Source organism: Bradyrhizobium nanningense, from assembly GCF_004114535.1.
Taxonomy (GTDB): Bacteria; Pseudomonadota; Alphaproteobacteria; order Rhizobiales; family Xanthobacteraceae; genus Bradyrhizobium; species Bradyrhizobium nanningense.
In genome coordinates this window covers 222,739-277,548 of the sequence record NZ_LBJC01000033.1, presented here as the reverse complement: position 1 = coordinate 277,548, position 54,810 = coordinate 222,739, and the positions used below count along the sequence as shown (strand labels likewise).

Genomic DNA, 54,810 nt, shown 5'->3' with positions numbered 1-54,810 from the left:
ATGCCGACAATCTCATCCGCCGCGCCGGTTATCGTATGCTTCATCGCGATGCCGCTTCATTCGATCTGGCGATCAAGACTGCGGAGGAAGATCGACGCGAATTCGGCGTGAATTTTCGTGTGCTCTCCGGCAGTGAGCTTGCCAAAGCCGAGCCGATCCTGCGCGACGATCTTCCCGGCGCGATCCATTGGCTCGATACCTGGACCGTCTCCGATCCCGGCGCGCTGGTCACGGCCTATGCCGAGCTGTTCGAGCGCCTCGGCGGCACTATCGTGCTCGGCGATGCGCAGTCGCTGCAACAGACCACAACCGGCTGGTCGGTCGACACGGACCAGGGCCGCCTCGATGCCGCCCACGCCGTCGTGACGCTCGGGCCGTGGTCGCCCGACCTTCTCCATAAATTCGGCTATCGGATTCCGCTGGTGCGCAAGCGCGGCTACCACATGCATTACAGTGGCGGCGCATCGCTGGACTTGCCCCTCGTCGACAAGGGCGGCGGCTACGCCATGGGTCCGATGGCGAAGGGAATCCGCATCACCACCGGCGCGGAATTGACCGGCATGGACGCGCTCGCCACGCCGGTCCAGCTCGCCAGCGCAGAAGCCTCCGCGCGCGAGCTGATTGACCTCGGCAAGCGCGCCGAGCCGGATCCGTGGTTCGGCACCCGCCCCTGCACGCCCGACATGCTGCCGGTGCTCGGGCCAGCTCCGCGTCATCCCGGCCTCTGGATGAATTTCGGCCACGGCCACCAGGGATTTACCCTGGGACCCGCGACCGGCCGCCTGCTCGCCGAGATCATGAGCGGCGAGACGCCGGCGATTGATCCGCTGCCATATCGGCCGGAGCGGTTCTAGGCCCAAAGCAAAAGGGCTGATCGAATCTCGATCAGCCCTCTTATCTCGAAGCCTGTCGGATGCAGCCTGCAGCTCAGTCCGTCGTGATCGCCGTCTCCATGTCGGTCGGATCGATCCGCTTGGCGAGGTTGGCGTTCAGCTTGTCGCGGTCGAGCTCACCCTCCCACCAGGCGACGATCACGCAGGCGACGCCGTTGCCGCACAGATTGGTCAGCGCGCGGCACTCGCTCATGAACTTGTCGATGCCGAGCACGATCGCCATGCCCGGCACGAGGCGCGGATCGACGACGGCAAGCGTCGCCGCCAGCGTAATGAAGCCCGCGCCGGTGATGCCGGAGGCGCCCTTCGACGTCAGCATCGCCACGACCAGAATGGTCAATTGCTGGGTGAAGCTGAGATCGTAGCCGAGCGCCTGTGCGATGAAGAGCGTCGCCAGCGTCATGTAGATGTTGGTGCCGTCGAGATTGAACGAGTAACCGGTAGGCACCACGAGGCCGACCACCGACTTGGAGCAGCCGAGCCGCTCCAGCTTCTCCATCAGGGACGGCAGCGCACTTTCCGAGGACGAGGTGCCGAGCACGATCAGCAGCTCGTCCTTGATGTAGGCCAGGAACTTGAAGATCGAGAACCCTGCCAGGCGCGCGATGATGCCGAGCACGACGAAGATGAACAGCGCCGCGGTGACGTAGAACGTGGCGATCAGTCCCATCAGATTAAGAATCGCGCCGGTGCCGAACTTTCCGATCGTATAGGCCATCGCGCCGAACGCGCCGATCGGTGCTGCACGCATCACGATGGAGATGACGCCGAACACGGCGTGGGCGGCGTCGTCGATGAAGCTGCGGATGGTGTGGCCGCGCTCGCCGAGGCTCATGATCGCGAAGCCGAACAGCACCGAGAACAGCAGCACCTGGAGGATTTCGCCTTGCGCGAAGGCCCCGACAACCGTGTCGGGAATGATGTGCAGCACGAAGTCGACGGACTTCTGACCGGCGGCCTGCTTGGCGTAATTGGCAACGGCCGCCTCGTTGGCCGCCCCACTGCCGAAGCCCGCGCCCGGCTTCACCAGATTGCCGATGATCAGTCCGATCACCAGGGCGAAGGTCGAGACGATCTCGAAATACACCAGCGCCTTGACGCCGATGCGGCCGACCTTCTTGGCATCCTGGATGTGAGCGATTCCGGAGACGACGGTGCAGAAGATGATCGGGGCGATCACCATCTTGATCAGCTTGATGAAGCCGTCGCCGAGTGCCTTGATCCATTCGTTGGTGGCGATTGTCGGCCAGAGCCAGCCGACAATGGCGCCGAGCACGATGGCGATCAGCACCTGGACATAGAGAACCTTGTACCACGGCTTTGCTGCGGGCCGCGCGATCGGCGCCCCCGCCATCGTTGTCGTCGTCATCGTTTCACTCCCCCTCAAACGCCAGGCCAGCCAAGATCAACTTGGCCGGCCCTGTCAATTGGAACCGCGAACTCTTTGCGCGTTTTACCGGCGGCGTTCGATCAGTCTTCGGGCTGCCGGCATCAACGTCGCGCCAAGCGCGTTCTTGACCAGCGAAGCCGCAACGAACGGCACGATGCCGACCTGCCAGGCCTTCGCAACGCCCAGCCCGAGGCCGAACGCCAGCCAGCCGAACCCGGCGGCCAGAATGACGACATGGCCAACAGCCATTGCTGCAAACAGCAGCGCCACACTGCGATCCCAGCCGCGCTCGGCGAGCCAGCCGGTCACGAAAGCGGCCGCGATGAAACCGAACAGATAGCCCGCGGTCGGGCCAATCAGCGGAGCAATTCCACCCACCGGTCCGGCAAATACCGGCGCGCCAAGTGCGCCCTCGGCGAGGTAGGCGATCATGGTTGCGCTGCCAAGACGCCAGCCATAGGCCGCGCCGATCATCAGCACCACCAACGTCTGCAACGTCATGGGCACATAGCGCAGCGGCAGGCTGACCTTGGCTGATAGCGCCATCAACGCGGTGCCCAGCGCAATCAGCACGACGGCACGCACTGCGCCGACGGCTTCGCCCGGCCGGGTCGGCCACATCAATGCGGCGAGAGAAAAATGTGGCACAGCAGCGGTCGGGGCAGATCGGTGGTCAGACAAGATGAACTCCGGAGGTGGTCGAAAACTGGCGGCTATTTAAGCCAGTGAGCGATCCGGTCAACTGCCTCGCGCATCTCCCCGGGCGAACGTGCATAGGAAAGACGAATGAACGACCGGCCGTGAACGGGATCGAAATCGAGGCCGGGCGTAGCCGCAACGTGTGCCTGTTCCAGCATCTGCTTGGCGAACTCGAAACTGTCGGAGGTGAAGTCCGAGACGTCGGCATAGAGATAAAATGCACCATCGGCCGGCAGGAACTTGGCTAGGCCGGCTTTCGGCAATCCCTCGATCAAAATCCGCCGGTTTTCCTGATAGCCGTGCTTGATCGCCTCCATCTCGGCAGCGCCGTTGAAGGCGGCCTCAGCCGCGATCTGCGACAGCGACGGCACCGAGATCGACAGGTTCTGCTGCAGCCGCTCGATGGGGCGCACCAGGATTTCGGGTACGACCATCCAGCCGACGCGCCAGCCCGTCATGCAAAAATATTTGGAGAACGAGTTGATCACGAGTGCGTGCCCGGAGAGCGCGGCCGCGGTGACGGCCGGAAACGCATAATCGAGCCCATGATAGATTTCGTCCGAGATGAAGCGGATGCCCGCGTCTTCGGCGGCCGCAATCAGGCCGGCGAGCGCTTCGCGTGACATCATCGTCCCCGTCGGATTGGCGGGGCTGCCGACCAGTACGCCCTTCAGCGGCGCCTTGCGATGGGCCGCGAGCAACGCCTCGCCAGTGAGTGCATGGCGCGTCTCGTTCGTGGTCTCGATCAGCACCGGCTCGCAACCGAGCGCGGTGAGGATATGACGGTAGGGCGGATAACCCGGCACCGTCACGGCGACGCGGTCGCCAGGCTCGAACATCGACAGGAAGGCCAGGATGAACCCGCCGGAAGAGCCGGTCGTCACCACGATGCGCTCGGGGCTGACGTCGCAGCCATAGGCATCGCGATAATGGCGCGCGATGCGCGCGCGCAGGGAGGGGATGCCCAGCGCGGAGGTATAATCGATCCGCCCGACCTCGAGCGCGGTGTGGGCGGCGGCAATCGCGGTCCTGGGCGCCGCGGCCGCGGGCTGGCCGACCTCCATATGGATGACATGCCCCCCGGCGGCCTCGATTCGAGCCGCCGCGGCCATGACGTCCATCACCATGAAGGGGGGAACATCGCTGCGGCGGGAGGGCGCGAGCCACTGCCCCAACCGGTTCCTTAAAGTCGCATCGTGCATCGATTTCTGCTATTTCGCTGGCGGGCCGGTGCATCCGGTCCGGGAAACGGGGCACTTGCGCCCCAGACTGGCCGCATTGTGCGGCTCATAAGGGGAACGGCTCATTAGGGCATATCGCGTATCCGGTCCGCCGCCAATCGCCAAAACCAATCACGAAACTGCTGTCCAGACCGTTTGACCAAGACCGTTTGATGTCGTTCCAGATCGCATTGCGCAAGAAGGCTTCCGCCCTCACCGCCCTCGTCACGGCTGCGGCGATCGCGCTGACGCCGTTCTCCGCCGCGCACGCGCAAGCCAAAGGGCCGCCGGTCCTGCGCGACACCGAAACCGAGCAGCTGCTGCGCGAATATACGCGCCCGATCCTGCGCGCCGCGGGTCTGGAGAAGCAGAACATCCAGATGGTGATCCTCAACGACAGCTCGTTCAACGCGTTCGTCGCCGATGGCCGCCGCATCTTCGTCAATTACGGCGCGATCCTTCAATCGGAGACGCCGAACCAGATCATCGGCGTGCTCGCGCACGAGACCGGACACCTGGCCGGCGGCCATCTGTCCAAGCTGCGCGAGCAACTCGCCGCCGCCCAGACACAGATGATCATCGCGATGCTGCTCGGAGCCGGCGCGATCGCCGCGGGCAGCACCCAGCGCAGCAGTGCAGGCAACAACGGGCTCGCCAATGCCGGCGCCGCCGCGATCTCGGCTCCGCAGGAGGTGATCCGCCGGTCGCTGCTGTCCTATCAGCGCCAGCAGGAGGAGAACGCCGACCGCGCCGGTGTGAAATTCCTGACCGCGACCCAGCAATCGCCGAAGGGCATGTACGAGACTTTCAAGCGCTTCACCAGCGAAAGCCTGTTCGCCGCGCGCGGCGCCGATCCCTATCTCCAGTCGCATCCGATGCCGGCCGAGCGCGTTGCCGCGCTCCAGGACTTCGCAAGCTCGAGCCCCTACTGGAACAAGAAGGACGATCCCGCGCTCCAGCTTCGCCACGACATGGTTCGCGCCAAAATATCCGCCTTCATGGAGCGGCCCGAGACGGTGTATCGCCGCTATCCGCTGTCGAACGACAGCATGCCGGCGCGCTATGCCCGCGCCATCAGCACCTATCTGCACGGCGACTTGCGCAGCGCCCTCACCCAGATCGACGCGCTGATCCAGGTTCAGCCGAACAACCCGTACTTTTACGAGGTGCGTGGCCAGGCCCTGCTGGAAAGCGGCAAGCCGGCCGAGGCGATCCCTGCCCTGCGTAAGGCTGTCGCACTCTCGAACAATTCACCCCTCATCGAGATGTTACTTGGGCAGGCTCTGGTTGGAACCGATAATAAGGCCTACACGGACGACGCCGTTCGGATTCTCCGCGCCGCGGTGGCGCGGGAGCCCGAGGCCGTTCTTGGTTATAGCCAGCTCGCGATGGCCTATGGCCGGAAGGGAGATTATGCCGAGGCGGATCTCGCATCGGCACAGGCCGCTTACTTGCGCGGCGACAACAAGACCGCCCGCGAGCTCGCCACGCGCGCGAAAACCCGTTTTGCCGTCGGCACGCCCGGATGGGTCAAGGCCGACGACATCGTGGCGGCCAAGCCGCCGCGCAACTAGAGCATGATCCGGAAAAGTGCGAAGCGGTTCTCCGATAAGATCATGCTTTAAACGAAGACCTCGAGTGCGCCGATGATTCAATGGAATCTCATCGCACTTTAGCGAAAAAACAAGAACGACGCCTGACACCACGACGTCACGACACCGAGCTTTGAGTCCGCCGGGACGTATTCGAAACCTGCTTTGGATAAGAGGATTTGCCTATGCCTTCGCTGCGCCTGCTTGCTCCTGCGTTGTTTGCGCTCGCCATGTTCGGCGCAGCCGTGCCTGCGTCGGCCGACAGCTTCTCCGATACCCAGCGCACCGACATCGAGACGATCATCAAGAACTACCTCGTCAGCCATCCCGAGGTGCTCGAGGAAGCCATGGCCGAGCTCAGCAAGCGCCAGGCCGCGGCTGAAGCGCAGAAGCATGAGGCCAGCGTTGCGCAAAACACCGATGCGATCTTCAACTCGCCGCATCAGGTCGTGCTCGGCAACAAGGAGGGCGACGTCACCTTCGTCGAGTTCTTCGACTACAATTGCGGCTACTGCAAGCGCGCGATGGACGACATGCTCAGCCTCATGAAGAGCGATCCGAAGCTGAAGGTCGTGCTGAAGGAGTTTCCGGTGCTAAGCCAGGGCTCGGTCGAAGCGGCGCAGGTCGCGGTCGCCGTGCGCATGCAGGATCCTACCGGCAAGAAATATCTCGACTTCCATCAGAAGCTGCTGGGTGGCCGCGGCGCCGCCGACAAGGCGCGCGCGCTTCAAGCGGCCAAGGAAGCCGGCCTCGACACCGCGAAGATCGAGAAGGACATCGCCAGCGCCGAGGTGCGCGCCACCATCGAGGAGAACTTCAAGCTCGCCGAAGCGATGGGCATGAACGGCACGCCGAGCTATGTGATCGGCAAGCAGATCGTGGTCGGCGCCGTCGGCGTCGAAGGCCTCCGGGAGAAGATCGGCATTGCCCGCTGCGGCAAGGCGACTTGTTGAAAAAGGCGACTGGTTCAAAAAGGCGACCTGCTGATCAGGGATTTTACAACTCACGCATGCGTTGAGGCCGGCTGAAAAGCCGGCCTTTTTCGTGGAACGAAAACCTTGCACGAAACCCGGCACAAATCCGACGCGCGCATTCATCTTGCGTTTAACAAACAAAAGCCGCGGAACCGCGCATGTTCAGGAACAACTCAAATCTCCTTTCGTTGTCGGCGCGGGCAATGACGCAAAGAAACACGTGAGGAGAATTCGATGTTGAACCGCTTTATGATCTCGGTCGCCGCAATCGCCCTCGTCGCGGGCGCCGGTCTGGCGAACGCACAAGACAAGGGCCGCGACAGCGGCGCCGGCTCGCAGCAGATGCAGCATTCGCAGCAGTCGGGCGGCGCCTCCGAGCGCGGCTCGATGGGCCGCGATTCCATGAGCCATGAGAAGGGCACCGTTGGCCAGGCCGGCGGCTCCAGCAGCATGAAGTCCGATCGGGCGTCCGAAGACAAGTCAGGCGCGATGAAGGACGAGCACTCGGGCGGCGCAATGAACAAGAACGCGGCCGAGGACAAGGCTGGTGCGACCAAGGGCCAGCGCACCGACGAACGCGCGCAGGGTCAGATGGACAAGTCCCAGCAGGACAAGTCCAAGAGCATGAGCCAGGACACCAGCAAGTCCGGCGCGAAGGACCAGAAGGACATGAAGGCTGAGGGCAGCAAGAGCGGCACCTCGACCAACAACGCCGAGAACCAGAAGAGCACCGGCACGAGCACCAACAAGAACGCTCAGGGCCAGACCGGGACGAGCACCAACCAGAACGCCCAGGGCCAGACCGGCACGAGCAGCACCCAGAACGCGCAGGGTAGCACCTCGTCCTCGACCACGGTCGGCCAGGCCGGCGCGGCCGCAAAGCTCTCGACCGAGCAGCGGACCCAGATCACGTCCGTGATCCGAGAGGAGCACGTGCGGCCTGTGACCAACGTGAACTTCTCGATTTCGGTCGGCACCCGCATTCCGCGTGAGGGCATCGAGCTGCATGCCCTGCCGTCGCGGGTCGTGACGATCTATCCGGAGTGGCGCACGTACAAGTACGTCCTGGTCAAGGAAGAGATCGTGATCATCAATCCGGACACCTACGAAATCGTGGCTGTCCTGAACGTTTAAGGCCGCGAGATCGGCAAACTCAGGGGCGGGCAGCAATGCCCGCCCCTTTGCGGTTGGCCGGCAGCCATGTTTCGGACTGGTTAACAAGCAATTTCCGTGGTTTCCACACAGGTTTTTGCGCACTGGATGAGGTCCTTGAACCCGCCCCTGAGGCCTTCAAGGCTTCCCCTCACGCGCTTTGTTACCTATAACCCCGCCCACCCGAAGCACCTCTTTGCGGGATTGGAATGGCCGAACCAGCAACCGACACGATCCTCGTCCTGAACGGGCCGAACCTCAACATGTTGGGGACGCGCGAGCCGGAGAAGTATGGCCATGCGACCTTGGCCGACGTCGAGGCGCTGTGCCGGGAGACCGCGGCGACCTTCGGTCTCAGGGCCGATTGCCGGCAGTCCAACCGCGAGGGCGAGCTGATCGACTTCATCCACGAGGCGCATCGCCGCAAGATGAAGGGCATCATCATCAATGCCGGCGGCTATTCGCACACTTCGATCGCGCTGCACGACGCGCTGCTTGCGGTTCAGATCCCGACGGTCGAGGTGCATGTGACCAACATCCACGCCCGCGAGAGCTTTCGTCACCACTCCTACACCGCACGCGCGGCCTTCGCCTCGCTCTGCGGTTTCGGCATCGAGGGCTACCGCCTCGCCATCCAGGGCCTTGCCGCCAAGCTTGCCATCAAGCCCAAAGCCTGAATCTCCTCATCAAACAGAACATTCGGATCAAACAACATGGCGCGCCAGCCAGACGACAAAGCAGCCGCAAAGTTTTCCAGCGAGGATTCCGCGCTCGTCCGCGAGCTCGCTTTGCTGCTCGATGAGACCAGTCTCAGCGAGATCGAGATCGAACGTGCGGGCCTGCGCCTGCGCGTCGCCCGCAATATCAGCGTTGCTGCGACCATGCCGATGCCGATGGCCGCTACTCCCGCCGCCCTGCCGGTCGCCCCCGCCGCAGCGGCCGGGCCCGACCTGTCGAAGCATCCTGGCGCGGTCAGCTCGCCGATGGTCGGCACCGCCTATTGGGCGCCGGAGCCCGGCGCCAAGCCGTTCATCGAAGTCGGAGCCAAGGTCTCGGTCGGACAGACGCTGCTGATCATCGAAGCCATGAAGACCATGAACCAGATCCCCTCGCCGCGCGCCGGCACGGTGACGCAGATCTTGGTCGAGGACGGCCAGCCGGTCGAGTACGGTGAGCCGCTCGTCATCATTGAGTGAGGGATTGGCGAATAGCGGGTAGCGAATAGTTACTCTTCTCCATTCGCCATTCGTTATTCCCCACTCGCCCCCCGAGGCACCATGTTCGACAAGATCCTCATAGCCAATCGCGGCGAGATCGCCCTTCGCATCCTCAGAGCGTGCAAGGAGCTCGGGATCGCCACCGTCGCCGTGCACTCCACGGCTGACGCCGACGCCATGCATGTGCGCCTGTCGGACGAGAGCGTTTGCATCGGACCGCCGGCGTCCAAGGACAGCTATCTCAACGTGCCCGCGCTGCTCGCGGCCTGTGAGATCACCGGCGCCGACGCCGTGCACCCCGGCTACGGCTTCCTGTCGGAGAATGCGCGCTTCGCGGAAATCCTGTCCGAGCACAATCTGCATTTCATCGGCCCCAAGGCCGAGCACATCCGCCTGATGGGCGACAAGATCGAAGCCAAGAAGACCGCCAAGAAGCTCGGCATCCCCGTGGTGCCCGGCTCCGACGGCGCGGTCGGCCCCGACGACGATGCCCTGGCAATCGCAAGGAAGATCGGCTTTCCCGTGCTGGTGAAGGCGGCGGCCGGCGGCGGCGGCCGCGGCATGAAGGTCGCCCACAGCGAGGCGGATCTCCAGTTGGCGCTGTCGACGGCGGCCAACGAGGCCAAATCCGCCTTTGGCGATGCCTCCGTCTATCTGGAAAAATACCTCCAGAAGCCGCGCCACATCGAAATCCAGATTCTCGGCGACGGCCGCGGCGGCGCGATCCATCTCGGCGAGCGCGACTGCTCGCTGCAACGCCGCCACCAGAAGGTCTGGGAGGAAGGTCCCTCGCCCGTGCTCGCCGCAGCCGCGCGGGCCAAGATCGGCGAGACCTGCGCGAAGGCGATGCGCGAGATGAAATATCTCGGCGTCGGCACCATCGAATTCCTGTTCGAGGACGGCGAATTCTACTTCATCGAGATGAACACCCGCATCCAGGTCGAACACCCCGTCACCGAGAGCATTACCGACATCGACCTCGTGCTGGAGCAGATCCGCATCGCCGCCGGCGGTGACCTGCCGGCCAAGCAGGAGGAGATCCAGGTCATCGGCCACGCGATCGAGTGCCGCATCAACGCCGAGAATCCCCAGACCTTCCGCCCCTCGCCCGGCCGCATACTGCAATACCATCCGCCCGGTGGACTCGGGGTGCGCATCGATTCCGCCGTCTATCAGGGCTACACGATCCCGCCCTATTACGATTCCCTGGTCGGCAAGCTGATTGTGCACGGCAAGACCCGCGCCGAATGCCTGATGCGGCTCCGCCGGGCGCTGGACGAGATGGTGGTGGAAGGCATCGAGACCACGCTTCCGCTGTTCCGCGCCTTGGTGCGCGAGGACGATATCATCAACGGCGACTACCATATCCACTGGCTGGAACAGTACTTAGCCGGCAAGATGGAGCCTGCCCCGCGATAAATCCACTTGGCCGTGGAACCCTTTGGGCCCCATTGCGTTCTGGACGCGGGGATAGTTCCAAGGGGGCCTTTTGACTTCCGTTAGATGTGACAAAGCGAGGCCGTCGTGACGGCCAAGGCCCAACGACGGCGGGCATTTTGGCAGATCCTGCTGATTGCGGCGGGACTTCTGGTGCTGACCGTGATCAGCGCCGGCTCGGTCTATCTCGTCAACAAGGCGCGGGAAGACGGCAAATGGGTGATCCATACCATCGAGGCGGAGAGCCAGATCAACGCCTTGCTGCTCGAGATCCGTCGTGCCGAGAGCAGCGCTCGCGGCTTTCTCCTGACGCGGGGACCGGATTTCCAATCGGATCATGAGAAAGCCGTCGCGGCGATCATTCCGGCGCTCGACAAGCTCACGCGCCAGATTGGTGACAATCCGGCGCAACGCGACAGCATCGAGAAGCTGAGCGCGGCAATCGAGACCCGGCTCGACCAGTTCTCGCGCGAGATGACGTTCGTGAAGGAGGGCCAACCCGACAACGCCACGGCGCTGATCCGCGAGGCCGCGGCTGGTAATACCACGACCACGATCAGCAACCTGGCCAATGCGATGATCCGCGAGGAGGAGCGGCTGTTCCGGGTCCGAACGGCAAATTCCGACCAGAGTCAGACCCTCGCTGCATCGATGACCGGCATCGGCTCCGGACTCGTCGTGCTGCTGGCCATGATCTCGACTTGGCTGGTGCGGCGCTCGGCCCGCGCCCGTGACGAGGCCGAAGCGCGCCTGCGCGATGCCAACGTCAATCTGGAATCCGTCGTCGATGAACGCACGGCGGACCTGCGCGAGGCCAACGACGAGATCCAGCGCTTTGCCTATATCGTCAGCCACGATCTGCGCTCGCCGCTCGTCAACATCATGGGCTTCACCAGCGAGCTCGATGAGCTCGGCGGCGACATCTTCCGCCGCATCGGCAGCCTCGCCCGTGTCCCTGCGGACGGTGCATCGCTGGCCCCCGCCGGGCCCGGCGAGATCGAGCTCGAAGGTCCGGACAAGCAGCTCCAGGAGGACTTCTCCGAAGCGCTCGGCTTCATCAAGACGTCGATCGCCAAGATGGACCGGCTGATCTCGGCGATCCTCAACCTCACCCGCGAGGGCCGGCGTGAATTCCAGCCGGTCAAGGTCGACACAACCGAGCTGATCGAGGCCATCGTGTCGACGCTGGCGCACCAGGCGGCCGAGGCACAGGCCGAGATCCACCTCGAGCCCCTGCCAAATGTCGTGAGCGACCGGCTCGCGCTCGAGCAGATCTTCTCCAACCTGATCGACAATGCGATCAAATATCTGAAGCGCGGCGTGCCCGGAGAGATCAGAATCCGCGGGCGGACCAAGCTCGGTTACGCTATCTTCGAGATCAGCGACAACGGCCGGGGGATCGATCCGAAAGATCATCAGCGGATATTCGAGCTGTTCCGCCGCGCCGGAACCCAGGACAAGCCCGGCCAGGGCATTGGTCTTGCGCATGTGCGTGCACTTGTGCGTCGCCTCGGCGGCACCATGTCGGTATCGTCGGAACTGAACGCGGGCAGCACCTTCACGATCACGCTGCCGATCGCCTGGAACGTGAGCAACCGGAACAGAGATCGATGACCCAGCCTGTCACCATCATCATGATCGAGGACGACGAGGGCCACGCCCGCCTGATCGAGCGCAACATCCGCCGCTCGGGAGTCAACAACGAGATCGTCTCGTTCGCCAACGGCACCGATGCGATGCAGCACCTGTTCGGCGCCGACGGCAGCGGCCTCGTGCAGAAGGGCAATGCGCTTCTGATCCTGCTCGACCTCAACCTGCCCGACATGACCGGGATCGACATCCTGAGGCAGATCAAGGAAAACAAATATCTGAAGGCTTCGCCCGTGGTGGTGCTGACCACCACGGACGATTCCCAGGAAATCAAGCGCTGCTACGAGCTCGGCTGCAACGTCTACATCACCAAGCCCGTCAACTACGAGAATTTCGCCAATGCCATCCGGCAGCTCGGCCTGTTCTTCTCGGTCATCCAGGTTCCGCCCGCCGCACCATGAACCAGCGCACGCCAACCCTGCTCTACATCGACGACGACGGTGCGCTGGCGCGCCTGGTCGAACGCGGCCTGACGCGGCGCGGCTACAGGGTCATCCATGCCGCGAGCGGCGAGGAAGGTCTGGAGTGCATCCGCCGCGCGGGTGCCGAGGGCGGCATCGACGTGGTGGCGCTCGACCAGTACATGCCCGGCCTCGACGGGCTGGAGACGCTCGAGCAGATCATGGCGATCCCCGACGCGCCGCCGGTCGTGTTCGTCACTGCCTCGCAGGATTCCAACATCGCCGTCACCGCACTGAAGGCCGGTGCGGCCGATTATCTCGTCAAGGACGTCACGGGCGATTTCATCCCCCTGCTCCACGTCGCAACCGAGAGCGCGCTGCGCCAGGCCGAATTGCAGAAAGCGCGCGAGGACGCCGAAGCCGAGATTCATGCCTCGCGCGACCGCTACGCGGCTCTTGCCGCCGAACGCGAGCTGCTGCTGCGCGAGGTCAATCACCGCGTCGGCAATTCGCTCCAGATCATCGCCTCTCTGCTGCACCTTCAGGCAAGCTCGGCTGTACAGGACGAGGTCAAGGCGGCGCTGACCAATGCGATGGGCCGGGTCGCCGCGGTCGCGCAAGTGCACCGACGCCTCTACACCTCGCAGGACCTGAAGAGCGTGGTCCTGAACCAGTATCTGGATTCTCTTCTCGAGGATCTCCGCCGCTCGGCCGAAGGCAACCGGATGTCGCGCCTGACGCTGAAGGCCGAGCCGATCGAGATCGATCCGGACCGCGCGGTCGCCGTCGGCATCATCGTCAACGAGCTGGTGATGAACGCAGTGAAATACGCCTATCCCGACGGCGCCGGCCCGATCCATGTCGAGCTGACCTCGCACGGCGACGATCTCCTGCTGTCGATCACCGACAACGGCGTCGGCGACGCCGTCAAGGCCGATCCGCGCTCCACCGGCATGGGCCAGCGCATCGTCGCCGCCATGGCCGCCAAGCTCGACGCCTCGGTCGAGCGCGATCCCACCCATTCCGGAACCCGGATCGTGCTGAAGTTCGGTCGCGTGCCCGCAAGCCCGGGCAAGACCAGCACCGCTGCCGCCGGCTGACCTCGCGCTGCGCACCCATCGCAACCGCATCGCGATCCTGCTATGATCGCGAACCATGACTTCGCGCGACTCCGCTCCATCTGAAATCACCCCGGCCGTGCTGCTGCGCGCCTATGCCTGCGGCATCTTTCCGATGGCGGAAAGCGCCGACGATCCGACCCTGTTCTGGGTCGAGCCGGAATTTCGCGGCGTCATCCCCCTCGACGGATTTCGCGTCGCCTCGCGGCTTGCGCGCACGGTGCGCTCGGACGTGTTTCGCGTCACCGTCAACACCGCGTTCAAGGCGACGATCGCAGGCTGCGCCGCGCCGCAGACCGGGCGCGAGGACACCTGGATCAACAAGCGCATCCGTGACCTCTATGGCGGCCTGTACCAACTCGGCCATTGCCATAGCGTCGAGGCATGGCAGGGCGACGATCTCGTCGGCGGGCTGTACGGCGTCAGCTTAGGGCGCGCCTTTTTCGGCGAGAGCATGTTCCACACTGCGCGCGATGCCTCGAAGGTCGCGCTGGTGCATCTGGTCGCGCGGCTCATTTACGGCGGGTTCGAGCTGCTCGACACGCAATATGTCACCGAGCATTTGAAGAGCTTTGGCGCTGTCGAGATCTCGCGGCGGCGCTACACCGCGCTGCTAGACAAGGCGCTGGCCGGCGAGCCCGGCGATTTCCTGAGACTCTCCCCCGGCGAGGCCATCCCGGGCTCACGCGCGCTCGAGATCATCGCCTCGCGGCGATAGTCGATCGCCGGCTTAGCGGCCGAAGCCGGGGATTTGGCCTAGCGGCCAAACCCAGGGATACCGAACAGACCCGGCCGCTGCTCCGGCGGCGGAGGCGGCGGTGGTGCCGGTTGCTGCTGCTGGATCGGCGGCAGAGGCTGCGGCGGACGCTGCTGCACCTGCTTCGGTGCGGCCTTCTTCTGCGCAGGCGGCGGCGGAGGCGGCGGCTTGGTCGCGGGATCCGGCGCTGCGGTCGCAACGGTCTGCTGCGGCTCTTTGCAGTCGGTCAGCCAGATGTCGTAGATCGGGTGCTCGACGCCGTGCAGGCCCGGGCTTGCCGCGTACATCCAGCCCGAGAAGATGCGCTTCACCTCGCCCTGCAAGGTGATCTCGTCGACCTCGACGAAGGCGTCGGTATTGGTGGCCTCCGTCGCCGGCCGCGTGTAGCAGGCGTCGGTCTTGACCCTGAGCGCGCCGAACTGGACGGTCTCGCCGATCTCCTCGTCGAAATTGATGATGCGTCCGGTGATCTTGTCGAGGCCGGAGAAGGTCGCCTTCTTGTTCACGATCTTCTGGGCCGGCGGCTCGGTGACGACCTCGTCGCCCGGCTGCAGGCTTGCCGGGGTCTGCGGCACGGCGCCCGGAGCGCCCTTCTGCTGCGGCTGACGACCGGGTGCGCCCGGCTGGGCGCCGCCTGGCGGCGCGACCGCGACGGGCGGCTGGTTCGGCGGCGCGACGGTGGAGCCCGGCGGCGGCGCCAGCGGCTGGGTCTCGACCGGTCCCGGCATCACATTGCCCTGCCGGCCCGGGGGCGGAGGCATCGGGCGCGACGGCAGCACGCGGCCTTGCGGCGGCAGCTCCGGCACCTCTTCGTCATCGTCCGGGATCTGCTGCGGCTGCGGTTGGCCGCGCGGAATATTGCCGGGCGGCCGCAGCGGCGGCGGATCGGAAAAGATCGTGCCGATTTGCGCCCGAGCCGGCATCGCAACCGTCAGCGCGGTGGCGGCCAAAAGCGCCGCAAGACCTGTCAGGGTAATGGTTCGAAACATCTCGCGCGGCTTCAACAGCGAATCGGGCTTGTTGGACATTTTACAGGGGTTACCGCCGCTCGCAGGCCATCCGGTTAACACGGCGAATACGGCGGGGGAAGGGCGGCATCCCTGCCCTTCCCGGCCCCATCTGGCCAGACCGGCGCCCGAATGGGATAGTCAAACACCCCCGCCCGGGGACGCCGAGGCGGCATCCCCCCGGAAATGACGTCCAACTCTGACCGGAGGTCGCTCCCCATGCCCGTTGTGCTCGATCCCGATGCCGCCGCCGTCTACAAGGCCTTCCAGGACGCCGGCCGTCCCGCCTATGAGACCCTGACCGCACCAGAGGCCCGCGCCTATTATTCGCAGGCGCGCTTTGCCACCAATCCTGACGCGCCCGAGCTTGCCCGCGTAGCTTCGCTCTCGATCCCGGCCCCGCACGGCACAATCCCCGCCCGCCTCTACGTGCCCAAGGAGCCGCGCCAGCACGACGGCCTGTCGCCCGCCCTGGTGTTCTTCCATGGCGGCGGCTGGGTAATCGGCGATCTCGACTCCCACGACGTCGTCTGCCGTCAGCTCGCGGTCGAAGGCGCGCTGATCGTGATTTCGGTCGATTACCGCCTCGCGCCCGAGCACAAATTTCCCGCCGCCACCGAGGACGCGGTGGCCGCGACCAGATGGGTTGCCGCCAACGCGCGCAAGCTCGGCATCGACGCTTCGCGCCTGTCGATCGGGGGCGATAGCGCCGGTGGCAATCTCAGCGCCGTCGTGGCGCTCGCCGCGCGCGATGCCGGCGGTCCCGCGCTCGCGGGCCAGGTGCTGATCTATCCCGCCACCGATTTCACCATGACGCAAGGCTCCCACAGCGAGCCCGAGACCAGCGTGCTACTGACCCATTCGGTCATCCGGTGGTTCCGCGACCATTATTTGAACGGAGCCGCCGACATTCACGACTGGCGCGCCTCGCCGGCGCGCGCGCAAGATCTGGCCCGCCTGCCGCCAGCCTACGTGCTGACCGCCGGCGCCGATCCGCTGCGTGACGAAGGCAACGAATATGCCGCGCGGCTCAGCCGGGCCGGCGTGCCCGTCACGACCAAGCACTATCCCGGCCAATTCCATGGCTTCTTCACAATGGGCAAACTGTTGCAAGAGGCCAATGTCGCGGTGAGCGAGATCGGCGCATGGTTGAAGGGATTGGGCTGAGCGCCGTTCCGCATGGCTTCTCCGCTCCAATCGATCGCCGCCGTCCCGCTGCGCGTCCTGACATGGCTCGGCAGCCAGGGCACCCGCGCGGTCGCCGCTGTCGTGTTCATCGCGGCCGCGGTGCCACCGCTCGGCGCATTGCTTCGCCCCTATCTCACCGAGGCCATCCTGTGCCTGCTCTGCATCTCCTTCATGCGGGTCGATCTGGCCGCCCTCTACAGCCATTTGCGCCGGCCCGCGCTGGTTGCGACCGCCACGGCCTGGACCACGATCAGCGTGCCGCTGATCATCGGATTGATCGCGCACGCAACCGGCCTCACGGTCCGCGCGCCCGGGCTTTCGCTTGCACTGATGCTCCAAAGCATGGCCTCGCCGATGATGGCCTCCCCGGCCCTGGCGGCGCTGATGGGTCTCGATGCCACGCTCGTGCTGATCACGCTGGTGACCTCGACCGCGCTGGTGCCGTTCACGGCCTCGATGTTCGCAGGCCTCTTCCTCGGCGACATGCTGAGCATCACGCCGCTGACACTGGGCCTGAAGCTGCTCGGCATCCTCGCCGCATCGCTGCTGGCTGCCACGGTCATCCGATGGATCTTCGGCGCCAAGGCGATCCAGCGTCACAAGACGCCGATCGACGGTCTCAACATCATTATCCTCTTCATCTTCGCTACCGCGATCATGGGCGATGTCGTGAGCGACCTCCTCGCACAGCCGCTTTTCACCGTCAGCCTCGCAGCCCTGTCCTTCGCGATTTACTTCACCCTGCTCGCAATCACCACGCTGCTGTTTCGCCGCATCGGCATCGAGCGCGCGCTGGCACTGGGGCTGATGGTGTCACAGCGCAATCTCGGCCTGATGCTGGCGGCAACGGCCGGCGCCTTGCCGCCCACCACCTGGCTCTACTTCGCGATGACGCAGTTTCCGATTCATCTTGCGCCCTACATGCTGATGCCGATCGCGCGGCGGCTGACGGGGCCCGATACGTCCAGCACCGCCCCCGCAGGCCGCGTCAGCTAGCCGGCCTGCACTGCGCGTCCGTCCCAGTGCCATGGTGATTCCCCGAGGGCGCGAGGCGCCGTCCCGATATGCCGGTCAGCTCTTGTGCCGCTTCATCTTCTTGCATTCCGCCAATATCCAGTCCCGGAATGCCTGCATCGCGTTCGTATGCCGCTTCGATTTCAGGGACGTGAGCCAGTACGATCCGAGATAGACCCTGATATCGTAAGGACAGACCAGCTGCTTGCGCGACACATCCTCTGAAAACAACGCGACTGGCAACAGTGCAACCCCGCCCCCTTGAGCCGCGGCATGCGCCATGGAGACCGACGAGTCGAAGGTCGGACCCGTCATCCGAGGCTGCCTGCATTTCGCGGCATCGAACCACTGTGCCCATTCGCCTGACCGATACGAACGCAACAGCACCTCTTCGTGGAGATCCATTGGAGCTCTGAGACGCTTCGCAACGGATGGCGCGCACATCGGTGCGAAAAGAGCGTCGACCAGACGCTCTGCGTTGGTCCCGTGCCACGCGCCGTCGCCAAATCGAATGGCGTAGTCCAGACCCTCGGCGCCGAGGTCGACGCGATTGTTATTCGCAAAGATCCTTATGTCGACCTGCGGGTGACTTGACGTGAAGCTCTTGAGGCGAGGAACGAGCCAGCCCGACGCGAACGTTCCGACGACGCCAATCATCAGGGTCTCGCGCATGCGACCATTCTCGAACCGGTCCAGCACTTGGTTGATGCGACCGAACGCGTCGGAAATGGCAGGCAACAGTGCCTCGCCTTCCTCTGTCAGAGCCAGCCCGCGAGTTAGTCGCCTGAACAGTTCCACGCGCAGGCTGCGTTCGAGCGTCCGCACCTGCTGGCTCACGGCGGCCTGCGACACACGAAGTTCCAAGCCGGCCTTGGTGAAGCTCAGATGACGCGCGGCAGCCTCGAAGGCGCGGAGCGCGTTCAATGGAAGGCTGGAAACGCTGAGAGGACGGCGGGCCACATCTGATCCAAGTTTTGCTTATGGATGGCCTTACGAACCATCGTTTGTCAATCGCAAGAGCGCGCAGCAAGAAACGCCTACGCTCAATGGGAGTTCACGATGCTAACGCGACGTCAGTTCGGCACATCCACACTTGCGCTCGCAGGAAGCCTTTTCCTGTCGAAAGCCTCGGGCGCTTCAATAGTCGAAGCAACACGACTGTTCGATGCCGTTCAACAACTTGAGATCAAGAGCGGCGGTCGGATCGGCGTCGCCGTGCTCGATACCAAGACCGGAGCGTCGGTTCATCACAAGGGAGATGAAAGATTTCCCATGTGCAGCACCTTCAAGGTGCTTGCTTCCGCAGCAATACTGAAGGGCGCAGGCGACAAGCTGGACCGGCTCGATCGACGGATCCGGATCGAACAAGCCGACATCGTCGAGAACTCGCCAGTCACCCGTGAGCATGTCGGGCCAGACGGCATGTCGCTCCGCGAGCTCTGCGAGGCCGCGATGACGAGGAGCGACAACACCGCGGGCAACCTGCTTCTGAAGAACATGGGCGGCACCGCCGGCCTCACCGCCTTTGCGCGCAGTCTTGGTGACAACGTGACGCGATTGGACCGGACCGAGACCGAATTGAACGAAGCCGCGCCAGGAGATCCCCGCGACACCACGACTCCGAACGCAATGGCAGAGAATTTCAGGCGTTTGCTGTTCGGCAACGAGCTCATGCCCGAATCTCGCGACCAGCTCGCAAAATGGCTGATCGCAAACAAGACGGGCGATAAACGATTGCGCGCCGGTCTTCCACAAAACTGGCGCGTGGGCGACAAGACCGGAGCCGGCGAACACGGCACCACCAACGACGTTGCGGTGGTCTGGCCGCCGCTGCGTTCGCCGCTCATCATCGCCGTCTACCTCACGGGAGCCTCGCTCGATATGAACGGGCAAAACGAGGTGATCGCTTCCGCGGGACGCGAGGTCGCGAGAGAGTTCGGCTGACTGGTCGCTCACACCGAGGTCCGGCACAGACGATCCCAGAGCGGAACGCTTGTGCCTGGCGCCCTACCCCGCCCGCGCCGCGCGCCGCAGCGCCTGCGGCGGCTGACCGAAGGCGCGGATGAAGGCGCGCCGCATACGCTCGGGGTCGCCGAAGCCGGTCGCCTCCGCGACGAGCTCGATGCCCTCGCGCGAGGACTGCACGCGCTCGCGCGCGACCTCGAGCCGAAGCCGCTCGATCGCCTTCGACGGCGTCGTACCGGTCTCGGCGGCGAAGGCGCGGGCGAAATGCCGCGCACTCATGCCGGCGCGATCGGCGAGATCTTCCACCGTCAGCGGCGCGTCGAGATTTTCGCGCGCCCAGGACAACAGCGCGCCGAAGCGGCCGTTCGGCGCCTTCAGCTCCAGCAGCGAGGAAAACTGCGACTGGCCGCCGCTGCGGCGATGATAGAGCACGAGCTGCCGCGCGGCCGCCTGCGCGACCTCCTCGCCATAGTCTTCGGTGACCATCGCAAGGGCCAGATCGATGCCTGCGGAGATGCCCGCCGATGTCCACACGTTGCCGTCGCGGGTGAAGATCCGGTCCGGCTCGAACTTGACCTTCGGATAACGCACGACGAATTCGCGCGTCCGGCTCCAATGCGTGGTGGCGCGGCGACCGTCGAGCAGGCCTGCTTCTGCCAGCACGTAGGCGCCCGAGCAGACGCTCGCGACGCGCACGCGGCGCCGCGCCAACCGCTGCACGAAGGCGCGCGTAACCTCGCAGCGCGCGGCCTCCGCAACGCCGACACCACCCGCGATCACCAGCGTGGTGATGGCATTCGCCGACTTGAAATCGCGCGCCATCATCTCGACGCCCGAGGAGCTGCGCACCGGCCCCGCATTCAGCGCCAGCACCCGCAGCGCCAGCGGCTTGCCGGCGCAGCGTGCCGCGACCTCGAATACCGAGATCGGGCCGGCCGCATCGAGCAGCTGGAAATCCGGGAAGACCAAGATGCCGATCATAGCCTATGTCCGAAATAGTGGGAATTATGCCATTTCAGACACATAGGCAGCATGCCAATCTTCGCCCGTCAAGCTCATCTTTGGAAGGAACCCGCCGATGTCGTCACCGCTGCAGATCGGTCTTCTGATATTTCCGCGCGTCACCCAGCTCGACTTCACCGGTCCCTTGCAGGTGTTCGCCATGGTGCCCGGCGCGAAGCTGCATCTGATCTGGAAGCGGATCGAGCCGGTGCCGAGCGATTCCGTGCTGACGCTGACGCCGACCACGACATTCGCCGACTGCCCGCAACTCGACGTGATCTGCGTGCCCGGCGGCGGCGGCACCAATGACCTGCTGGGCGATGACGAGGTGCTCGACTTCCTGCGCAGGCAGGCCGCGGGCGCAAAATACGTCACCTCCGTCTGCACGGGATCGCTGGCGCTCGGCGCCGCAGGCCTGCTGAAGGGCTACCGCGCCGCGACCCATTGGAGCGCGATGGAGATGCTCAGCCAATTCGGCGCGACGCCGACAAAGACGCGCGTCTGCATCGACCGCAATCGTATCACCGGCGGCGGCGTCACCGCTGGAATCGATTTCGCGCTGACGCTGGTGTCGATCCTGGTCGATCGCACTACTGCGGAAGCGATCCAGCTCCAGATGGAATACAATCCGGCACCGCCGTTCAATTCGGGCTCGCCCGAGACAGCGCCGGCCGAAGTGATGGCCCTGCTCCGCCAGCGCGGCGCGCAAAACCAGGCGCGGCGGCTCGAGGCGGTGAAGCGCGCGGCCGCGCGGCTGGTGTAGCGCGCCGATGCTCTCGTGTCCCGGACGCGATGCAGCGCGTGGCGGTGCGGCGCAGAGCCGGGACCCAGGAGCCACACGGGTCGCAGCAGCATGGGCCCCGGCTCCGTAGCGCACCCCTTCGTGCTGCGCAGCGTCCGGGGCACAAGACGTCGCACACGTCCACAACAGAAAAAGGCCGCTTGGTTTCCCAAGCGGCCTTTCCTGTCTTACGGCGGCTGCACATTCACATCGGGCGATTTGGGAGCTTCCAGACCGGGGGCCTATCTCCCGATCGAGTCCTTCCTCGGCGGCCGCTGCATCTCGGGACAGTCGCGAACTGTTGCCCGAACCGAACGCGATGGTCTCCCATCTCCGCAAGATGGGATCATTGAGCCGCATCGCTTGCGTGGCTGCAACGTCCGCGCAGGCGCCATCCCCGCTATTCCCGTAGTCCACAGCGGCTCGGAGGCGGATGCATCCAATCGGGCGATGATGATTCTTGGGCCGAAGTCTGGGGCCGAAGTCTTGAGCCGAAAGCCTAGCCAGGCGTCCAGGGCTGATAGTCGCCGGTCGCCTTCGGACGCTTGCCGCTGGCGAGGGTCGATCCCGAGGGACGATAGGCCTTCGCCGTGCCGGTCAGATTCGGCTGGTGCGGCTTCTCCCACTCGCGCGGCTGATAATTGGCCTCGGTCGGTGGCACATCGACGACGTGATGGATCCAGCCGTGCCAGGACGGCGGGATCCGGCTCGCTTCGGCGTAACCGTTATAGATCACCCAGCGCCGCTCGAAGCCCAGGGTCGGATCGACCGCTCCGCCCCGGGTGCGATAGTAGAGATTGCCCTGCTCGTCCTGGCCGACCAGCTCCCCGTACCGCTTGGTCCAGAGTTGGGTGCCAAAAGTCTGGCCATTCCACCAGGTGAAGAACTTGAGGAAGAATTGTTTCATGCGCCAAGGGCCCTGCTTCGTCGGGCCCTGATGCCATCCAGGCGGCGAAATGTCCAGTTCGGCGGGGGGCGCTGCCCGCCGCGACACAGGCGCTGCCGCAAATCGGACGTGATCCGTTCATGCCGGGTACAGCAGACGCGAGCAAAGCTCCCATTCACGCGCAAACCGGCGTGATCCCGGGAACCCCAGCCCTTTCATAGGGTTTGCTTCCGGGAAAGGAGTTTACCATGAACAGTCTGAGAGTTTTGAGTGCCGCCGCAGCGCTGGCGCTCGTTTTACCCGTGACCTCACCCAGCTTCGCGCAGAACCCCGCCCCCCGGAGTGTCGGCGGCATCTCAGCCCCCGGCGGCGGTGGTGGCGGCGCGCGTATGGGAGGCGGCGGCGCCGCTTTCCACGGAGGGGGCGGCAATTTTGCAGCCGGCGCAATGGCGCGTCCAAGCGGCGGCAATTTCATAGCCAGCCCGGCGCCCCGCACCGCCGTCTCGCCATCGTTCAGCGGCAGCCGCAGCGTCGCAACGGCGGGCAGCTGGCAAGGCGGAAGCAACTGGCAAGGCGGTAGCAATTGGAGCGGTCGCCAATGGCACCATCATCGCGGCGGCTTCTGGCCCGGCTTCGCGGCGGGGGCTGCGATCGGCGGCCTCGGCTCGTACGCCTATTACGGCGGCGGCTATTACGATGATCCCTACTATTATGGCGACAGCTACTATGACGAGCCATCAGTGGCCGTGGTCCCCGATAGCGGCGATGACTCCGCAGCCTATTGCGCACAGCGTTACAGATCGTATGACCCGGCTTCGGGCACCTATCTTGGTTATGATGGCCAACGGCATCCCTGCCCGTAACCACCCCGGTCACGCGTGAAGGAAGGCGTCGCAGCGCTGCGACGCCTTTTTCGCGCATCACGTGCATATCGCTGACGTAACCCACATCGAGCCAGCCGCCCGCGATGACGCGTACAAATCGAGATAAACGGACCCGTATTCACTGCACCGTGCATATCTCCCTTGATCCAATCCAAAATTGACCCGACACACGATTCGCGGATATCACCAATCTCAGTGGGGACTTCGATCTGCTGGGAAGTGTCATGCCGCGTATTCTCGTGGTTGATGACGATCCGATGGTCGGCGCGACCATCGAGGTCCTCCTCCAACGTCAGGGCTTCGACGTCACGCTGGCCGACGGTGGTGAAGCAGGACTGGCTGCGCTCGAGTCGCAAGCCTTCGACGTGATGCTGGTTGACATCTTCATGCCGCACATGCGCGGCTTCGAGTCGATCCGCATCTTTCACGAGCGCGCACCGGCTACTCCGCTGATCGCGATGTCCGGCTACGCCTTCGCATCATCCGCCTCGCCCTCTCCCGATTTCCTCCGCATGGCGCTGGAGCTCGGCGCAGCGCGCTGCTTGCGCAAGCCGTTCACACCGGAAGCGTTGCTGACCACGATCCGGGAATGCCTCGCAAGCGATAGCGCACAGCCGAAGGACAAGAAAGAAGCCCCTTGATCCCAACGCAGCGCGTCATTCTCGGTGCCGGACTTGCCATCCTCCTGATCATCACCGCGGCCTCGATCGCCCTCGACGTCAAATCGCGGTCCGACGCGACGTGGCTCAACCATACGGTTCAGGTGCAGAAGAAGATCTCCGATCTGCGCGTGCTGCTGCGCCGCGCCGAGAGCGCCGCGCGCGGCTACGAGCTCTACCGCAGCCAGACGTTTGCCGACGAATTCCAGGCGGTGCATGCCCAGATCGCGCCGGCGTTGGCCGATCTCAAGCGCGGGGTGCGCGACAATCCCGACCAGGTCGCGCTGCTGGAAGGCACTGAGCCGCTGGCGCTGCGCCGGATCGAGATCGCGGCCGAAGCGATGCGCCTGCGCGCCGCGAACGACCAGGCTGGCATTGCCGCGCTCAATGGCAAGGCCGAGGGCCGCGGCCTCATGGACACGGTGATGGGCAACCTCGACCATCTGAGCGCGGAAGAAGAGCGCGTGCTCAGCGCGCGCTCCCAGGATTCGCGCCGCACCGGCATCGTGTTGGTCGGAATCGACGTCGCCGGCGCGATGGTAATCCTGCTGCTGGTCGTGATGGTGATGCGTGAAAGCCGGCGCGCTACGGTGCAGCTCCAGACCTCGCTCGAGCAGACACAAGCCGCCAAGCAGGCGCTCGAAGCGGCGGTGGCCGATCGCACGCAGCACCTGGTGAACGCGCATGACGAGCTGCGCCTGTCCGTCAACGTGCTCCAGAGCACCTTCCACAGCATGGCGGAGGCGGTGCTGGTGATCGACGCCGAGGGCAACGTGCTGCTGTCCAATCCGGCCGCGGAGCGCATGCTGCTGCATCGCGCTGGCATGAACCTGCGCAATCTGCGCGCGCTGTCGGATGTGTTTCACGGCGACGGCGTCACGCCGATGAAGGCCGACGAACTGCCCTCGGTGCGCGTGCTGCGCGGCGAGAAGTTCGAGGATCTGGAGATGATCGTCCGCCCGCACAGCGGCAATCCTCCGCGTCATCTCATGGTCAGCGGCCGGCCGATGCTTGACGGGCAAGGCGAGATTTCCGGCGCGGTGCTGGTCTATCACGACGCGACCATGTCGCGCGAGACCGAGCGGCAGCTGTACCAGTCGCAGAAGCTGGACGCGATCGGCAAGCTGACCGGCGGCGTCGCGCACGACTTCAACAACATGCTGACCGTGATCTCCGGCAACACCGAGACGCTGGTGGAAAGCCTGAAGCAGCAGCCCGAGCTGCAGCGCGTGGCGCGGCTGATCGACGATGCCGCCGAGCGCTGCGCCGAGCTGATCCAGCATCTGCTCGCCTTTGCGCGCCGGCAGCCGCTGCAGCCCCGCAACGTCGAGATCAACGCCGCGATATCAGACATCGCAAAGCTGCTGCGCCCCACCCTCGGCGAGCAGATCCAGATCGAGACCGTGCTGGAACAGGGGCCGATGACCGCGCATATCGATCCGTCCCGGCTCACCAACGCCGTGCTCAACATGGCGATCAACGCGCGCGACGCCATGCCGAACGGCGGCAAGCTGCTGCTGGAGACCCACCGCGTCGTGCTGGATGAGGCCTATGCGCTGGCCCATGTGGACGTCACGGCCGGCCCCTACATCATGCTCGCGGTCAGCGACACCGGCACCGGCATGTCGGTGGAGACCCAGCAGAAGGCGTTCGAGCCGTTCTTCACCACCAAGGAGGTCGGCAGGGGATCGGGCCTCGGCCTCTCCATGGTCTACGGCTTCGTCAAGCAATCCGGCGGCCACATCAAGATCTACAGCGAGGAAGCCCACGGCACCACGATCAAGCTCTATCTGCCGCCGGGCGAAGGCATGACGGAGATCGCACCCGCCGCCGCGCCGCCAGCCGAAGGCGGCGCCGAGACCATCTTCGTCGTCGAGGACGACAATCTCGTGCGCAATTTCGTCACGGCACAGCTCCAGAGCCTCGGCTACAAGACGATCGCCGCGCCCGACGGCAAGTCCGCGCTGGACTTGATCGTGGCCGGCCAGAAGTTCGATCTCCTCTTCACCGACGTCGTCATCCCCGGCGGCATGAGCGGGCGCGAGCTCGCCGACGAGGTGGCCAAGCTGCGGCCGGGTGTGAAGGTGCTCTACACCTCCGGCTACACCGACAACGCCATCGTCCATCACGGCAAGCTCGACGACGGCGTGCTGCTGCTGACCAAGCCCTATCGGAGAAACCAGCTCGCGGAGATGATCCGGAAGGCGCTGGGGACTAGCGCGTCGCCAGCACCACCGCGGCCAGCGTAAAGATCAGCGCGGCGATCTGCCCCAGCCCCAGCGGCTCGCCCAGCGCGATCGCGGAGGCGACGACGCCGATCACCGGCACCGCCATGGTGCCGATCGCGGCGACTGAGGCCGGCAGCCGAGCCAGCGCTGCGAACCAGCTGACATAGGCGATGCAGAACTGCACCACGGTGGAATAGATCAAGAGCCACCAGCCGAGCGGCGTCACCTTGGAGAGATGCGTAGTCTCGACCAAAAGGCCGATGATCGAGATCGGCAGGCAGCCGATCCCGATCTGCCAGGCTGCGGCCGCGATCGGCGGCAGCTGGATCGGGTACTTCTTGGAGAACACCGTGCCGACGGCAAAGCCGAGCGCGCCCGCGAGCGCCATGATGATACCCGGCAGCTTCTCCACGCTGGCGGCGATGCCGTTGCCGCCCATGATCGAGGCGAGGCCGACGAAGGCCATCACCAGTCCCAGCGTGCGCAGCAGCGTCGGCCGCTCGCCCAGCACCGGCCAGGCGATGATCGAGGCCCAGACCGGCATCGTATAGGCGATCAGCGCCGCCTCGCTCGCCGGCAGCCAGAGCAGCGCCAGCCCCATCAGCACCATCCAGCCGGTGACGTTGAGCACGGCGGCGGTGAGCAGGCGCGGCCAGATCGCAGCGTCGACATGCAGGCTCTGCCGGCGCATCACCGCCAGCGCCGCCAGCAGAAGCGCGCCCAGCACCCCCGTCACCCCGCGCAGGGTCAAGGGCGGCAGCTCGGCGAGCAGGAATTTCGTCACCGGCCAGTTGAAGCCCCAGCCGATCGAGGTGATGGCGAGGAACATCAGGCCAGCCGGAGCGATGCGCGGTCGCGACACCGGCCGAGTCGAATCAAGCATGAGGGGGTATCCGGCAAAATCGAGCGTCAGCTTGACGCGGATTCGCGACGCGAACCACCACCGCGGCGGGCATGCCTGCCCTCACCTTCCGTAGGGCTACGTGAGACCTGCTGACGCAATCCCATCGGCCAAAAAAATACCTGCCCTGTGAACAGCGGGATGAAGCATCCGCAGCATCGCCGAATGCAAATTTTTTCAGTTGAGAATCCCTGAGGACTCACTGATACTTGCCCCCACAACAGGCGCGGCATCGCCCCCTGTTATCCCCCACAATCCACCATATTTAGTATTTGATTCAGGAACTCGCACTAGTTCTTGACGGGCGCAACGGAGAGTCCTAGCTTTCGGTCCGTTCGGCGCGAGTGAGTTTGCGTCCCGCCGGCACTCCCCCAAAGGGTCTCGCAAATCGGCACTCCGCCAAGCCAGCCAAAGGCAGCGGATGAGGGCTTGTCTGCCCGCGAAAGGCGGACTCTTCGGGCGCCAGAACGGGCCGACAACAGGCTCGGATGGCAAGGATAGACGTTGTGACGGTGGGGCGTTGAACGCGTGTCGGGGCTCATCCCCTTGGGGGCGGATGTAGCAAGGCATGCCGGCGGGATGATCGATGCACGCATCGAAAAATCGCGTCGGGAGAACAAGGGCCGGGTCCACCGGCTGAACTGCGGTGCCAAGGGCCGAACGGCCGAAGGCGCCGCGAAACGAAATGTCGACCGGCACGCCTGAACGGAGGCGGGACCGGTCAAACTTAAGGACGGGGCAAGACGATGCGGATTGAGCGGCGCCACACCACTTCGGGACAGTCACCTTACGCTGGAATCGATTTCCGGCTGACCACGTCGGAGATCAGAAATCCCGACGGCTCGGTCGTGTTCAAGCTCGACAATGTCGAGGTTCCTACCGAATGGTCGCAGGTCGCCTCCGACGTGCTGGCTCAGAAGTATTTCCGCAAGGCCGGCGTTGCCGCGCGCCTGAAGAAGGTCGAGGAGGAAGCCGTCCCCTCCTTCCTGTGGCGCTCCGTGCCCGACACCGACGCGCTCGCAGCTCTGCCTGAGAAGGAGCGCTATGTCAGCGAGCTCAGCGCCAAACAGGTGTTCGACCGCCTCGCCGGCTGCTGGACCTATTGGGGCTGGAAGGGCAAGTATTTCTCGACCGACGAGGACGCCCAGGCCTTCTACGACGAGCTCCGCTACATGCTCGCCATGCAGATGGTCGCGCCGAACTCGCCGCAATGGTTCAACACCGGGCTGCATTGGGCCTATGGCATCGACGGCCCCGGCCAGGGCCATTATTACGTCGACCCCTTCACCGGCAAGCTGACCAAGTCCAAGTCTGCCTACGAGCACCCGCAGCCGCACGCCTGCTTCATCCAGGGCGTCGGTGACGACCTCGTCAACGAAGGCGGCATCATGGACCTCTGGGTCCGCGAGGCCCGCTTGTTCAAATACGGCTCCGGCACCGGCTCCAACTTCTCGCGCCTGCGCGGCGAAGGCGAGAAGCTTTCCGGCGGCGGCCGCTCGAGTGGCCTGATGAGCTTCCTCAAGATCGGCGACCGCGCCGCGGGCGCGATCAAGAGCGGCGGCACCACCCGCCGCGCCGCCAAGATGGTCGTGGTCGACGTCGATCACCCCGATATCGAGACCTATATCGACTGGAAGGTGAAGGAGGAGCAGAAGGTCGCCGCCCTCGTCACCGGATCCAAGATCAACCAGAAGCACCTCAAGGCGGTGCTGAAGGCCTGCGTCAATTGCGAAGGCTCGGGCGACGATTGCTTCGACCCCGAGAAGAACCCTGCCCTGCGCCGGGAAATCAAGCTGGCTCGTCGCTCGCTGGTGCCCGACAATTACATCAAGCGCGTCATCCAGTTTGCCAAGCAAGGCTACAAGGACATCCAGTTCGACACCTACGACACCGACTGGGATAGCGAAGCCTACCTCACGGTTTCAGGCCAGAACTCCAACAATTCGGTCTCGCTGAAGGACGATTTCCTGCGCGCCGTCGAGACTGACGGTGACTGGAATCTGAACGCCCGCACCTCCAAGAAGGTGACCAAGACGCTGAAGGCGCGCGACCTCTGGGAAAAGATCGGCTACGCCGCCTGGGCCTCGGCCGATCCCGGCCTGCACTTCAACACCACCATGAACGACTGGCACACCTGCAAGGCGTCCGGCGACATCCGCGCGTCCAATCCGTGCTCGGAATACATGTTCCTGGACGACACGGCGTGCAACCTCGCCTCGGCGAACCTGCTGACGTTCTACAACACCGAGACCAAGCGCTTCGACGTCGAAGGCTATGAGCATCTCTGCCGGCTCTGGACCATCGTGCTCGAAATCTCCGTGATGATGGCGCAGTTCCCGTCGAAGGCGATCGCCGAGCTCTCCTACGAGTTCCGCACGCTCGGCCTCGGCTACGCCAATATCGGCGGCCTGCTGATGACCATGGGCCTACCCTATGACAGCAAGGAAGGCCGTGCGCTCTGCGGCGCGCTGACCGCTGTCATGACCGGCATCACCTACAAGACCTCGGCGGAGATCGCCGCCGAGCTCGGCACCTTCCCCGGCTACAAGAAGAACGCCCAGCACATGCTGCGCGTGATCCGCAACCACCGCCGCGCCGCCCATGGCCAGTCGAACGGCTATGAGGCGCTCAGCGTCAACCCGGTGCCGCTCGACCTCGTCTCCTGCCCGCAAGCGGACCTCGTCAGCCACGCCCAGGCGGCCTGGGATGCGGCGCTCGAGCTCGGCGAGCAGCACGGCTATCGCAACGCCCAGACCACGGTGATCGCGCCGACCGGCACGATCGGCCTCGTGATGGATTGCGACACCACCGGCATCGAGCCCGACTTCGCCCTGGTGAAGTTCAAGAAGCTCGCCGGCGGCGGCTACTTCAAGATCATCAACCGCGCGGTCCCCGCCGCGCTGCGCGCGCTCGGCTATCGCGAGAGCGAGATCGCGGAGATCGAAGCCTATGCCGTCGGCCACGGCTCGCTCTCCAACGCGCCCGGCATCAACGCCTCGACCCTCAAGGCCAAAGGCTTCACCGATGAAGCCATCGCCAAGGTCGAGAAGGCCTTGCCCACCGCCTTCGACATCAAGTTCGCCTTCAACAAGTGGACCTTTGGCGAAGACTTCATCCGCGACCAGCTCGGCATCGGTGCCGAGGCGATCGCGGCCCCCGGCTTCGACCTGCTCCAGGCCGTCGGCTTCACCAAGCGCGAGATCGAGGCGGCCAACGTCCACATCTGCGGCGCCATGACGGTGGAAGGTGCCCCGCACCTCAAGGCCGAGCACTATCCGGTGTTCGACTGCGCCAATCCCTGCGGCAAGATCGGCAAGCGCTATCTGTCGGTCGAAAGCCACATCCGCATGATGGCGGCCGCGCAGCCCTTCATCTCGGGTGCGATCTCCAAGACCATCAACATGCCGAACGACGCCACCGTGGAGGACTGCAAGTCCGCCTACATGCTGTCGTGGAAGCTCGCTTTGAAAGCCAACGCGCTCTATCGCGACGGCTCCAAGCTCTCCCAGCCGCTCAACTCGCAGCTCATCAGCGACGATGACGATGAGGACGATGTGGTCGAGCAGCTCTATGAGAAGCCGCTTGCCGCGCGTACCGCCCAGGTCTCCGAGAAGATCGTCGAGAAGCTGGTCGAGCGCATCATCGTGATGCGCGAGCGCGAGAAGATGCCGGATCGCCGCAAGGGCTACACCCAGAAGGCGGTCGTCGGCGGCCACAAGGTCTATCTCCGCACCGGCGAGTACGACGACGGCCGTCTCGGCGAGATCTTCATCGACATGCACAAGGAAGGCGCGGCGCTCCGCTCCTTCATCAACAACTTCGCCATCGCGGTGTCGCTGGGCCTGCAATACGGCGTGCCGCTCGACGAATATGTCGACGCCTTCACCTTCACCCGCTTCGAGCCGGCGGGCCCCGTGCAGGGCAACGACAGCATCAAGTACGCGACCTCGATCCTCGACTACGTCTTCCGCGAGCTGGCGGTGAGCTACATGTCGCGGTTCGATCTCGCCCATGTCGACCCCAACGAGACCGGCTTCGACGCGCTCGGCAAGGGCGTCGAGGAGGGCAAGGAGCCGGATGACGAGAGCAACCACCATGCGACCCGGCTGGTCTCGCGCGGCCTCACCCGCTCCCGCACCGACAACCTCGTCGTGATGCGCGGCGGCTCCACCGCGGTCACGCAAGGCAACGACGCCGCCCCTTCGGGCGGCAGCAAGGTCACGGCGATGGCGGCGCATGCGACCAGTGCCCGCGTCGGCGATGCCCTCGAAGGCGCCGTCGCCCTGAAGCAGGAAGCCGCCCACGACCTCTCCCCCACGGAGAAGCTCGAGGCGCTGCAGTGGAGCAAGGCCGGCAGCACCGCGCAGACCCTCGTCCCCACCAAAGCCGAGCGCCGCGCGGAAGCCAAGGCCAAGGGCTACGAAGGCGAGATGTGCTCAGAGTGCGGCAACTTCACGCTGGTGCGGAATGGGACGTGTATGAAGTGCGATACTTGCGGCAGCACGACGGGGTGTTCGTGAGACGCTCGTCTATCGATTGATGAACTTGGCGATAGGGAACCAATTCCATTGCTAGCCAAGTAGCTGGATATCCAAAGATCAAAATTTCGCGCGGAGCTTCAGCTCCGTCGCGAAATGGCAAATCGAACGAAACATGAATCAACCTTAAGAGGAAGCGTTGTGAGATTCTCGGCGCTCGTGCCAGTTTTTGGAGTAGCGCTCCTGGACACTCAACATGGACGAGGCCTGACTTGAAGAGTGTCGAAACCGTCTATCTGACATTGGCCTTCATCGTGCCGGAAATGATTGGGCCCGCGCCAAGAGGCCCAGCCGAACGAGCCAAGAATTGCGGCCATCGCGCATTGAACTCTTCGCTAGGAGCTACGGCCTCGGTTCGTTTGGTGAACGAGCGCGACCAAGTGCACTTTCACCGGCATCTACCGACCATAATCGCCTCTGCAAATTAGAAAGGCACCAGTGCCCTATTCCGCAAAAGTAATCCGCGTTCTGATCGCGTCTCCGTCTGATCTCGCGGAAGAACGCAAGGTCGCGATCGAAACGACCTATGAATGGAATGTCCAACACTCCGAAGCGGAGGCCGTCGTTCTCCTGCCTGTAGCGTGGGAAACGCATGCTACTCCGCGCTCAAATATACGACCGCAGCAAGCCATAAACGAGCAATTGGGCGACAAATGCGAAATGCTGATCGGGATGTTTTGGACCAGGCTGGGCACATTTACCGGCGTCGCGGAGTCGGGCAAGCGCGGAGACTCTGTCTTATCTGGCGCGAGCCTACGCGCGATTCGATCAGCACACGCTCGCGGCAAATACGTTTGATGCCGCAATGACAGCGTCAAAGATCTTAGAGCGCAAGGCCAAATTTGCTTCATTGGCCGTTGAAGAGTTCAGCAAAGCAAAAGACGAAAACCACATGAACGCAGCCCTCAATACGCTCCGGGAGCTCGCGACCGAGGAACCAGCCCTAGAACTAAAACTCACCGAGACAATCAAGAATTTGCTTGATGCGAGCGAACTATCTCCTTTCACCATCGCTGTAATGGAACGGCAGATGGAGTTGACACCGGACGATCACGAACTGCGGTTCAAGCTGGCCCACAAGCAAAGCGAATCGGGCTACGAGGATATAGCCTTGCACCACTACGGCAAAATACCCAGGGGCGACCGTGATTCTGGGACGTGGAACAATATGGCGGTGGCGGCCGACGACTTGGGTCTACCAGTGAAGTCGGTCGAATTCTACAAGAGGGCCGCGACCATGGGAAACACGTTGGCGATGAGCAACTTGGCGAACAAGCTGATTAAGAGTGGCTTCTTAGAGCTCGCCCGCGAACAATGCATTAAGGCACTCGCTGAGCCTACACCACACGAGAATGTTGGACATTCGTTTGCCTCTTTGAGTTCTGTTGAAGCGGACGAGCAACTTCGCCAGAAGGAAATTCTAGCGGCAGTTGAAGGTCGATTAACGCACCTACGCAAGGTGGGCCGAGCCGCGACACTAGAAACACCAGCGCATATAGCGGAGGACTGGCTAGGGCCGCAGTGTACATTCAAACTATCTCGTCAAGCGGATCAACTCTCGTTAGTGGGGCAATACGAAACGCCGGTTGGCGGCCTCCTCTCCGCATTGACCTCATCAATAGGGGATTCCGGCGGCATAGCCGGAGCGAGCCAGCAAAAGGCTAAATTTAAGTATTGCGTCAAGATTTCAGGTCAAATTAGAGGATTTGCCGTAGTCGGAGACTGCAAGCGTGAACGTGACGGCGCTTCACTCCTACAGGGCGCAGGTGAGCTGAAGACGTTCATGATTCTGAGTGACGAGGGAGATGAATTTACTGTCATCGAGAACGCCAATTCAAGCTCCCCTACCGTCTATTCTCTGAAGCGCCAATGAATTTACATCGTCTCTCGTCCGACGACTATCGTCGCCGCCTCTAGGAATTGCGCATCGATGGTAGGCTGTAACAATTTAGCTCGTAGGATGGGTAGAGCACTTGCGAAACCCATCATTCGATCGCGGGCATTTCGGTGACAGTGCACTAAATTCGTTCGCTATCGCCGGATCTCGGCTACTTCGGCTAACTTTCGCATGCGTCCCTGATTAAGTGCACACTGCATTCCTCCGAATTGCCTTTGCGGCCGACCTCTTCCCCCCTAAACTCACACCCCCACCGGCATAGGTTCCGGTGCGTCCGGTAGAAGCGGAGTGAAGTCATGCCCAAACCGGAAAGCTTCCCGATCGAGAAGATCTTCGTTCCCACGAAACAGAAGAAAGCCATCAAGCCCGAGATCGTCGGGGAGATCGCGGAAAGTATTCTGGACATCGGACAACAGACCCCCATTTCCGTTCGGCTCGACGGAGACCGCCTCGTTCTCATCGAGGGACTGCATCGGTTAGAGGCCTGCAAGGCGCTCGGCGAGACGACCATTATTGGTGTCCTTGTCCCGGCCGAGCTTGCTCAACCCAAACCCCTGCTGGCCGAGCGACCCGAAGTCGAGGCTGAGCGCGTCAAGATGGCGCGATTGAAACAGTTGCGCCTGGAGAAGGAAGCCGCAGAGGCATCGACGGCGGCCTTGAAGGGCGCCGGCGCAACGGAAGCGTCGCGCACCCGTCTGGCGAAAGACGTCCGCGACAATCCGAAGGCATCATTGAGCCGGACCGCGAAGTCGAAACCGAAATCATTGTCGGACTGGATCACGGAGCAGAAGGGCAGCGGCGGCCGCTATTGATTGTCGGCTCCAGAATTTCGATGCCGGCGCGCCACGGCCATCCCGCGGGTATCTGGATCGGCGGCTTCTTGCCGGATGCGTCGAAGATGCAGCGGCAAAATCTCACCACATCGCCGCCACGCAAGCGACAGCCCACAATCGCGATTTCAGCGCAAACGCGACTGAGGCTCGCGGCTTCATCGATATTCAGGAGCCATTTGCAATGTTGAGTGCGGTGGAAAATAAGCCAACGGGAAAATCCGGCCGGCGCGGCGGCAAGAAGAAGGCCGGACAACGGACCGGGGCCGGCGAGCAACGCGCAACTGCAGCGCATCAGTTACCGGATGCCTCGGCGGAGAACAGGCAAGAAACCGAGCAAAAGACGAGCCGACAGATCAGTGCGGAGGTACCTTCGGCTGCAGCCCTGCCCGGCGAGGCCTCCGGGATGGAGATCGCTGCAAGCCCGCTCGTCGCACCGGTCGAACCCTTCCAGGCCAGCACGCAGGCGATTGCCGACGCCTATAGCGGCTACATCAGGACGTCGCTTGAGCAAGCCTGGAGCTTCCTGGGAAAGCTCGCGACGGCGCGTTCACCCGTCGAGGCCTTTGAGATTCAGATGGAGTACACGAAACAGGCGTGCGATTCGTTTGTCGCCGAATCCCAGAAGATCGCCGAGTTGCATGAACAATTGACCAGACAAAGGGTCATGCATTTTGAGGGATTCGTGGCCAGGCTCACCCAGACGACGCTCGAAATCCGCGCGATACGTCACTAACGACAGCGAAGCGCGGTCCGCCGGCGTAACGCACCACCTTTCCGCGCGCCGAGATGAAGGAGGTGGGTTACGCCGAGCGATTGCGCTTTGTGCCGTCGCGGAGCTAACCCACCCTACCGCGCTTAACGACCGCCTGGAGTTCAGTACCCTGACTTCGAGCCGGTGGTCGGCCTCGTGCTCGCGCCGGTGGTTTGACCTGGAGCGTAGCTCGACGCCCCGGGGGTGGTGCTCTTCGAGGCCTTCGCGTGGCGCATCGCGTGATGCTTCTTATGTCCAGGAGCGTAGCTGGAAGCGCCCTTGGAACCCGTCTGCTGCATCTCCTGACCTGGCGTCTTGCTCGATACACCCTGAGCAAACACGGCCGGCGCTGCAGCCATGACAACGGCAGCAGAGAGCGCGATGATCAGTGCTTTCATATCGTCCTCCTCCCAACAAGCCCCTCAATGGAACGAAATGAACCACCGCCCGTTCCTCTGAACGTTCATAATGGGTTTGGACTTTCCAGGCTGGGTGCGCGCCTTCGATGACCTGGCCACCGCCTCGGCTAGCCGGTTTTCTTGCTCCGCAGCGCTTCGTGCGGGTGGCGGCGATCGCCACGTCGATTCGACTTGCGAACGTAGGTGACGAGCGCCTCGGGGTTCTCGAGCTTGATCTTGAGCGCCGCGACCAACGCGTCCTCGGCATCGATCGTGAGCGCCTTGGCGCGCGACCCGAGCTTCAACCCGACCGATACGACGTCATGGCCGACTCCACAGATCCAAGCTTCCACACTAGCGCAACCGGCGTCCCTCCGAAACGTGTAACCTCCCTGCATGAGGTCGAAAGGCAAGACCGATCACGACTGTTCGATCAGGATCGGTGAACCGAGCTCTTCGAACCGAAAGAGCTGAAACACCCGCTGGCCATTGAAGTCGAGCACTCTCAAATCATCGGTCTCGTGCAGGTTGCTTTCAACCGCCTGAAAGTGCCCGCCGTAGCGCTCCCTGGCGAGCGACAAGGGAACCTCGAACGCAACGAACTTGCCGATACCTTTTTGCCTGAGCACCCCAAGAAGTTTCAGGTCGTTCAGGGACTCATGCGAGGTGAGAACAAGCAGCGGACCGCTCGCCGTAAGCAGCAAAAGCGATTTCATCGGATCCTCCTTTGTGCACCCTACCTAACTTTCGCCAGGCACTCCTTCAGGCGCTCCAGCTCCGTACGAACCTGGGCCTCCATGGCGTCTTGCAATGCGAGGATGCCCCTGCTGGACAATTCTGCAGAGGCCTTTCTGTCCAGATTCTGCTTCCAATCCCGGATGCCTTGCTTGGTGGCCCGTTGGGCCTCCGACGTAGTCTTCGCGTATTCCTTCATGCAGGCGTCGGCCATTGCGCATGTCTGGCACTCCTGGGCGGCGGCCGGACTTGAAAGAAGCAGGGCGAGTATCGCGGTAGGGATCCTCATTGCGATTCCTCCCCCGATAGCATAGCACGTCGCAGGGATGCCTGGGGATGCAGCCCCCGGCTGTTTCAGCGCCAGAAGATTCAAAGCGATCGCGCGACAACGCCATGTCGCGCATCGTGTGTCGCGCCCGCCATAATTCTTCCTTGGCACACGCGTTGTGTCTGATAGCGGCGAGACCTATCCTTCCAGCGATCGGACTGCCTCCCATTGACGCCCGACCGGATGGAGAGCGCATCGGTGCCTGAAACGAACGACCCAAAACCTGAGACCGCCAAGCCTGATACCGCCAAACCTGAAACCGCAAAGCCGGACAAGGCGCGCGCCGACGGCGGGCTGGCGCGGGCCTATGGCCAGATCAAGAGCGCAGAGGAAGACCTTGCGCGGCTGGACCGGCTGGTTTCCGGAATGGAACGCGACAGCGAAGGCCCGCGGGCCTCGCACGCAAGCCTTGGTACGACGGCAGCTCCCGGAAACAAGGCGCCGACGCCGGATGCCAGGGTTCCGAACGCCAAGCTTCCCAACGCCAAGCTTCGCGATCAAGGCTTGAAGGGAGATCGGACCATGGTGCGCGCTTTGGTCGGCCTCGTGCTGGCGATCGGCCTTCTCGGTGCCGCCTTCGCGTCGCAATATCGCGATGAGGCCAAATCGATCGGCAAGTCGATCATGGCACGATGGGCTCCGCCGGCCGCGAACACGTCCCCGCAAGCGTCCACGGCGGAGAGTCCGGCGCAGCCGCCGGCCGTGCTGCTGGCTGCTGCGGATGAGCCGAGCCCGGTGCCCGCGCCGCCGCTGCCTAAGGAAACCGACAGCGCCCCAAAGCCTGGCGCCACGGCGCCAGAGGCGTCATCGTCCGAGCTCGCACAATCGCTCAAGGCCATCACGAGCGAGCTTGCGAGCATCAACGGCAAGCTCGAGCAACTGAAAAGCCGCAACGAGCAGACCCTGCGCGAGCAGGCCGACACCATTCAACAGCTCAAGACAGCGCAAGAGAAGGATGCGGCGGACAATGCGCGCCTCGGCGCCCAGGTCCAGGCGCTGCAAACGCAACTGACCGCGTCATCAGCGTCATCCGCCTCTGCAGCCGCCAAGCCCGTCGTGCGCAGCGTGGTGAGCAACGATGCTGCTGCGCGTGCCCGGGCGCACGTACCAGACGCCGCGCCACGGCGGCCCCGGCCGCCCCCGCGAGGCCCCTGGATGCCGCCGCCCTACGACCCTTATTACGGCGATCCGGATTGGTGAGCGCGCCAGGCGCGGACTCGTTCCTCGCACGCGAGGGCGGATGACGACGATTATCAAACGAGCGTAGCCGGACGAGCGACTTGTCCGGCCGTAGCTCGAAGCGCGAAGGCGGAAGCGACACCCGGGGGGAATGCTTCGGCAGCAAAGCCCCGCCTATATCGCTCCGCTCAGCTACGTTCTACGCTCGCCTCACCGTATCTCGCTCATCGTCACCTTGGCCGCGATCCCCGTCAGCTCGGGCTCTTGCGGCGCAAGCTCCTCATCGGAAGACGGGCCAAACGAGACTTCAGTCATTCTGCGTTTGACCTGTTCGCAGGTCTTGCGCACGTCTTCGGTGAACAGCGCGCATTCTTCGATGCGCTTGAAGATCTTCCGTCCCTCTTCACGATACCCCGCCGCCGTTTCTCGCATGAAGGCGATCGCATCATGAACCTGGGCCGTCAGCGCCTCGCATTTTTGCGCCGCGTCGATCAACTCGGTGCCCATGGCCTCGATCTCTTTTGCAGCGGACTCATAGTCGCGAACGACCGCCTCTGCACTGAGCGCACCGACGCGCGACACGCCCGCGGTGTGCTCGACGTAATCGGGCAGATTAATTGAAGTAATGGAGCTCCCCGACCGGATCGAAGTGATGTCGGCTTCGAGCTGGACCAAGTTCACTCCCTCTCGTCTGTGCAATTGTTCAACATTTGCCACGACAAATCCTCCCGATACGCCCAGAACCCCAAACAGCATTGGGTTTATTACGGGGATAAATGTCGTTCTACCTCGATGTGTCCTTGACAGTCTCTACTTTGCCGTTTTTTCCTAATCGCCAACTCTGCACGCAGAGATGACGAGCCATCAAACTGCAACTTGTCCGCGCGCCAGATGGAGGAGATGTCGTTTGCTCAAGCGCCCGACTGTCCAAAAGACAAATGAACCGGCGCGAATTGCTGAACGAGCCGGGCCCGGGCCCGGATCGAGCGTGGCGGAATCGAGGGCTGCCGCACGCGCAGAACCTGTCATCGGCTGCGTCTCACGCCAACAGCGAGTATTCACCTCTGCGTCCGCGCCGGCCGATCACATGCTCAGAATTTGATCGCGCTTCACCACCAATACGGCCACCGCCATCCCTCATAGCGGACATAGGACGGCACCAGCGGCGGGCCGTAGGGATCGACCCGGTCGTCTTCGGGACGATAGCGATAGCGCGGAACGATGTTGTAATCCCACGGCGTCGGCCTCAGCACGGGCGCCGTGACGATGAGCCGCTCTTGGGGTGCGCGAACGACGACGGCCTTGCGCGTCCGCGCCTCGGCGCCTGATGTTGCAAGGCTGCACAACACCAGGGCGGTTCCGAGCGCGCAGGCGGCGGTCATTTTTGTCATGCGTTGGTCTCCTTCGCAGCGAAGAGTGCAAAAGGATGCCAGGCAAGGCAAGCAAATTTCGCGTGTGATTTTCTTCCGCGGCCATCCTTCGAGACGCTCGCTTTGAGCGGGCGCCTCAGGATGAGGGCGGAGTGCGTGGCACCAGCTTCAGCAGGCTACGATCCCGCTTAGCCTCATCCTGAGGAGACCGCGTAGCGGTCGTCTCGAAGGACGATGCGCGCGCTCAGGCGTTTCAACGAGCGTAGCCCTACACCCCATCGACCTCCTCGGGCACCGGCCCCGCCACGAGCCCGTCGAGACCGACCATCAACAAATCAGCGATGTGCATCAGCTGGTACAGCGGAATGTCCGCCTCGCCCTGCTCGGCCGCTGCCACGAATCCGGGCGTGGCGCCGATGCGCTCGGCGAGCTGGGCTTCGGTGTAACCGCGCATCTCGCGCGCGGCCTTGACGCGCGCACCGATGCCGAGCCTGTGCCGGGACTGCTCGTCCGCGGTCATCATGGCCGCCTGCTCGGTCACGCTCGCATAGCCGTCCGTGAACGCGCCGCCGATCAGCCGCTCCTTGCGCCAGGCGAGCCGGCAGTCCTTGCGCAGGCCGCTTCCAAAGGTCAGCGAAAATTGCTCCGCGACCCAGGCCGAGCTGTTGAGTTGCAGCCGCGCGCCGGTGGCGGAGACATCGCGGATCGTGCAGGGCACGCTGACGATGCTGCCGCTGCCATTGTCGAATTCGACAAGGCCGGTCCGCAAGGTGTGATGTCTGACGGCGGCGCGATGATCGCTCATGACAGCTCCGTAAAAGCTCGCGGGCGGCGCCGGCATATCCGATGCAGCCGAGATCGGGACGACGATAGCGCAGAATTTTCCTGCAACTCCTAACCGCTCGGCGGTTCGGCCGGGACTGGACGGCATGGTAAAGGAATTGCTCACGGGCAATCCCGTGGGCGGAGCGATCGTGGCCTTGGATGAAATCCGGGAAAATGAGCCGCCCACACCAGTCCCGGATGTCGCTTCGCTCATCCGGGCTAATCCAGGCCCTACTCCCGCGCGCGGCGCAGGGCCTGCTCCAGCGTCTTCCGCTGCTTGTCCCAACGGGTCTCTTCCGCCACAGTGCGGTCGTCGAGCGCGGCGCGCGCGGCTTCGATCTCCTCCGTCCGCGCCTCGTGCTCCCGCCTCGCTTTGTCCAGTGCCGCCTCGGCTGCGGCGACCGCCTTGTCGCGCCGCGCGCGATCCTTGGCGCGGGCCGCCTCCTCCTTGCGACGCTCGGCCTCACGCCGCCGCTCCTCCTTCTCGAAGGCCGCGGCGGCCTTGCGGGCGGCGTGATCGTCGAGCTTGCGGGACGGTTTCTTTGCGGTCTTGACGGTCTTCTTTGCGGTCTTGGCCGGACGCTTGGCGAGTTTGCGTTTGGGCCTGGAATCGTCCTCGGCAAGATCGGTGGGCAGCTCGGCGCTTTCGGTGAAGGGCCCGTCCGATCCGACCGGGCGCCTGAGCACGATCCCCGGCTTCGCCAGCGTCGCCGCGACGATGTCGGGGTCGTCAGTCTCCTTCGCGGCGCCCTGATGGAACAGATTGGAGCTGGCGCCCCAGGCTTCGAGCGCCGCCTTCATCGAGGGCGCGGCGATGGCCTGGTCGTAGAAGCCGAGCGAGGTCTGGTAGGTTTTCAGTTTCCGTGTCGGTTTGCTTTTCGCTCGTTTTGGCATGTCGCCCCGATCTTGGCTTCGCTGTCCGCTCGCAGCCCGGATTACGAACTCCCGAGCAACGCATCGTATCCCTTCTCGCTGAACGCCAGCAGACAAAAGCCGTGCCCGAACGGATCGGCCAGCATCGCGATCCGGCCATAGGGCGCATCGCGCGCCGGCACCTCCAGGATCGCGCCGGCGCGCAGCGCGCGTTCGACGGCGGCATCGACATCCGCGACGACGACGTCGATATGCACCGGCGTCCAGTGCCGCGCGTAGCGGCGGCGATCGCCGCCGGCGCCCACCGTGCCGGCCTGCTTGGTCAGGAGATAGACCGGCGCCGGCCAGCCGAGCAGCTCGACGAAATCGGTGCCGAAGCGGCGGCCGACTTCGAGGCCGAAGGCTTCGGTGTAGAACGTCGTGGCTTGCGCCACGTCAGGGACGTCGATGTTGAGAAGGAAGGTCATGGCGGGCTCGTCGCGAACTGCACCGCAAACGTAGCCAGGATGGAGCGCAGCGCAATCCGGGCTGACGCCGCATGCTGGCCGGCGGATTTCGCTGACACGCCATCCGGGCTGCGCAGGCTCGCCTCATCACCGGACAAGCGGCACGATTGCGGTATGCCCCTGTTTTGCCCGACGCCTCGAAAACTATTCGGCACAACCGAAAACGCCAGCCTTATCAAGGCCCCGTCTACTGTGCATGGGGTTGTTTTCGCAAAATCGTGTTGGCGAGGTGCTTACCTGCCTCTGAGGCTGAGGATATAGGCCGACAGCACATCCGCCTGCTCCGGCGAGATCACGAGGTTCGGCATGTTCTGGTGGCTGGTCCGCCAGAACACCTTGAGCGACAGCGCGGTGGTGCCGCTGCGGTCGGCGACGGCCTGGAAGCTCGGGGCCTGGTCAAAGAATCCCGCCATGCCCGGCTCGACCGCGTGACAGGTCTGGCACCATTCCTGCGCCAGACGATGCCCCTCGGCGACCGCGCGGGGACCGGACCGCGGGGCGCCGGCGGCGGTGTGGACGACGCTGAACAGGAACAGCAGCGATAACGCGATCAGGATCGCGAGGCCGAGATAGATTCGAACGCTGTGCGACATCGCCCAACCTCACCGTGATTGAATCATCGAACCAGCCTAGATTTGCAAGGCAAGGCCAAGTTGATCTGCGTCAAGCAAGGAGCCGATGAGGGCTCTCGTCTTCGCAGGAACAGCCGCCCGCTTCCTCAGCACGCCACAAGATCGGTGTGGCCGAATCCCTTGGAATAATCGAGCAGCGAGATCACCGTCGGCGTGAGACGGATCAACCGTACCTCGGAAGGCTTCGGCGCGGAAAGGCCGGCGGCCTTCTGCTCGGGATAGCGTGCCATCAACAGCGCGATCGCCTTCTCGGCTTCGACCGGGTCGGTCACGGCCACCGCCCGCGCCGCCATCGACAGGCCGGTGATCTCCATCACCTGCGCGGGGTCGTCATCGATCGCCAGCGACACGCGGTCGTCGCGCGACAGGTTTTGCGCTTTCTGGCTATCGATGCCGCAGAGAAAGTAGATGGTGAAACCTTCGTTGGCGTAGCCCACTGTCGTCACTTGCGGCCAGCCGTCCGGGCGAACGGTTGCGATCCGCATCGTGCGGTGGTGGTCCAGCAGGGCCTGAATCTTTCGTCTGTGAGTGTCGTCCATCGCACTGCCTCCGGTCGTCATTGCCCGAAGAAGATACGGCGCTTGCGCGCAATGCCGTTGACGCAGCTCAACCCGCGCGGGCGGCATTGCGTCATTGATCACGTCGCTCGCCAGGATCCCGCCAATATCAAGGCGAGTGCACAAGGTCGCTGCTCACGCGACGTCAGGAGGCATCACTATGAACGGCAACCGCTATTACGGCGTTCGCGTCGAGGGGGCGAAATACGGCGTTGGCTTCGGCTCGGCGCTCGCCATCGCGATCTCCTACGCCGACAACCATTCGATCCTGTGGGCGATCATCCACGGCATCCTGGGTTGGCTCTACGTGATCTTCGTTGCGCTGTTTCGGTGATATCGCACCTTCAGCCGAGGGGCCGGCCGAGCCCTCGGCAGCTTTCCCTTGCTTTCCTGTTCCCGGCCCCTACGGTCGCGCCGCGAACCAAGCATGAGACAAAGGGTTAGACGAGACTTGCCATGACCGACACGATGAAATGCCCCGCCTGCAGCTCCGAGCACGCCTATCAGGACCGCGATCTCTGGGTCTGCCCGGAATGCGGCCACGAATGGAGCGGTGCGGCTGAGGCGGCCGCGGAGACCGCGCAGGAGTCCGGCGTGCGCGATGCCAACGGCAATTTGCTCGCTGACGGCGACAGCGTCATCGTGATCAAGGACCTCAAGATCAAGGGCTCCTCCTCGGTGGTCAAGGGCGGCACCAAGGTGCGCAACATCCGCCTGCAGGACGCCAGCGACGGTCACAACATCGCCTGCAAGATCGACGGCATCGGCGCGATGAACTTGAAGTCGGAGTTCGTGAGGAAGGCGTAGCCGCGAACATGGGGCGCGCCTGCGCGTCGCAGACCCCTGGGTTTGCGGGTTCCGGCGCGGGAACACACAAGGTTCTTATCCCTGTCGCAAATCCGTGTAAGCTAGTGGGCGCCGGGGCAGGCGTTTGAAGCGCGTATCGATTTTTTCAACCCGGGGCTGGCTTGCAGGGTTTTACCTGTTCGATTGCATCGCGTCTTCAGACTTGAGCGGCCGCCCCCTGGGCGGCCTTCCTGTTTGTGCTACCGCTGCCGCTGCGCCAGATAAAATCCGCACAGCACCGTCACGAGGCCCGCGGTCTGCAACATCGTCGGCGGCTCGCCGAGCAGCAGGGCGCCGGTGAGCAGCGTCAGCGCCGGCACGCAGGCCGGAAACACGGCGGCGCGGGCAACGCCGAGGCGCTGCACCGAGACGGCGAACAGATAGAGCGCCGCAGGGCCGGCCAGCACGCCCTGCGCCAGCGCCTGGATGGCGTTTTCGGTGACGCCGATCGCCGCAACATGAGCAAGCCCGACGGTCGCGACGTAGACCGGCAGCAGGAGCAGCGACAGCACGTTGATGACCAGCGCGGCCGAGACGGCGGAGACGCGCCAGTGCCGCAAAGCTGCGCCGAAGCCGGCGAACATGAACCCGGTCAGCACGAAGATCAGATCGCCCTGCACGCCGTCGGCGCCGATATGGCCGATCGATTCCGCGCCGATCACGCCAAGACCGCCGACGATGACGAGGGCGCCCGCGAGGCGCGAGGCGGTGATCCTCTCTTTCAGGACCAGGGCCGCCAGCAAGAGGCCGCCGAGCGTGGCGCAGGAGGGCTGGATCACGCTGCCATGGCCGAGCGGCACGAACAGGAAGCCGGTGTAGGAGATCAGCGACATCACGGGGCCGCCGAGCACCATCAGCACGAGGCCCCTTCCCCAGCCGATGCCGCAGAGATCCTTGATGCCGGCGCGCAGCACAAGCGGCAGGAATGCGATGCCTGACCAGACGTAGCGATGCACCAGCAGATCGACCGGCGTGAAGCCGACCTTGAGCCCGTGCCGCGTGCCGGCAAAGCCGAGCGCCCAGAACAGCGCTGCGGCAAGGCCGCAAGTTACGCCGAGCAGGGCCGGTGCTGCATCGTTCTTCTGAGAAAGAGCGCCAGCGCCGCTCGTCCGCTGATCCATGGATCAAGCCTTATGTCAGCGCGGCTATCGGCTCAACCCACATGGCCGCAGGGCTGGCACGCGGTGCGCCTGCTGTATCCCGGATCGTCACGCCTCCTCTCCGAATACCATCCGCCACCCCTTGCGCGTATCCATGTATTCCCGCACTTGCCTGATCCGGTCGCCCGCCACCGTGAACACGAAGCAATAGTCGTTCTCGTAGGGCTTGCCGCCGGGCAGCATGGCGCGCATCCGTTCCTCCACGATCACGACATCGCCGTCGGCATAGACGCCGCGGAACGCGATATCGATGCTCGAGAACATCTTGTGCATCTCCTGCGCGATGAAGCGCGCGATCTGGTGCGGTCCTGCCATGTGGTCGGTGTGATCGAGCGCGACGGCCGTAGCATTGCCCTTCGGCGCGATCCATTCGGCGTCGTCCGTGAACAACGCAGCGATTCGCTCGGCATCGCGCGACGAAAAGATCTTCCACGCGTTCAGAACGATATCTCTTGGGCTGGACATGATGCGCTCCCTCGTTGTCGTTGAGGGCCGCTTCTAGGCCGCGATGCGCCTTGCGGCTCGCCACAATCGGACTCGGTCATCCCGCAACCCTTCCGCCCCCACCGTCATGCGCTATGATCCGAGCCATGCTGAGCTTCGAGATCTGCAACGCCGCGCGCCTGCGCCGCGATCCCCGTTACGACGGCCGCTTCTTCACGGCGGTGAAGACCACGGCCATCTATTGCCGCCCGGTCTGTCCGGCCAAGCAGCCGCTGACCCGCAACGTGGTCTATTATCCGACGGCGGCCGCGGCCGAGGCCGCCGGCTTTCGGCCCTGCCTGCGCTGCCGTCCCGAGACGGCCCCGTTCTGCCCGGCCTGGAATGGCACGCGCTCCACGGTGGCGCGTGCCATGAAACTGATCGATGGCGGCGCGCTCGACGATGGCTCGGTGGTCGATCTCGCGATGCGGCTCGGCATCTCGTCGCGTCATCTGGCGCGCCTGTTCGAGCGCCATATCGGCGCCACGCCGCAGCAACTCGCCAAGACGCTGCGCGTCCAGCGCGCCAAGCGCCTGCTCGATGCCGGCGACGACAGCATGACCGAGATCGCATTCCAGGCCGGCTTCAGCAGCCTGCGCAGATTCAACGCCGCCTTCGCCGAGCTCTACGGCCGGTCGCCGTCAAGCCTGCGCGCGGTGCGCGCGCGGCGAGCTTAGCGCGCGGCGCAGGATAGCTCAGAAAAATCCCGGGCTGAGATCGAGGCCGTAGGTCAGGCTCAATACGAATACGAACAAGACGGCGGCGGCGAACAAGGCGGCGTGCTTGAGAATGAACGCACGCGGCGACGTGGGGCAGCAACGACTTTCTGCGCAACCGGCATGATGGCCCTCCATTATGATTTGCAAAAATTGGCCGCGACGATGCGGCCGCCGCATCAAGCAATGCGCTCTGCAAAACAAATGTTAAAAGGATCACGCCCGCTATGAACGGGGATACATAACCGGCACATTCACGCGAACTTGTTCGCGGCCGGAGTCTCAATCAGCGCATCGGTATCAATTCATCGCGCCGAGACATTGCGCAATGCGCGCTGGCGCGAGATCGCGCACAGGACAATTTCAACGATCGCTGCACGCGCGATACGCAAGCAGCGTCGATGCTGAAGACGTCAGGTGAGGCATGTGGATCCCGCCTCTCCGCGGAACCCACCTGCTTCACGCGATGTCGCTCAGCGGGCTGCGCCCGTGGTGACGTCCGCGGTCTTCAGCTTGCGGGCGCTGAGCAGTCTCGTCTGGTGGACCGAGGCGACGGTGGTCGGCGCAGCAATTTGCTGCTCGACATGTGCGGCGCCGAGGACGCGAACCTGCAAGGGCGAGACCGGAAATCCGTTGGCCTCGTAAGTCGGCAGTTCGGCGGCGAAAGCCGCAGTGCTGCCCGCGATCGTCAGGATGGCGGCGGCGATCGACAAAGTCTTCTTGTTCATTGGTGATGCTCCGGAAGTGGAAGAGTCGGAGCATATTTAGGCCTGCTTTGCTGCATTGCGAGATGCTTTGTTGCATTGCAACAGCGCGTGCGACGCATGGCAATATATTTAACATGTCCAATGTCTTGGCCGAATCACGCCGGCCGCGACACGGCGCATTTGCGGACAGCGCTCAGCCGCCGAGCACGTTGCCCCAGCCGTCAAACAGATAGGTCTTCCAGACCACGGTTCCATCGCCACTCGGTCGGCTGGTCCGCCGATAGTCGTCGGCCTGGTCAGCAGTCCATGTGATGATCGTGTCCGTGAGGCGATCGTGCAGGATGGCGGGTTCGGTGGGATCGAAGGCGTCCATGGGACGAAGCGAGGCATGCGTCATGGGCGACCAAACGTGCCAACCGCAACAAAGTTGCCGCGACGCGGCGATCGAGACACTTTCGTGGAACCCGCGTTGCACTTGCGCAACAGTGCTGCGAAAAGCCCATTTTTGCCGATTCGCGCCATTGCGCTGCCACACGGTCCTCCGAACAATCGACGCGCTGCGTGCCTTTCCGTGCAAGACCGTTTGCGTCAGACTGTTTGCATCATGACTGTCCGGACAAGACGGGTTCGGGCAGAACCGTTTGGAGGCAGGGATCATGAACGATCGGCAGTCTCTTCTGGTGGCGGTCACATGCCCTTCGGCCGTGCTCGCCGGCTGGCTGGCGCTCTCCCTCTCCGCCTATGCCCCTGCCCTCATCGAGAACAGCGGCGCCAATGCGGCTGCCGTCTCGCGCGCCAAAGATCACGCCAAGGATCTCGGCCGGCTCGACCTCGCCGACGTGCCGCGCGCTGCGACGATCGAGGACGGCATCGCCTTGACCGCCGACATCGCGGCTGCCGTGGCCACGGCACCGGCCCCGACAATCACTGAAGCGGCGCCCGAGACACCCGCTCCCGCAATCAGGCTCGCCTCGGCCGATCCGGCGCTGATCCTGCCGGTGGAGGCGCCGCCCGCGCCGCAGACATCCCCTGAACCGCAGCCCGCCACCAGCGAGGCCACTCCCGTCGCGGCGCCAGAGCCTGTCCAGCTGGCATCTGTCGATCCCACCGAGATCGTGACGACGGATGCGCTGTCCCCCGCGGCGATCGCGAGCGGCCCGGTCACGCCTGAGAGCAAGACATCGCCACCGGCCGACACCGTCGCCGTGCTCGACGAGTGCTTCGTCATGGATGCGTGCATCGACCGCTATCTCTGGACGCTCTATCAGCGCACCGCAAAGGAAGACTCGATCAAGGTCGAAGAGCGCCGCGCCGTCGCCATCAAGCGCAAGGGCAAGACGGTCACGGTGATGCGCAGTTTCACGAAGCTGGTCGATGAGGATTTCGGCTGGAAGGATCCGAAGGCCGCCGAGCACGCCGGCATGTCGATGATGGATTATGTCATCGGCGGCATGGACAAGAGCTTCAAGCAGAAGCTGTTCCGTACGCTGCTCGCCGCGGAAGCCGCCGGCCTCTCGCCCGGCATCACCAGCGCGTTCCGCGACGACTATCGCCAGTCGATCGCGAGCGGCCTGAAGGCGGCCTCCAACCGGTCCTATCATGGCGGCAGCTCGCGTGGCGGCTACGGTCACGGCATGGCGGCCGACATCGTCAGCACGCAAGGGAATAACCGCGCGCAGCGCTGGGTCTCAACCGAAATCCTGTGGAAGTGGGTCGACGCCAACGGCAAGGCCTACGGCATCGGCCGCCCCTATCTCGGCCGTGATCCGCCGCATGTCGGCCCGATCGACGGCCCGGAATACATCTCTCGCCGCGGCACGGGCGACGGCAAGCAAGTCGCCAGCGTGAAGTCCAAGAAGGCGGTGCGCGCCGCAGCCCATGCCAAGCCGCCAAAGGCCCAGGCCTCACGCGAGCAGAGGGGCACGGCGAAGCCACAGAAATCGGCGCAATCGGGCGCGAAACGCGCGACCTGACGTCGTTACGCCTTACGCATCGGCGTCGGCAGCGGCACCAGCCGCATCTCGGCCGTACCGCCCTCCTGCGTGCGCACCAGCACCGCAAAGACGGTGTCGACCGCAAGCCGCACCGCAACCTCAGTCGCTTGGCCCTTGGCCAAGTGTGCTGCGATCAGGCCGGTGAGGAGATCGCCGGTGCCGTAAGGGCGGATCGGCAGGCGCAGCGTTGCAAAGCGCGACAACTGCCCGTCGGCGCACAGGATCGTCTCCACCTGCCCTGCCGCCGTGTCCGCGAGCGTGCAGCCGGTAGCGACGACGTCGATGCGGCGCGTCCCCGCCAGCGCCGCACACGCCGCGCGCAGGCCTTCCGCATCCGCGATCGTGAGGCCCGAGAGCAGCTCGAGCTCGAACTGGTTCGGCGTCGTCAGGTTCGCCGCCGGCAGCAGCCGGTGCCGGACCACGTCCAAAATGCCGTCGGCGACATAGACGCGGCCGTCATCGCCGATCACGGGGTCGCAGAGATAGACGAGCTTCGCATTCCGCGTAAGCGCCCGCTCGACGAAATCGGCGATCACTGCGGCATTGCCCGGGGAGCCGAGATAGCCGGTCACGAGCACGGCCGCCTCGTCGACGAGCCCGCGCTCCTCGACACCCTTCAGGAGATCGGCGACAAGCTCGGTCTCCAGCACCCGCCCGCGCAGGCTCGGATAGCGCGGATGGTTGGACAGCAGCGTCGTCGGCACCGCCGCAACGTTCACCCCCTCCGCCTGCATGGCATAGGCGGCCGCGCTGTTGCCGACATGGCCGTGGACCACCTGGCTTTGAATGGAGATGACGAGCATGAAAGAGGTCCGTACGGACAAACGTCTGGCGATGCAAGAGTAGCGCGGATCTCACGTTTCAGCGCCGTGCCAATTCCCCAAGATAAGCACAGAACATGTCGGCCAGCCCGTCGGCATGACGCGCGATCTCGGCCTCGCTGCGCGGCGTCTCCGAAAACCGCTTGCCGACCTCACTCAGCGTCGTCTTGATCAATTCGCCGGCAAGCGCGCGTTTCGCAGCGGTGGCCTTCGGCAGCGCTTCCCGCATGAACGCAGCGATGATCCCCTCACCGGCGGCTCGCGCGTCGTGCGCCTCGGGCGCGTCGCGATAGAGCGGCGCGGCATCGCTGAGCGCGACGCGGATTGCAGCTTCCTCGCACTCGGAGCGGATGAAGGCATGGACCAGCGCGCGTAGACGCGCCGGCGGCGGCTTGATCCGGTCCGCGAGGATGCCGCGAAGCAGCTCGCTGGTGCGCCGCCACTCATCGCTCTGGAGACGGAACAGGATCGCGGCCTTGTTGGGAAAATACTGATAGAGCGACCCAACGCTCACTCCGGCCCGCTCCGCCACCCGCGCCGTGGTGAAACGCTGCGCGCCCTCCTTCGCCAGGACCTGAACAGCGGCATCGAGAATGGCCGTTACCAAGCCGGCCGAGCGGGCCTGTTGCGGCTGTTTTCGTGAGGAAATTGAACGGCTTCGACGATCGGCCATGGCGCGCCCGGTGAATGCGAATAGGAAATGCGACGAATTAGTCGTATTTCACTCGGCGCGCAAGCACGCGCTCTTCGCCATCTCTGGAGACCCGAATGACCACCCCAACCATCACATCGCTTGCGCCGCTATTGGACCGCCTGTTCGACGAGGCCGAGGCGGCAAGTGGCGCAACCCAAGCCGCCGTCGCCGATTTGTCCGATGCAGACCGGACGCGGATGATGCGGAGCAAGACCGATTACCGCGACCTCTACGGACGCCTGAAGGAGGCGCCGCTCGCGGTCTCGCGCGAGACCGGAACACTGCTCTACATGCTGGCACGCAGCTCCGGCGCGAGGACGATCGTCGAGTTCGGCACATCGTTCGGCATCTCGACGCTGCACCTTGCCGCCGGCCTGCGTGACAACGGCGGCGGCCGCCTCATCACCAGCGAGTTCGAGCCGTCCAAAGCGGCGCGGGCGCGAGAAAACCTTTCGGCGGCCGGCTTGATCGATCTCGTCGAAATCCGTGAAGGCGACGCGCTGAAGACGCTTCAAGCCGATCTGCCCGATACGATCGACCTCGTGCTGCTCGATGGTGCCAAGGCGCTCTACCCGGAGATGCTCGATCTGCTCGAAGACCATCTCGGACCGGGTGCGATCATCGTCGCCGACAATGCCGACGACAGCCCGGACTATCTGGCGCGCGTACGCAGGCCCGGAAGAGGCTACATGTCGATACCCTTCGCCGAAGACGTCGAACTCTCCGTGCGGATCAGCTAGCGCTGGATCGGATCACCGCAGAATCTAAAGCCGCCGCACGGTTTATCGCGCGGCGGCATCCTATTGCCTCGACACAGATCGTCGGGGCCACGTTCGCATTTCAATCGGTGTCGCAGGTTCGTCACTCACACATGATATCTGCTCGCGGCAAAAAAGCCGTCCATAGGGTTAAGCTTGCCCCGCGGTATCTCTCTCACGCCGAGAGGCTCATGACCTCCTCTCTCAATGCTTACGCGGCTCTCGCCCTCGCCATCGTGTTCGAGGTCACCGCCTCGGCGCTCCTGCAGCAGTCCGCGCAGTTCACCCGCCCCTGGCCGACGCTGGCGATGGTAATCTTCTACATCGCCTCGTTCTATGCGCTGTCGGTCGCAATCCGGGTCATTCCGTTGAGCATCGCCTATGCGATCTGGGGCGGGGTCGGCATCATCCTGACCACCACCGTCTCCTTCGTGCTGTTCCGCCAGATACTGGACTCCGCAGCCTTCGTCGGTATCGCCCTGATCGTGTCCGGGGTCGTGATCATCAACCTGTTCTCGGAGAGCGCGGTGCGTTGATCCCGGAAAGCTCCGGCACGCAGAGCTACTGACTCTGCACCGGCTTGGCCTGAGGCGGCGTGGATCGCGGGGCCTTCTTCGCGGGCTTGGCCGCAGGGCGCGGCGGCGGCTCGTCGACCGACTCCAGATAGGCGGCGAGCACCTTGGCCGACTCCGAGCTGGTTGCGTAATGGTCCTTCAGGAACCAGGACAGCGTCAGGGTGAAGCGCCCCTTGGCAAGGCCGCGCGGATTGCGATGGCAGGTTGCACAGCCGTCAGCGAAGAGCTTGGCGGGCGACTTGTCGGCATCGAGATTTTGCGCGGCAGCAACCGTCGCCGTCAAAACGGCGGCGGCCGCAAGACTCATCAAGGGCACGATCCGCGCGCGCCCCGGTCCAAACAGCGATGTCAAATTCCGTCCCCCAGAGCGTTTTCGAGCGAAATGGACAACCGGCTCGCGGAAAGAAAACGCGTCCAAATGTAGAGTCCCATCCGCCGGTCAGGCTGCCGACAGCTGATCGAATTCGGGCGGCGCATAGGCCTTGCCGTCCTGGTCGGTGATGACGACCCGCCACCCTTCGCTCGCCCACACCTTTGCCTTCGCCACGATGAGCAGCCGGCTCTCACGGGCGAAACTGTACTTCTCGTTGTCGCGTTCTGCGATCATCTTGTAGGCCAATTCGCGTCCCCTTGCGTCGCCCTGCACCCGGGCCTCCTCGTGGCAGCGGGCTTTGGCGGCAATTCGCCGGGAGCGTGGCAATTTGGTGCCATCCGCAGGCATGGCGCCGACGGCCGGCATCGAGCGTGCCCGCGGGAGCGCGAGTCCACCGGTCGCAGGCTTGCCCGCCTGCGACGGCACGGCGCCGTCTTCATGCGCTGAATCGGCCGCCGGGAGCCGGCCCGTCACATCAGCAAAGGAACCGATCGTCCCATGTCCGAGCTCCGCTAATGCATGCGGATGATGTGGGGACGGCCGAGATCGATCAGGCCCTGAACTGCCGAGAGGCGGTCGTCGAGGGCTGCGATGGTGAGCAGCAGATTGTTACGGCGCTCGTCGAGCATGCCCATCTCGGCGCCGGTGAGCTTCGCGCTCGCCCGCTCCTTGTGGATCCCTTCGAGGGATTCGCGCAGTCCGGCAATCAGACCGGCCAGTTGCTTGGCCTCTTTGGTCATCGACCGCTTCGCGACATTTTGGCGGCGCGTCTCCGCCTGGCTCTGTCTCATCGTCATCCTCCCGTGCCCCGCTGCCCCGAGTGGATGCTTGCATCTTTGGGTACACATCTTACGATCGATGAAATCTGCCCGCGAAGAACTTTCTTAAATTGTACGCGCAGGGAACCCGCATCAATCCAGCAGAAAGCCCGGCGCGAGGGCCGGGCTTTCCTTAGGCATGCTAGTGCTTCTCGTGACCGCCGCCGGGGCCGCTGGCCGGGGCACCGCCGCCACGGGGTGCGGCATTGACGTGCGGAGCGCCACCGCCGCCGTGCGGCATTGCAGGCGCAGCGGCACGGGGCGCCGGCATCTGCGCATGGGCATTCATCGGCGGGCCGTGGCTCACATTCGGCTGCGCGACATGCGGCATTGCGGGTCGCGCGGCGGGTGCGGCGGACACACGCGGCGCTTCATGCGCGCGGGCCATCGGCTGGGCACGTATCGCAGCAGGGCTCGCGGCCCGTTCGTGCATCATGCGGGCCTGGGCATCGCGCGGATTGCGAGTCTGCACATTGGTCCGCTCATGCGCGATGCGCTCGCTCCGTCCGGCACGCGTCCGGTCGGCGGCAATAGTGGCGTCACGTTTCGCAGCGTCGCGCGTCGCGATCGCAGCGTCGCGTTTTGCGATCGCAGCGTCGCGCTTGGCGATCGCGGCGTCGGGCCGCGCGTTCGCGGCGTTACGTCCGGAAATCGCGGCGGCGCCCTTGCCCGGCACGCCTTCCCGTTCCAAAGCAACCGCCGCATCGCGCGTCGCCGCGCGGCCGATCCGGGCCGCACGCTGATCAAGCGTCATCCGCATCGCGATACTCTGGTGCGAACTCCAGTAGCTATTCCAATAGGCGTGGCGATGGTACCAGGGACGTCCCGAATAGTAGCTCGACCAATACGATGTCAGCACGAACGGGACGACAGGCACGTCGATCTCATCGACGTAATCGGGCAGATAGACGTAGTGGTTGCGATAGAGATATTCGAGATATTGCGACGACACCCAGCCGCGATCGTCGGAGAAGCTGACGTCGCACCAGGCATTGCCGCGCAGGCAGCCATGGATGTTGACGCGGGCGCCCTCGGGGATGCGATCGACCAGGGGAAAGCCTGCGCCCGGGCCGGCGCGCAAGCCGGTCGAGACGGTGACGATGCCCGGCGCGGCCAGTGCGGCCGTTGGCGCGAGCAGCAATGCGGCAATCAAAACGCTCCTGAATTTCATGGCGTGTTCCTCCTCTTCCGAGTCGGAACGCGCTAGCGGAACGAGCGTTCCGTGCGCGAGGGTCGCATCCGTCGAAAGATTGAAACGCAGACGGCGCGCGGTTCAATATTCATTCGCCGTTCATCGGCGCGAAGCGCAAGCGGCGCTACCGGACCGTCAGTCGACCTGCAACATGAACGCGTCGAAGTACGATGCGAGCCCGGCAAAGTCGTCGAGCGGCAGCACGTGCGCGACATATTGGTCCGGCCGCACCACGACCATGCAGCCGGCTTTCCGATCGATGCCGCGCATGGCAAAGACGTCGTGACCGCTCTTGAGGTCCGGACAGAACATCTTCTCGTAGTCGAGCAAGCTGTAACGGCCTTTATGCGGGAGGAGCAGCGGCGGCATCGCCTCGATAGCGAGCTCGCGGTGGCCTTGCTGGAACACCGCGCGCAGATCGATCACGCTGTCGACGTCGGCGCCCACAGGCGTGTATCGCCGGATCGGCGACTCCGGGGCTTCGGTGAGGAAATTGCAGAACGCGCGAATGGCCGAGCCTGCAGCTGCAGGATCTTCCGCGGGCGAAAACGCGTAGATGCGGAAGCGACCATCAGCCTGCCCGGCATGACCGAGATGCACGGGCTTCGCGTCCGCCAGCCGTATCACCGGAGCGGAATGGAAGCGCTTGCCGATGACAAGGCCTTGCGCGAGGTGCTGATGCGACGCAGCGCCGGTGAGAAGCGACGGCCTGTAGTGCGTCGCCGTGCCCGCGGTGTAGCGGCCGTGCCGGACGAAATAGTCCTGGGTCCTGGCGGCATCGGCGCCGCCGGCCTTGGCGGCGGAGGCGAGAATGCCCGCCCATTCGCGGTCGAAGTCGATCAGCTCCTTGGCAACCGCCTGTCGCTCCGCCGAATAGGAATGCAACAGGTCTGGGGCACACTGCTTCCGCATGACTGCGGCGAGCTTCCAGCCGAGATTGAAGGCGTCCTGCATCGAGACGTTCATGCCCTGCCCCGCCTTCGGGCTGTGGGTATGGCATGCATCGCCGGCGATAAAGATGCGCGGCAGGCGCGCTGCGATCTCCGCGTTCGGAACGTCGTCGAACTTATCGGTCAGACGCTGACCGATCTCGTAGACCGACCACCAGGCGATCTCTTTCACCTCTAGCGTATGCGGCTTCAGGATCCGCTGCGCCTTGGCGATCACGTCGCCGGCGGTGATGTTGCGGTTGGCGACGCGTTCGCCGACCTCGAGCTTGGCGAGCTCGACATAGAT

General features: G+C 64.2%; 59 protein-coding genes (2 of these 59 cut by a window edge). 30 read left to right on the top strand and 29 right to left on the bottom strand.

Going from position 1 to position 54,810, the window contains the following annotated elements; translation table 11 throughout:
* On the top strand, nucleotides 1-854 hold the 3' portion of the coding sequence (locus XH84_RS30210) for an NAD(P)/FAD-dependent oxidoreductase (protein ID WP_128921995.1). It extends 379 nt beyond the left edge of the window; 854 of the gene's 1,233 nt are visible here — the last part of the coding sequence; the start codon falls outside the window, past its left edge; the stop codon is at nucleotides 852-854.
* Between the two features lie 73 nt (nucleotides 855-927).
* Here XH84_RS30210 and XH84_RS30205 read toward each other — a convergent pair whose 3' ends face one another.
* The 3 genes from XH84_RS30205 to XH84_RS30195 all read right to left on the bottom strand — a co-directional run bounded on the left by XH84_RS30205 (nucleotide 928) and on the right by XH84_RS30195 (nucleotide 4,184).
* A complete protein-coding gene (locus XH84_RS30205) occupies nucleotides 928-2,262 on the bottom strand; it encodes a dicarboxylate/amino acid:cation symporter (RefSeq protein ID WP_128921996.1) in 1,335 nt (444 codons plus the stop codon).
* 84 nt (nucleotides 2,263-2,346) lie between these two features.
* Entirely contained in the window at nucleotides 2,347-2,904 is a 558-nt protein-coding gene (locus XH84_RS30200; protein WP_128922029.1) for a biotin transporter BioY, read from the bottom strand.
* A gap of 92 nt (nucleotides 2,905-2,996) precedes the next feature.
* The gene (locus XH84_RS30195) at nucleotides 2,997-4,184 is read right to left on the bottom strand and encodes a pyridoxal phosphate-dependent aminotransferase (RefSeq protein ID WP_128921997.1); all 1,188 of its coding nucleotides are present in this window, start codon (nucleotides 4,182-4,184) and stop codon (nucleotides 2,997-2,999) included.
* A 191-nt stretch (nucleotides 4,185-4,375) separates the two neighbouring features.
* Here XH84_RS30195 and XH84_RS30190 point away from each other — a divergent pair, with 191 nt between their 5' ends.
* From XH84_RS30190 to aat, 10 genes are all read left to right on the top strand, one after another.
* The gene (locus XH84_RS30190) at nucleotides 4,376-5,776 is read left to right on the top strand and encodes a M48 family metalloprotease (protein ID WP_128921998.1); all 1,401 of its coding nucleotides are present in this window, start codon (nucleotides 4,376-4,378) and stop codon (nucleotides 5,774-5,776) included.
* Between the two features lie 203 nt (nucleotides 5,777-5,979).
* The gene (locus tag XH84_RS30185; protein WP_128921999.1) at nucleotides 5,980-6,747 is read left to right on the top strand and encodes a DsbA family protein; all 768 of its coding nucleotides are present in this window, start codon (nucleotides 5,980-5,982) and stop codon (nucleotides 6,745-6,747) included.
* 255 nt (nucleotides 6,748-7,002) lie between these two features.
* On the top strand, nucleotides 7,003-7,902 hold the full coding sequence (locus XH84_RS30180) for a DUF1236 domain-containing protein (RefSeq protein ID WP_128922000.1): 900 nt from the start codon (nucleotides 7,003-7,005) through the stop codon (nucleotides 7,900-7,902).
* A gap of 227 nt (nucleotides 7,903-8,129) precedes the next feature.
* Nucleotides 8,130-8,597, top strand: a complete 468-nt coding sequence (aroQ, locus tag XH84_RS30175) for a type II 3-dehydroquinate dehydratase (RefSeq protein WP_128922001.1) — start codon at nucleotides 8,130-8,132, stop codon at nucleotides 8,595-8,597.
* A gap of 36 nt (nucleotides 8,598-8,633) precedes the next feature.
* The gene (gene accB / locus XH84_RS30170; RefSeq protein ID WP_128922002.1) at nucleotides 8,634-9,116 is read left to right on the top strand and encodes an acetyl-CoA carboxylase biotin carboxyl carrier protein; all 483 of its coding nucleotides are present in this window, start codon (nucleotides 8,634-8,636) and stop codon (nucleotides 9,114-9,116) included.
* 81 nt (nucleotides 9,117-9,197) lie between these two features.
* Nucleotides 9,198-10,556 (top strand): acetyl-CoA carboxylase biotin carboxylase subunit, encoded by a 1,359-nt coding sequence (gene accC, locus XH84_RS30165; protein WP_128922003.1) that lies wholly within the window; start codon nucleotides 9,198-9,200, stop codon nucleotides 10,554-10,556.
* Nucleotides 10,557-10,661: 105 nt separating this feature from the next.
* A complete protein-coding gene (locus XH84_RS30160) occupies nucleotides 10,662-12,188 on the top strand; it encodes a sensor histidine kinase (protein ID WP_128922004.1) in 1,527 nt (508 codons plus the stop codon).
* Nucleotides 12,185-12,625 (top strand): response regulator, encoded by a 441-nt coding sequence (locus XH84_RS30155; protein ID WP_128922005.1) that lies wholly within the window; start codon nucleotides 12,185-12,187, stop codon nucleotides 12,623-12,625. Before XH84_RS30160 ends, XH84_RS30155 begins: the two co-directional genes overlap by 4 nt.
* Complete coding sequence (locus XH84_RS30150) at nucleotides 12,622-13,725, top strand: sensor histidine kinase (protein WP_128922006.1); 1,104 nt, start codon at nucleotides 12,622-12,624, stop codon at nucleotides 13,723-13,725. The genes XH84_RS30155 and XH84_RS30150 overlap by 4 nt, the downstream gene beginning before the upstream one ends.
* A 55-nt stretch (nucleotides 13,726-13,780) precedes the next feature.
* A complete protein-coding gene (aat, locus tag XH84_RS30145) occupies nucleotides 13,781-14,461 on the top strand; it encodes a leucyl/phenylalanyl-tRNA--protein transferase (protein WP_128922007.1) in 681 nt (226 codons plus the stop codon).
* A gap of 38 nt (nucleotides 14,462-14,499) precedes the next feature.
* On the opposite strand, the gene XH84_RS30140 is transcribed toward aat, so the two are convergent.
* On the bottom strand, nucleotides 14,500-15,528 hold the full coding sequence (locus XH84_RS30140; RefSeq protein ID WP_164937401.1) for a DUF2155 domain-containing protein: 1,029 nt from the start codon (nucleotides 15,526-15,528) through the stop codon (nucleotides 14,500-14,502).
* Nucleotides 15,529-15,726: 198 nt separating this feature from the next.
* Between XH84_RS30140 and XH84_RS30135 the strand changes: the two genes are divergently transcribed.
* Nucleotides 15,727-16,674, top strand: a complete 948-nt coding sequence (locus tag XH84_RS30135) for an alpha/beta hydrolase (protein WP_128920722.1) — start codon at nucleotides 15,727-15,729, stop codon at nucleotides 16,672-16,674.
* Between the two features lie 12 nt (nucleotides 16,675-16,686).
* Entirely contained in the window at nucleotides 16,687-17,691 is a 1,005-nt protein-coding gene (locus tag XH84_RS30130) for a Na+-dependent transporter (protein WP_128920721.1), read from the top strand.
* Between the two features lie 75 nt (nucleotides 17,692-17,766).
* On the opposite strand, the gene XH84_RS30125 is transcribed toward XH84_RS30130, so the two are convergent.
* Nucleotides 17,767-18,669, bottom strand: coding sequence for a LysR family transcriptional regulator (locus XH84_RS30125; protein ID WP_128920720.1), 903 nt, complete (start codon nucleotides 18,667-18,669; stop codon nucleotides 17,767-17,769).
* Nucleotides 18,670-18,768: 99 nt separating this feature from the next.
* On the opposite strand from XH84_RS30125, the gene bla reads away from it, so the two are divergent.
* Nucleotides 18,769-19,653, top strand: coding sequence for a class A beta-lactamase (bla, locus tag XH84_RS30120; protein WP_128920719.1), 885 nt, complete (start codon nucleotides 18,769-18,771; stop codon nucleotides 19,651-19,653).
* Between the two features lie 63 nt (nucleotides 19,654-19,716).
* Here the strand turns inward: bla and XH84_RS30115 are convergent, their stop codons facing one another.
* Nucleotides 19,717-20,655 (bottom strand): GlxA family transcriptional regulator, encoded by a 939-nt coding sequence (locus XH84_RS30115; protein WP_128920718.1) that lies wholly within the window; start codon nucleotides 20,653-20,655, stop codon nucleotides 19,717-19,719.
* Between the two features lie 97 nt (nucleotides 20,656-20,752).
* Between XH84_RS30115 and XH84_RS30110 the strand changes: the two genes are divergently transcribed.
* Nucleotides 20,753-21,439 (top strand): DJ-1/PfpI family protein, encoded by a 687-nt coding sequence (locus XH84_RS30110; RefSeq protein ID WP_128920717.1) that lies wholly within the window; start codon nucleotides 20,753-20,755, stop codon nucleotides 21,437-21,439.
* Between the two features lie 517 nt (nucleotides 21,440-21,956).
* Here the strand turns inward: XH84_RS30110 and XH84_RS30105 are convergent.
* Entirely contained in the window at nucleotides 21,957-22,364 is a 408-nt protein-coding gene (locus XH84_RS30105) for an NADH:ubiquinone oxidoreductase subunit NDUFA12 (RefSeq protein ID WP_128920716.1), read from the bottom strand.
* A gap of 227 nt (nucleotides 22,365-22,591) precedes the next feature.
* On the opposite strand from XH84_RS30105, the gene XH84_RS30100 reads away from it, so the two are divergent.
* The 3 genes from XH84_RS30100 to XH84_RS30090 all read left to right on the top strand — a co-directional run bounded on the left by XH84_RS30100 (nucleotide 22,592) and on the right by XH84_RS30090 (nucleotide 26,135).
* Entirely contained in the window at nucleotides 22,592-23,206 is a 615-nt protein-coding gene (locus tag XH84_RS30100) for a BA14K family protein (RefSeq protein ID WP_128920715.1), read from the top strand.
* Nucleotides 23,207-23,451: 245 nt separating this feature from the next.
* Nucleotides 23,452-23,868 carry a response regulator gene (locus tag XH84_RS30095; RefSeq protein WP_128920714.1) on the top strand — a complete coding sequence of 139 codons (417 nt, stop codon included), beginning with the start codon at nucleotides 23,452-23,454 and terminating at the stop codon, nucleotides 23,866-23,868.
* Entirely contained in the window at nucleotides 23,865-26,135 is a 2,271-nt protein-coding gene (locus XH84_RS30090; protein ID WP_128920713.1) for a CHASE3 domain-containing protein, read from the top strand. Before XH84_RS30095 ends, XH84_RS30090 begins: the two co-directional genes overlap by 4 nt.
* Here XH84_RS30090 and XH84_RS30085 read toward each other — a convergent pair.
* On the bottom strand, nucleotides 26,101-26,997 hold the full coding sequence (locus XH84_RS30085) for a DMT family transporter (RefSeq protein ID WP_128920712.1): 897 nt from the start codon (nucleotides 26,995-26,997) through the stop codon (nucleotides 26,101-26,103). The genes XH84_RS30090 and XH84_RS30085 overlap by 35 nt on opposite strands.
* A 597-nt stretch (nucleotides 26,998-27,594) precedes the next feature.
* Here XH84_RS30085 and XH84_RS41480 point away from each other — a divergent pair.
* The 5 genes from XH84_RS41480 to XH84_RS30060 all read left to right on the top strand — a co-directional run bounded on the left by XH84_RS41480 (nucleotide 27,595) and on the right by XH84_RS30060 (nucleotide 35,016).
* Nucleotides 27,595-27,720, top strand: coding sequence for a hypothetical protein (locus tag XH84_RS41480; RefSeq protein ID WP_283811976.1), 126 nt, complete (start codon nucleotides 27,595-27,597; stop codon nucleotides 27,718-27,720).
* Between the two features lie 41 nt (nucleotides 27,721-27,761).
* A complete protein-coding gene (locus XH84_RS30075) occupies nucleotides 27,762-31,535 on the top strand; it encodes a vitamin B12-dependent ribonucleotide reductase (RefSeq protein ID WP_128920711.1) in 3,774 nt (1,257 codons plus the stop codon).
* A gap of 823 nt (nucleotides 31,536-32,358) precedes the next feature.
* On the top strand, nucleotides 32,359-33,426 hold the full coding sequence (locus XH84_RS30070) for a tetratricopeptide repeat protein (RefSeq protein WP_128920710.1): 1,068 nt from the start codon (nucleotides 32,359-32,361) through the stop codon (nucleotides 33,424-33,426).
* 320 nt (nucleotides 33,427-33,746) lie between these two features.
* Nucleotides 33,747-34,262, top strand: coding sequence for a ParB N-terminal domain-containing protein (locus XH84_RS30065; RefSeq protein ID WP_128920709.1), 516 nt, complete (start codon nucleotides 33,747-33,749; stop codon nucleotides 34,260-34,262).
* A gap of 202 nt (nucleotides 34,263-34,464) precedes the next feature.
* Nucleotides 34,465-35,016 carry a phasin family protein gene (locus XH84_RS30060; protein ID WP_245471894.1) on the top strand — a complete coding sequence of 184 codons (552 nt, stop codon included), beginning with the start codon at nucleotides 34,465-34,467 and terminating at the stop codon, nucleotides 35,014-35,016.
* Between the two features lie 140 nt (nucleotides 35,017-35,156).
* Here XH84_RS30060 and XH84_RS30055 read toward each other — a convergent pair whose 3' ends face one another.
* The 3 genes from XH84_RS30055 to XH84_RS30045 form a co-directional block, all read right to left on the bottom strand.
* Nucleotides 35,157-35,432 (bottom strand): hypothetical protein, encoded by a 276-nt coding sequence (locus XH84_RS30055; RefSeq protein WP_245471893.1) that lies wholly within the window; start codon nucleotides 35,430-35,432, stop codon nucleotides 35,157-35,159.
* Between the two features lie 128 nt (nucleotides 35,433-35,560).
* On the bottom strand, nucleotides 35,561-35,845 hold the full coding sequence (locus XH84_RS30050; protein WP_245471892.1) for a hypothetical protein: 285 nt from the start codon (nucleotides 35,843-35,845) through the stop codon (nucleotides 35,561-35,563).
* Nucleotides 35,846-35,851: 6 nt separating this feature from the next.
* The gene (locus XH84_RS30045; RefSeq protein WP_100234502.1) at nucleotides 35,852-36,148 is read right to left on the bottom strand and encodes a cytosolic protein; all 297 of its coding nucleotides are present in this window, start codon (nucleotides 36,146-36,148) and stop codon (nucleotides 35,852-35,854) included.
* Nucleotides 36,149-36,678: 530 nt separating this feature from the next.
* On the opposite strand from XH84_RS30045, the gene XH84_RS30035 reads away from it, so the two are divergent.
* The gene (locus tag XH84_RS30035; protein ID WP_128920738.1) at nucleotides 36,679-37,695 is read left to right on the top strand and encodes a hypothetical protein; all 1,017 of its coding nucleotides are present in this window, start codon (nucleotides 36,679-36,681) and stop codon (nucleotides 37,693-37,695) included.
* Between the two features lie 189 nt (nucleotides 37,696-37,884).
* On the opposite strand, the gene XH84_RS30030 is transcribed toward XH84_RS30035, so the two are convergent.
* From XH84_RS30030 to XH84_RS30000, 7 genes are all read right to left on the bottom strand, one after another.
* Nucleotides 37,885-38,430, bottom strand: a complete 546-nt coding sequence (locus XH84_RS30030; RefSeq protein ID WP_128920706.1) for a hypothetical protein — start codon at nucleotides 38,428-38,430, stop codon at nucleotides 37,885-37,887.
* 353 nt (nucleotides 38,431-38,783) lie between these two features.
* Nucleotides 38,784-39,065 carry a hypothetical protein gene (locus XH84_RS30025; RefSeq protein ID WP_128920705.1) on the bottom strand — a complete coding sequence of 94 codons (282 nt, stop codon included), beginning with the start codon at nucleotides 39,063-39,065 and terminating at the stop codon, nucleotides 38,784-38,786.
* 247 nt (nucleotides 39,066-39,312) lie between these two features.
* Nucleotides 39,313-39,849 (bottom strand): helix-turn-helix domain-containing protein, encoded by a 537-nt coding sequence (locus XH84_RS30020; RefSeq protein ID WP_128920704.1) that lies wholly within the window; start codon nucleotides 39,847-39,849, stop codon nucleotides 39,313-39,315.
* 251 nt (nucleotides 39,850-40,100) lie between these two features.
* The gene (locus XH84_RS30015) at nucleotides 40,101-40,763 is read right to left on the bottom strand and encodes a cell envelope biogenesis protein TolA (protein ID WP_128920703.1); all 663 of its coding nucleotides are present in this window, start codon (nucleotides 40,761-40,763) and stop codon (nucleotides 40,101-40,103) included.
* 41 nt (nucleotides 40,764-40,804) lie between these two features.
* Nucleotides 40,805-41,209, bottom strand: coding sequence for a VOC family protein (locus XH84_RS30010; RefSeq protein WP_128920702.1), 405 nt, complete (start codon nucleotides 41,207-41,209; stop codon nucleotides 40,805-40,807).
* Between the two features lie 272 nt (nucleotides 41,210-41,481).
* Nucleotides 41,482-41,841, bottom strand: a complete 360-nt coding sequence (locus XH84_RS30005) for a c-type cytochrome (protein ID WP_128920701.1) — start codon at nucleotides 41,839-41,841, stop codon at nucleotides 41,482-41,484.
* A gap of 125 nt (nucleotides 41,842-41,966) precedes the next feature.
* The gene (locus XH84_RS30000; RefSeq protein ID WP_128920737.1) at nucleotides 41,967-42,419 is read right to left on the bottom strand and encodes a pyridoxamine 5'-phosphate oxidase family protein; all 453 of its coding nucleotides are present in this window, start codon (nucleotides 42,417-42,419) and stop codon (nucleotides 41,967-41,969) included.
* A gap of 178 nt (nucleotides 42,420-42,597) precedes the next feature.
* On the opposite strand from XH84_RS30000, the gene XH84_RS40095 reads away from it, so the two are divergent.
* Both XH84_RS40095 and XH84_RS29995 read left to right on the top strand, forming a co-directional pair.
* Nucleotides 42,598-42,771, top strand: a complete 174-nt coding sequence (locus XH84_RS40095; protein ID WP_164718698.1) for a hypothetical protein — start codon at nucleotides 42,598-42,600, stop codon at nucleotides 42,769-42,771.
* 122 nt (nucleotides 42,772-42,893) lie between these two features.
* On the top strand, nucleotides 42,894-43,244 hold the full coding sequence (locus tag XH84_RS29995) for a zinc ribbon domain-containing protein YjdM (RefSeq protein ID WP_128920700.1): 351 nt from the start codon (nucleotides 42,894-42,896) through the stop codon (nucleotides 43,242-43,244).
* Nucleotides 43,245-43,483: 239 nt separating this feature from the next.
* Here the strand turns inward: XH84_RS29995 and XH84_RS29990 are convergent, their stop codons facing one another.
* Both XH84_RS29990 and XH84_RS29985 read right to left on the bottom strand, forming a co-directional pair.
* Nucleotides 43,484-44,404 carry a DMT family transporter gene (locus XH84_RS29990; RefSeq protein ID WP_128920699.1) on the bottom strand — a complete coding sequence of 307 codons (921 nt, stop codon included), beginning with the start codon at nucleotides 44,402-44,404 and terminating at the stop codon, nucleotides 43,484-43,486.
* An 87-nt stretch (nucleotides 44,405-44,491) separates the two neighbouring features.
* On the bottom strand, nucleotides 44,492-44,908 hold the full coding sequence (locus XH84_RS29985) for a nuclear transport factor 2 family protein (protein WP_128920698.1): 417 nt from the start codon (nucleotides 44,906-44,908) through the stop codon (nucleotides 44,492-44,494).
* 125 nt (nucleotides 44,909-45,033) lie between these two features.
* Here XH84_RS29985 and XH84_RS29980 point away from each other — a divergent pair, with 125 nt between their 5' ends.
* Nucleotides 45,034-45,603 (top strand): bifunctional transcriptional activator/DNA repair enzyme AdaA, encoded by a 570-nt coding sequence (locus tag XH84_RS29980; RefSeq protein ID WP_128920697.1) that lies wholly within the window; start codon nucleotides 45,034-45,036, stop codon nucleotides 45,601-45,603.
* Between the two features lie 512 nt (nucleotides 45,604-46,115).
* Here XH84_RS29980 and XH84_RS29975 read toward each other — a convergent pair.
* The gene (locus XH84_RS29975) at nucleotides 46,116-46,370 is read right to left on the bottom strand and encodes a hypothetical protein (RefSeq protein WP_128920696.1); all 255 of its coding nucleotides are present in this window, start codon (nucleotides 46,368-46,370) and stop codon (nucleotides 46,116-46,118) included.
* A 172-nt stretch (nucleotides 46,371-46,542) separates the two neighbouring features.
* Nucleotides 46,543-46,746 carry a hypothetical protein gene (locus XH84_RS29970; RefSeq protein WP_128920695.1) on the bottom strand — a complete coding sequence of 68 codons (204 nt, stop codon included), beginning with the start codon at nucleotides 46,744-46,746 and terminating at the stop codon, nucleotides 46,543-46,545.
* Between the two features lie 259 nt (nucleotides 46,747-47,005).
* Between XH84_RS29970 and XH84_RS29965 the strand changes: the two genes are divergently transcribed.
* Nucleotides 47,006-48,322 carry a hypothetical protein gene (locus XH84_RS29965; RefSeq protein ID WP_128920694.1) on the top strand — a complete coding sequence of 439 codons (1,317 nt, stop codon included), beginning with the start codon at nucleotides 47,006-47,008 and terminating at the stop codon, nucleotides 48,320-48,322.
* 5 nt (nucleotides 48,323-48,327) lie between these two features.
* Here the strand turns inward: XH84_RS29965 and pdxY are convergent, their stop codons facing one another.
* The gene (gene pdxY, locus XH84_RS29960) at nucleotides 48,328-49,146 is read right to left on the bottom strand and encodes a pyridoxal kinase (protein WP_128920693.1); all 819 of its coding nucleotides are present in this window, start codon (nucleotides 49,144-49,146) and stop codon (nucleotides 48,328-48,330) included.
* A 58-nt stretch (nucleotides 49,147-49,204) separates the two neighbouring features.
* On the bottom strand, nucleotides 49,205-49,837 hold the full coding sequence (locus XH84_RS29955) for a TetR/AcrR family transcriptional regulator (protein ID WP_128920692.1): 633 nt from the start codon (nucleotides 49,835-49,837) through the stop codon (nucleotides 49,205-49,207).
* A gap of 95 nt (nucleotides 49,838-49,932) precedes the next feature.
* Between XH84_RS29955 and XH84_RS29950 the strand changes: the two genes are divergently transcribed.
* On the top strand, nucleotides 49,933-50,598 hold the full coding sequence (locus XH84_RS29950) for an O-methyltransferase (RefSeq protein WP_128920691.1): 666 nt from the start codon (nucleotides 49,933-49,935) through the stop codon (nucleotides 50,596-50,598).
* Nucleotides 50,599-50,807: 209 nt separating this feature from the next.
* Nucleotides 50,808-51,152 carry a DMT family transporter gene (locus tag XH84_RS29945; protein ID WP_128920690.1) on the top strand — a complete coding sequence of 115 codons (345 nt, stop codon included), beginning with the start codon at nucleotides 50,808-50,810 and terminating at the stop codon, nucleotides 51,150-51,152.
* Nucleotides 51,153-51,177: 25 nt separating this feature from the next.
* On the opposite strand, the gene XH84_RS29940 is transcribed toward XH84_RS29945, so the two are convergent.
* From XH84_RS29940 to XH84_RS29920, 5 genes are all read right to left on the bottom strand, one after another.
* Nucleotides 51,178-51,498: a hypothetical protein gene (locus XH84_RS29940; protein WP_128920736.1), complete on the bottom strand. Its 321-nt coding sequence runs from the start codon at nucleotides 51,496-51,498 to the stop codon at nucleotides 51,178-51,180.
* A 132-nt stretch (nucleotides 51,499-51,630) separates the two neighbouring features.
* On the bottom strand, nucleotides 51,631-51,930 hold the full coding sequence (locus XH84_RS29935) for a hypothetical protein (protein ID WP_245471891.1): 300 nt from the start codon (nucleotides 51,928-51,930) through the stop codon (nucleotides 51,631-51,633).
* A 146-nt stretch (nucleotides 51,931-52,076) separates the two neighbouring features.
* Nucleotides 52,077-52,355: a hypothetical protein gene (locus XH84_RS29930; RefSeq protein ID WP_164936411.1), complete on the bottom strand. Its 279-nt coding sequence runs from the start codon at nucleotides 52,353-52,355 to the stop codon at nucleotides 52,077-52,079.
* Between the two features lie 169 nt (nucleotides 52,356-52,524).
* On the bottom strand, nucleotides 52,525-53,553 hold the full coding sequence (locus XH84_RS29925) for an SH3 domain-containing protein (RefSeq protein ID WP_128920688.1): 1,029 nt from the start codon (nucleotides 53,551-53,553) through the stop codon (nucleotides 52,525-52,527).
* A gap of 156 nt (nucleotides 53,554-53,709) precedes the next feature.
* Nucleotides 53,710-54,810: the 3' portion of an FAD-binding monooxygenase gene (locus XH84_RS29920; RefSeq protein ID WP_164936410.1), read on the bottom strand. 822 nt of this gene lie beyond the right edge of the window; 1,101 of the gene's 1,923 nt are visible here — the last part of the coding sequence; its start codon lies beyond the right edge, outside the window; the stop codon is at nucleotides 53,710-53,712.

Coding starts and splice junctions, on each gene's coding strand:
- XH84_RS29955 (WP_128920692.1), bottom strand. CDS start 49,837: ATGGCCGATCGTCGAAGCCGTTCAATTTCCTCACGAAAACAGCCGCAA.
- XH84_RS30100 (WP_128920715.1), top strand. CDS start 22,592: ATGAACAGTCTGAGAGTTTTGAGTGCCGCCGCAGCGCTGGCGCTCGTT.
- XH84_RS30020 (WP_128920704.1), bottom strand. CDS start 39,849: ATGAGCGATCATCGCGCCGCCGTCAGACATCACACCTTGCGGACCGGC.
- XH84_RS30140 (WP_164937401.1), bottom strand. CDS start 15,528: ATGTCCAACAAGCCCGATTCGCTGTTGAAGCCGCGCGAGATGTTTCGA.
- XH84_RS30095 (WP_128920714.1), top strand. CDS start 23,452: ATGCCGCGTATTCTCGTGGTTGATGACGATCCGATGGTCGGCGCGACC.
- XH84_RS30185 (WP_128921999.1), top strand. CDS start 5,980: ATGCCTTCGCTGCGCCTGCTTGCTCCTGCGTTGTTTGCGCTCGCCATG.
- XH84_RS30055 (WP_245471893.1), bottom strand. CDS start 35,432: ATGAAAGCACTGATCATCGCGCTCTCTGCTGCCGTTGTCATGGCTGCA.
- XH84_RS30110 (WP_128920717.1), top strand. CDS start 20,753: ATGTCGTCACCGCTGCAGATCGGTCTTCTGATATTTCCGCGCGTCACC.
- XH84_RS29975 (WP_128920696.1), bottom strand. CDS start 46,370: ATGAACAAGAAGACTTTGTCGATCGCCGCCGCCATCCTGACGATCGCG.
- XH84_RS30085 (WP_128920712.1), bottom strand. CDS start 26,997: ATGCTTGATTCGACTCGGCCGGTGTCGCGACCGCGCATCGCTCCGGCT.
- pdxY (WP_128920693.1), bottom strand. CDS start 49,146: ATGCTCGTCATCTCCATTCAAAGCCAGGTGGTCCACGGCCATGTCGGC.
- XH84_RS29995 (WP_128920700.1), top strand. CDS start 42,894: ATGACCGACACGATGAAATGCCCCGCCTGCAGCTCCGAGCACGCCTAT.
- XH84_RS30180 (WP_128922000.1), top strand. CDS start 7,003: ATGTTGAACCGCTTTATGATCTCGGTCGCCGCAATCGCCCTCGTCGCG.
- XH84_RS30130 (WP_128920721.1), top strand. CDS start 16,687: ATGGCTTCTCCGCTCCAATCGATCGCCGCCGTCCCGCTGCGCGTCCTG.
- accC (WP_128922003.1), top strand. CDS start 9,198: ATGTTCGACAAGATCCTCATAGCCAATCGCGGCGAGATCGCCCTTCGC.
- bla (WP_128920719.1), top strand. CDS start 18,769: ATGCTAACGCGACGTCAGTTCGGCACATCCACACTTGCGCTCGCAGGA.
- XH84_RS30075 (WP_128920711.1), top strand. CDS start 27,762: ATGCGGATTGAGCGGCGCCACACCACTTCGGGACAGTCACCTTACGCT.
- XH84_RS29985 (WP_128920698.1), bottom strand. CDS start 44,908: ATGTCCAGCCCAAGAGATATCGTTCTGAACGCGTGGAAGATCTTTTCG.
- XH84_RS30135 (WP_128920722.1), top strand. CDS start 15,727: ATGCCCGTTGTGCTCGATCCCGATGCCGCCGCCGTCTACAAGGCCTTC.
- XH84_RS29970 (WP_128920695.1), bottom strand. CDS start 46,746: ATGACGCATGCCTCGCTTCGTCCCATGGACGCCTTCGATCCCACCGAA.
- XH84_RS29945 (WP_128920690.1), top strand. CDS start 50,808: ATGACCTCCTCTCTCAATGCTTACGCGGCTCTCGCCCTCGCCATCGTG.
- accB (WP_128922002.1), top strand. CDS start 8,634: ATGGCGCGCCAGCCAGACGACAAAGCAGCCGCAAAGTTTTCCAGCGAG.
- XH84_RS41480 (WP_283811976.1), top strand. CDS start 27,595: ATGATCGATGCACGCATCGAAAAATCGCGTCGGGAGAACAAGGGCCGG.
- XH84_RS30150 (WP_128922006.1), top strand. CDS start 12,622: ATGAACCAGCGCACGCCAACCCTGCTCTACATCGACGACGACGGTGCG.
- XH84_RS30030 (WP_128920706.1), bottom strand. CDS start 38,430: ATGCTGTTTGGGGTTCTGGGCGTATCGGGAGGATTTGTCGTGGCAAAT.
- XH84_RS29980 (WP_128920697.1), top strand. CDS start 45,034: ATGCTGAGCTTCGAGATCTGCAACGCCGCGCGCCTGCGCCGCGATCCC.
- XH84_RS30190 (WP_128921998.1), top strand. CDS start 4,376: ATGTCGTTCCAGATCGCATTGCGCAAGAAGGCTTCCGCCCTCACCGCC.
- XH84_RS29965 (WP_128920694.1), top strand. CDS start 47,006: ATGAACGATCGGCAGTCTCTTCTGGTGGCGGTCACATGCCCTTCGGCC.
- XH84_RS29940 (WP_128920736.1), bottom strand. CDS start 51,498: ATGAGTCTTGCGGCCGCCGCCGTTTTGACGGCGACGGTTGCTGCCGCG.
- XH84_RS30035 (WP_128920738.1), top strand. CDS start 36,679: ATGGAGAGCGCATCGGTGCCTGAAACGAACGACCCAAAACCTGAGACC.
- aat (WP_128922007.1), top strand. CDS start 13,781: ATGACTTCGCGCGACTCCGCTCCATCTGAAATCACCCCGGCCGTGCTG.
- XH84_RS29935 (WP_245471891.1), bottom strand. CDS start 51,930: ATGCCGGCCGTCGGCGCCATGCCTGCGGATGGCACCAAATTGCCACGC.
- XH84_RS30195 (WP_128921997.1), bottom strand. CDS start 4,184: ATGCACGATGCGACTTTAAGGAACCGGTTGGGGCAGTGGCTCGCGCCC.
- XH84_RS29930 (WP_164936411.1), bottom strand. CDS start 52,355: ATGAGACAGAGCCAGGCGGAGACGCGCCGCCAAAATGTCGCGAAGCGG.
- aroQ (WP_128922001.1), top strand. CDS start 8,130: ATGGCCGAACCAGCAACCGACACGATCCTCGTCCTGAACGGGCCGAAC.
- XH84_RS30000 (WP_128920737.1), bottom strand. CDS start 42,419: ATGGACGACACTCACAGACGAAAGATTCAGGCCCTGCTGGACCACCAC.
- XH84_RS30065 (WP_128920709.1), top strand. CDS start 33,747: ATGCCCAAACCGGAAAGCTTCCCGATCGAGAAGATCTTCGTTCCCACG.
- XH84_RS29990 (WP_128920699.1), bottom strand. CDS start 44,404: ATGGATCAGCGGACGAGCGGCGCTGGCGCTCTTTCTCAGAAGAACGAT.
- XH84_RS30155 (WP_128922005.1), top strand. CDS start 12,185: ATGACCCAGCCTGTCACCATCATCATGATCGAGGACGACGAGGGCCAC.
- XH84_RS30010 (WP_128920702.1), bottom strand. CDS start 41,209: ATGACCTTCCTTCTCAACATCGACGTCCCTGACGTGGCGCAAGCCACG.
- XH84_RS30005 (WP_128920701.1), bottom strand. CDS start 41,841: ATGTCGCACAGCGTTCGAATCTATCTCGGCCTCGCGATCCTGATCGCG.
- XH84_RS30060 (WP_245471894.1), top strand. CDS start 34,465: ATGTTGAGTGCGGTGGAAAATAAGCCAACGGGAAAATCCGGCCGGCGC.
- XH84_RS40095 (WP_164718698.1), top strand. CDS start 42,598: ATGAACGGCAACCGCTATTACGGCGTTCGCGTCGAGGGGGCGAAATAC.
- XH84_RS30115 (WP_128920718.1), bottom strand. CDS start 20,655: ATGATCGGCATCTTGGTCTTCCCGGATTTCCAGCTGCTCGATGCGGCC.
- XH84_RS30200 (WP_128922029.1), bottom strand. CDS start 2,904: ATGTGGCCGACCCGGCCGGGCGAAGCCGTCGGCGCAGTGCGTGCCGTC.
- XH84_RS30105 (WP_128920716.1), bottom strand. CDS start 22,364: ATGAAACAATTCTTCCTCAAGTTCTTCACCTGGTGGAATGGCCAGACT.
- XH84_RS30205 (WP_128921996.1), bottom strand. CDS start 2,262: ATGACGACGACAACGATGGCGGGGGCGCCGATCGCGCGGCCCGCAGCA.
- XH84_RS30025 (WP_128920705.1), bottom strand. CDS start 39,065: ATGACAAAAATGACCGCCGCCTGCGCGCTCGGAACCGCCCTGGTGTTG.
- XH84_RS30070 (WP_128920710.1), top strand. CDS start 32,359: ATGACAGCGTCAAAGATCTTAGAGCGCAAGGCCAAATTTGCTTCATTG.
- XH84_RS30045 (WP_100234502.1), bottom strand. CDS start 36,148: ATGAAATCGCTTTTGCTGCTTACGGCGAGCGGTCCGCTGCTTGTTCTC.
- XH84_RS29925 (WP_128920688.1), bottom strand. CDS start 53,553: ATGAAATTCAGGAGCGTTTTGATTGCCGCATTGCTGCTCGCGCCAACG.
- XH84_RS30015 (WP_128920703.1), bottom strand. CDS start 40,763: ATGCCAAAACGAGCGAAAAGCAAACCGACACGGAAACTGAAAACCTAC.
- XH84_RS29950 (WP_128920691.1), top strand. CDS start 49,933: ATGACCACCCCAACCATCACATCGCTTGCGCCGCTATTGGACCGCCTG.